This window comes from Exiguobacterium sp. s80 (assembly GCF_018618725.1).
Taxonomy (GTDB): domain Bacteria; phylum Bacillota; class Bacilli; order Exiguobacteriales; family Exiguobacteriaceae; genus Exiguobacterium_A; species Exiguobacterium_A oxidotolerans.
Window position 1 is genome coordinate 1,201,071 of record NZ_JACSMP010000001.1, and the last position, 43,345, is coordinate 1,244,415.

Sequence of the window (43,345 nt, forward strand, 5' to 3'; positions counted from 1 at the left end):
GATTAAGTCTGTGATTCCTTGAACCCCTTGACGAAGCACATTATCCGCTTCTTTGAATGCTTCGAGCATCGGCGTGTTACGATCAACGATTTCAAGTAATTTATCATTCGGAATGACGATTAACGTATCGACTTTTTCTTTAAAGTTTTGCACACCCGATACAGCGTGTTGCATCCGTTTGCGTCCTTCAAACATGAACGGTTTCGTTACGACACCGACAGTCAATGCGCCGATTTCTTTTGAAATTTCAGCGATGACTGGCGCAGCACCAGTTCCTGTCCCGCCACCCATACCTGCAGTAACGAAGACCATATCAGCACCTGACAAAATCTCTGTCAACTGTTCACGGCTTTCTTCTGCCGCTTTCTTACCGATTTCTGGATTCGCACCTGCACCTAAACCGCGTGTCAGCTTTGCACCGAGTTGGAGCTTCACATCTGCCTGCGACATGTTGAGTGCTTGTGCATCTGTATTGACGGCGATGAATTCTACGCCTTGTACACCATGTTCAATCATTCGGTTGACGGCGTTTGAACCACCGCCACCTACGCCGATGACCTTAATTTTAGCTACTTGGTCCATCATTTCATCAAAATGCAACATAAAAGGGGCCCCCTAATTTTTTATACTCATTGTATTTTAGTCATTAACCAAAAAACTTTTCAAAGAAACTACTGAATGATTTACGCTCTTTTGGAGGTTGTTCCTGTTGCGTTCGTTCTTCGCGTACTGGAGACGGTGTCGGGTTCGTAAGCAATTGTTCTTGTTCACGATTTTGCGCCACGACTTCCTTCTCGTCCGCACGATCAAATCCTGATTTCGAAACCGTACTTCTTGAGAGTACATAGCGTAACATGCCGGCTGCCACAGCGTACTTCGGATTACGAATGCCTAAGCTGGCCGGTTGGTAGACGTTGACGTTCTGGTTGAAAATCCGTTTCCCTAGCTGATCGATTCCAGGAAGCGAAGAACTTCCACCGCAGAGAATGATGCCACTATTCATTTGTGGATGGCCAGCCTGCGTCATCCGTTTTTGAATCATCTCGAAGATTTCTTCGAGGCGTGCCTCTAAAACGAAACCGATCTCAGGTTGCGGCTCAAAACGATGCTCCCCATTAATCGTTACGTAGGATACCTTTTCTTCAGGATCCCCTAACGATTCAAGCGCCACTCCGTATTCTTCCTTCGCAAGTTTTGCATCTTGGTACTTACAATTCATCTTATACGTTAAGTCACGTGTCAGATGATCGCCACCATAAGGTAACGTCGTCGAGTAAACGAGATCGTTTTTTTCATAAATCGACAATGTTGTCGTCTCATGTCCAATATCGATGATGCCGACGCCAAGCTCCAGTTCATCGATTGATGCCGCGATTCTTGAAACAGCTAAGCTTTCAAGTACGTATCCTGCAAGCTCTAGACCAGCCCGTTCGATTGAACGTTTAATGCTATGTAGGATCGTCTTCGCTCCAATGATCAACTTCCCTGTCACTTCTAGACGATAACCGATCATACCACGTGGATCCGTGATTTCTGTTTGTTGGTCGACCGTAAACGTTTTCGGTAGTACATCGACAACACTTAATTCGTTCGGAATGCGCATGACCATTGCGGAGTGTAAGACGTCTTTGACGTCGTCATCCGTAATTTCATTGTCTTCGCCTTTAATTGAAGTCATCCCTTGACAATCCTTGACTTGAATGTGTTCTCCAGAAATTGCTACATATACTTCACCAATCGGTTCACCGAGTGTCCGTTCCACTTCAGCGACCGCTTGTTTAATGGCATTGACTGTTTGGTCGATATCGACGATGACGCCACGTTTGACACCGGCAGATGGTGCAGAACCCTCCGCTAACACGTTCAGTGTCCCACCGAGTAGTTCACCGACGATGAGTTTCACTTCCGATGTTCCAATGTCTAGTGCGGCAATCGTACCTTTCGTTTCCATGGGAGTGACACCTCCACTTTCATAATACTCATACTGATTGTCCCTATATATATTCAGGAAACAAGATAAACTTCTTCTCGTTTAAGTCTACACTATATAAAACCCTACGAAAAGAAGTTATTGTCTAACTTACCCATCTAATAGATTACGATTTGATGACGATACGCCTACTTATTTACTAATGAAAACAAACGTTTGTCAATCTGCTGACTCATGACTAGGAATTTTCTATTTTTTTACTTTATATGGTTTGAAATAGATTCCCCCGTCAATCGTGATCGTCCCTGTTTTTCCTTTTGGTAAGGCTGAAATCACTTTGACATATTCATTCAACGAGTTAGAAAAAGCTGAAGTACTCAATAAGACGGTATTGCCATCCGTCATGAATAACTTCAATCCCCCTTTATCGGTTTTATCGTTTGCAACGATTTCCGAAATCCGACTCCGAACTTTTGGTTCGATTTTGACGAGTTCCTTCGTCAACCGTTCAAGGGACTGATCTGTAAAGCCTGTTAAAATCGGTGCATCGAACAATTCTTCCTTCGACTTTCCAGGGATGATTGTTCCATCTGCTAAGACGATTCGGTCTCCGGGTTGATCTTTCGCGTAAGCAATTTCTTTTTCCTCCACGACATTAACTTGATAGTTATGGAGAAAACTCTGTGTCATCGTTGCTTCCCGTATACCTGGTACATCTTCGATTCGCTCTAGCACAGCTTCTTCTGACACATTGAAAGCATGTGTCTCCTTCACCTTCATCCGTGACGCCTGAATGATGTCTTCTTCTTTGACATTGACGACACCGTCAATCTCAAGTGTCGCTACCCGCGAATAACTGGACTGAAGATAAAATACGACAGCAATCAATAGACCGATCAGGATGAGGACATAGATTAAACGTCGGTTTGCTTTCTTCCGGCGTTGTTCACGGATATAAGGAATCTTATCTTCTAGACTACTGACAGTGGCATCCGTATCTTTTACCGGTTGTCGCTCCTTCACGTTCATTCCTCCTCTACTTGATTAATTTCAGTTCCTTATCGGTCTATTCCTGCAACTGTTTAGTTTTTTTGTTGAATCAAGCGATTCAACTCGTCCACTAAATCACTCGATGCATTCGGCATCCCTAAAGCGAATGCGGCCTGCGACATCGCTTCTTGATTCGCAATCGCCGTTTTACAAGCATCGAATAACGTTTCTCCTGTCAGTTCAGCTTCTCGGACGAGCAAGCTTGCTCCTGTTTCGACGAGGGACGAGGCATTTACTTCTTGATGGTTTTCTGTGACGTATGGACTCGGAATGAGAATGCTCGGTAATCCGAGCGTCGTCAATTCCGCTAACGTGCTCGCACCCGAACGTGAAATGACGAGTTGACTCGCCTTTAAGATATTCGGTAAATCATAGACGAACGGACGTAACTGAATCCGCTCCGGGACCGTTCCGATTTGGCGAGTAATCTCTTCAAAATGAACTTGACCTGTCACGAACAACATCGACCAATCCATCTGAATGAACTTCGGCATCATCTCGATGATTGCTTGGTTGATTGCTGGCGCTCCACGACTTCCACCGTAAACGACGACTAACGGGCGCCCTTCTTCAAAACCATAACGTTGCCGTTCAATGACCGGGTCGACTTGCAAATCAGCTACTTCGGAAGCCCGGGGATTACCGATTAAAACGGTTTTCGCTTCGTTTTTACCGAAATGGTGACCTGATCCTTTAAACGATAACGCGACACGATCGACGTACCGAGCAAGGAACTTATTCGTAATACCAGGTAAACTGTTTTGCTCATGGACGAGTGTTTTATACCCCATCTTCGCTGCTGTATAAAGGACCGGTCCACAAACGAAACCACCTGTCCCGACCACGATGTCGGGGTTGAACTTTCGCAACATTTTCCGGACACGGGTCACGCTCTTTAAGAAACGGATTCCCGTCTTAACGTTTTCAAATGATAACGAACGGCGAATACCTGAAATCTCAATCGATTCAAAGGGAATTCCTGCGCGTCGGACGATATCTGCTTCTAGCCCATTTTCCGTTCCGATGTATAGCACTTCACACGGCATCCGTCGCTCGATTTCGCGGATCATCGCGAGCGCCGGATAAATATGCCCTCCGGTTCCACCACCTGATACGACGATTCTCATTTAGCATCTCCTCCAATCGATTCGACGGCGCGAACAAAATGTTCGCCACGTTCTTCATACGTCTTATATTGATCCCAGCTCGCTGACGCAGGCGATAATAAGATGATATCCCCGGCTTGTGAGACATCAAATGCTGCCTGTACTGCTTGCGCCATATCGCTGACGACCGTTGCATCAATCTTTTCTTGACGTGCCAGTTCCGCAAAACGTGGTCCCGTCTCGCCCAAACCGACGACATGCTTGACTTGTGTCATCGACTCTACGAGTGGTGTTAAATCAGCACCGCGTTCTAGTCCGCCACATAACCAAATGATTGGAGCTTTAAAACCGGATAGTGCTGCTTCCGTCGCCACGTTGTTCGTCGCTTTCGAATCATTGTAGACTTTACGTCCCTTGAATTCGCCAATGTACTCTGTACGATGCGCGACGCCACCGAATGTCCGTAAGACGTCCTGCACCGCTTGTAACGGAATATTGAATGGTTCTACTAACGTCAATGCTGCTAAGACGTTCTCTAGATTGTGTCCCCCACCTAAAGCCAGTTCAGCGGCCGGTAAGATCGGCGTTTCACCAACCATAATCATGTCCTGCTCGACACGAGCATAAGCTGGACTCTTACGTGAAAAACGCAACCGCTCTGCTTTTGCCTGATCACTTAAGCGCATGACGACATCATCGTCTGCATTGACGACAAGGCGGTCATTCGCATCCATGTTACGGAAAATTCGTGCTTTCGCTTCCGCGTAGGATTCAAGATCACCATGATAGTCAAGATGAGCCGCTGATAAGTTTAAGAAAGCCGCACTCATTGGTTTAAAGGCGTGCATTCCCATCAGTTGGAAACTCGAAAGTTCAATCACGATGATTGCATCATCTTCCGCTTCTTTCGCAATCTCAATCGCCGGGAAGCCGATGTTTCCCGCCAAGTGTACCGGACGCGTCTGCTGTTTCAATAATTCGTGGACAAGCGTCGTCGTCGTCGTCTTCCCGTTTGACCCTGTAATCGCTACCCATTGCGCATTCGTCGCATGATAGCCGAGCTCGACTTCCGTCCAGATTGGAATCTGTCGCACCAGTGCTTCTTGCAAGAGCGGAATCTGATACGGAATCCCTGGATTTTTGACGATGAGCTCTACTCCTTCAAGTAACGTGAGCGGATGCTCGCCGAAAGTCGTTTTGACACCGAGTTTCAGCAAAGTATCTTGATTTGTTCCCGAGGGTGTCCCACCGTCGTTCACCGTCACATCTGCCCCTGCTTCGACCAAATACTTAGCCGCTGCGATACCACTTTTAGCCGTTCCGAGCACTAAGACCTTTTTGTTGACCCAATCAGACTTCTTCATCTTAAAATCGCTCACTTTCTTCATCCGGAAATTTCAATTAAACAAGCAAGTAGGCAATGAACGCTACGATACAACTAATCGAAGCAAACGTACCGACAATCCGCCATTCACTCCAACCGACCATCTCGAAATGATGATGAATCGGGCTCATCTTAAAGATACGTTTTCCCGTCGTTTTAAATGAAATCACCTGTAAAATCACAGATAATGTCTCAACAACGAACACGATTCCAATTAAGACAAGTAGCAATTCAAGTTTTAAGAGGATGGATAACCCGGCGAGTGCTGCTCCGAGTGCGAGCGAACCTGTATCCCCCATGAAGATTTTCGCAGGGTGGGCATTGAACAATAAGAATCCAATCAATGCACCGACTGCTGACATCGCGAATAACGCGACCCCTACTTCATCTGCAACGAACCACGCATACAAACTAAAGAACAGGAATGTCGGGATTGCTGTAAAGGATACGAGACCATCTAATCCGTCCGTCAAATTGACGGCATTCGAGAATCCGACTAACCAGAACAACGCGACAAGTGGATAAAGCAAGCCGAAATCAAACGTCATTGACGTAAACGGGATCGCTAAGTAAGTCGCTTCGCTTGTAAACCCACCACTCAACCATACAAACAATAATCCAACAACGATTTGTCCAATTAATTTTTGTTTCGAGTTCAATCCAAGGTTACGTTTTTTGACGACTTTGATGTAATCATCGATGAATCCGATCGCACCATAAGCAAGCGTCAAGAACAAGAGTGACAAGTGATTCGCTTCTAAGTCTCCCGTAATCATCGCCGCAATCAAACTCCCGATCATTGCGAGTAAAATGACGATTCCACCCATCGTTGGCGTTCCGGACTTGACCTGGTGCCACTGCGGTCCTTCTTCTCGAATTTCTTGTCCAAATTTCAACTGGTGTAAAAAAGGAATCGCTCTTGGCATGACAAGAAGAACCACGAGTAAAGCGACAATTAAACTGATGAATAATGTAATCATTGCAAACACCTACTTTTAAGAATTAAATTTTGTTTAAATCCGTTAAAATCTGCTCAAGTGCTACTCCACGAGAAGCTTTAAGCAACACAATCGTTTGTTCACCCAACAACGGACGAAGCAACGTAGCCGCCTGATCGACCGTCTCTGCGAATTCGACCACTACCGACGGATCAGTAATGCCTTCCGCGATATACCGTCCCTTCTCTCCTACAAGAATAGCATGTGAGACTGGAAGTGTAATCCGCTTACCGACCGATGCGTGCAATTCACGCTCTTGGTCCCCAAGCTCGTACATGTCTCCTAAGACAACAACGCGGGTCGGATAACCGTCAAGCTCTGCAACCGTCTCGATTGCCGCATTCATCGATGTCGGGCTTGCATTATAAGCATCATTGATAATGGCTGTCTTGTGATAGACGAGACGTTCCATCCGCATCGGTGTCAATTTCACTTCATCCAGCCCTGCCTGAATCACCTCGTCCGCAACCCCGAGTGCACGTGCTGTCGCAATCGCATAAGCCGCGTTGCGCACTTGATGTTTTCCAAGAATCGGAATACGGAATGTTGCTCCGGCAAATTGAAACGTCGTTCCGAGGAAGGTCGCCTCTGCTTGCTCGATGACAAATGTGTTTGCGTGGTGGTAACCAATCCGCTCACCTGTAACACCAGCAAGTAACGCTTCGTCTCCGTCAAGGAATAGATGACCATCCGGCTTTAGACCTGCTGTGATTTCTAATTTGGCTTTTGCAATTCCTGCACGCCCCCCGACATGTTCCGCATGAGACTCACCGATATTCGTTACAAGTGCGATATCCGGTTCTGCTAATTGTGATAAGAACTCGATGTCACCGAAGCCGCTCATTCCCATCTCGAGCACCGCTACCTCCGTGTCACGAGGCATCATCAAAATCGTCAACGGCATGCCGATGTCTGAATTAAAATTACCTGATGTTTTATGCGTCCGATACGTCGTTTTCAATACACTTTCGACCATATCTTTTGTCGATGTCTTACCATTGGACCCCGTAATCGCCACTACCTTTGGTGAGACGAGTTTCAAGTAACGTGTTGCAATATGTTGCAACGCGGCTAACGGGTCTTCGACTTCGAGTACGACGATGTCTGCGTCCGGAAGCGGGATTCCTTTTTTCCATAACGTCGCGATGGCTCCTTGGTCGATTGCTCCATCGATGAACGAATGTCCGTCGACGCGCGCGCCTTGTATCGGAACGTACAATCCTTCTGTCAGTTCACTTCTCGAATCCGTCGCAAAGTGGCGAAGCGATCTTTTGTCTGTCACATCTAATCCGAGCCAACTTGCGATTTCTGTTATCGTCACCATTTCATTTCCTCCACTCATTTACAGAAAAAGAGGACGAATTCAAAAGTCAACGAATGACTCCTGTTCGTCCTCGTTCTCCTGCAGAAAATTAGGGACCGCTTTTACCTTAATCGTTTGGTTCAGCGAGTTCAACCGTCAACTTTCCATTTTCTTTCACTAGTGTACCAGTTCGGGCTGATTGTTTGGTTACAAAACCTTTACCAATCACATCTAACTTCAAATCATACAAACTGACGAGCTTTTTGACATCTCGTTGCGACCAGCCGGTCAAATCAGGCATCTTGAACGTATCATCCGTTTTAAGAAGGACACGTTCACCACTGACGAATTCCTGACCACGCGACGGGATTTGCGAGACGACTTGTGCCCCGTCACCTAAAATAATCGGAACGGCACCTTGTTCCTTCGCTAAAGCCTTCGCTTCGGCAGCGGTTTTTGTAATATAGCTCGGTGTTATTTTTGCTTTGACATCGACTGACTCTTTTTGTGTTTCGGGCTGGATGCTCCGATACTGGAGTGCTGTATTCATGACGCTTTTGAAAACTGGACTCATGATACTTGGACCCGAGACCGATGATTCATTTTTCGATGGACGATCGACTGCAATGTACATGATGAGTTCAGGATCATCCTTCGGGGCCATTCCGATGAAGGAATGGATGAACTTTCCTTGGATATACTTCCCGTTCTCTGAAATTTGCGCTGTCCCTGTTTTACCGATGACGCGGTAATCATCCAACTTATACATTTGTCCCGTTCCAAGCTTACTGTTGACGACGCCATCGAGTGCTTCCCGCGTCGCCTTCGCCGCTTCAGCCGAAATCGGTTTGCCGACCACTTCCGTTTTTGCTTTGTAAGGAGCCTGATCGACGTGATCTGCCTTTTGGATGATGTGTGGTTTGACCATTTCACCATTTCCAGCGATTGCCGTCGCTCCCTGCAACAATTGCATCGGGGTCACGGCGGTCGATTGTCCCCACGACGTGATGACCGTATTTAACGGTTTTGATAAATCGGACTGACTGTTTACTTCTCCCGAGATGTCTATACCCGTCTTTTGATCAAAATGAAACTTCTTAAAGTATTCTTTATACCGCTCGATGCCTAGCTTTTCAGCTGTCAAAATCGAGAACATGACATTCGACGAGTGATAGACTCCTTCAATCATTGGAATCGTCCCCCAACCAACATCATTGTAATCCTTGATGACTGTGCCTTTATAGTTGTAGTTACCTGACTTATACGGTTCATTCGGCCGAAAGACACCGGCATCAATCGCAGCCGCCAGCGTAAAGATCTTCATCGTCGAACCCGGTTCGAACCGTGAGGAAACGGCAAAGTTCGTGAAATCTGTCATATCCCGCAAGTTCGGATTGAATGATGGTCGATCCGTCATCGCGAGTATTTCACCCGTTTTTGCATCCATGACGACACCTGTCGCATTTTTAGGTTTGTATTCGTCATACATTTTCTGCATTTGTTTTTCGAGCGCTTGTTGAATTCGGTGATCAATCGTCAAGTATAAGTTCGAGCCATCTTTCGGGTCATTTGAAATACGCGATCCACCTTGAATCAATTCACCGCCACTTCGATCTTTTTCAAAGACACGGGACCCAATTGACTCCCGTAACGCATCATCATATTGTTTTTCGATCCCCATCTGTCCTTTTAAGACGACGCGTCCGTTATCCTCCGTCATCTTTTGAACGAATCCGAGCGTATCGGATAGAAAAACACCGTTTGGATAATATCGTTTTGGCTCTTCAATCAGTCGGATTCCGGGAAGGTCGAGCTTATCAATTTTTTCTTTTTGATCAAGCGTCAAATCACTCCCTTCTTTTCCGAACTCGATTTGCGAGCGGTCTTTATTTTCAATCAAATACGTCTCAAGCTCTTTGACCGTCATACCAAGAATCGGCGCGAGCCCTGTCGCCGTCTTCTTATAGTCAACGACTGTCGCATCCGGATCTTGAACGCCGCCTAACCGGTAGACTGCGACAAGGTGGTAAGAGGGTACATTGATTGCAATCGGTGAACCGAGACGGTCAAAAATTCCCCCTCTCTCTGCCGAGAGCGTCGACTCGGCTTCCCAGCGTTTCTTTTCCGCGTAGGCAATCATATCTTCTCCGTGAAACTTTTTAGTTGTCGACAAATAAAGAAACCGGCCAATAAACACAAAAAAGAGAGCAGCAAATATCATCATGATGATGGCTACTCTCACACGGGACTTTTTAAGTGGATTCATTTAGGAATCACCTTGATGTTCCCTTTTCGCATATCAAGACCTTGTTCTTTCGCAATCTTGTAGATCCGTTCTGGAGAGCTTAAATTCGTAACTTCAAGTTGAAGACGTTCATTTTCCTTCTTCATCTCTTGCGTCACTTGATTTTCCTTCGCAAGATCTCGACTGACGTTATAAGCATCATTGTGTGCCCCAATCGTCGCGCTACCGAATAAGACGAGACCACCAATCATTGCACTGTATAAGAATTTTTCAAAGGGATACAGGCGATACTTCGGACGGACGGCGACGCGACGATTAATGTCTTCCGTTTTCGTCGGTTCTTGAACTGGGCGCTGACGAACAGGTTCTAGCGATTGGACTGGTTTACGAAGTGGTTCTGCCATCTGAATGCTCCTCTCAACTTTCCTTCATTTTTTCAACAATCCGTAACTTAGCAGAACGTGAACGACGGTTATCATCAAGCTCATCATTTCCTGCTGTAATCGGCTTACGTGTGACGAGGCGAAGTTCTGGTTCAAACTCTTTTGGAATCATCGGCAATCCTTGTGGAAGCTCAGGTAACGATGATTTTTCTTTAAATGCTAGTTTACACATGCGGTCTTCAAGTGAATGGAACGTGATGACACAAAGACGACCCCCAACAGCCAGCAAATCAATCGCCTGATACACCGCTCGATCGAAGACATTCAATTCATCATTGACAGCAATCCGAATCGCTTGGAACGTCCGCTTTGCCGGATGCCCACCCTTTCGACGGGCAGGCGCTGGAATCGCGTCCTTGATGAGTTCGACCAGTTCGAACGTCGTCGTGATTGGACCTTCTTCACGTGCCTTTTCAATTTTCCGTGCAATCTGCTTCGAAAATTTTTCTTCTCCGTATGTAAAGAAAATCCGAACGAGATCATTATATGGCCAGTCGTTGACGACTTCATATGCCGATAACGATGACGTTTGATCCATTCGCATATCGAGACGCGCATCAAAGTTATAACTAAAACCACGTTCCCCTTCATCCAGCTGGGGCGAGGATACACCGAGATCAAACAAAATACCATCTACTTTAGTTACACCTAACTCATTTAGCTTTTCTTGCAAGTGAACGAAGTTACTCTTAATCAGCGTAAAGCGACCGGCATACGCTGCGAGACGTTCTTCCGCATGGGCAAGCGCGACGTCATCTTGATCAAATGCATAGAGATGACCTGTCGTCAATTGCTTCACGATTTCTTCACTGTGTCCTGCTCCACCTAATGTACAATCTACATATACTCCATCAGGTTTAATATCTAGCCCTTTAATGGACTCCCATTTTAATACCGTTTCATGTTCAAACATGCCCTGCCTCACCTTTCAGTGTCCAAGATGGACGTTACTCTTTTTCAATGTATCACATTCCTTATTTAAAACGTTACGAAAATGAGACAGTTTTCTTGATTTATTTCACTTTTAGGTATCTTTCGCTAAAAAAACAAAAAAACCTGCTCATTTCAGCAGGTTTAAAGCAAAATTTCCAATTGTTCAGCATCTGTCTGCTCATATTGTACACGCAGGTTTTGAATTAAATCTAAACCGTAGCGATTGAGCCATGGCAAGATGGAGTGCATGCGCTCTTGAGGCGCTCCATTCGGAAGAAGTTGATACTGGAGTGAGCGTTTTGTTCGCATGAGGCGATCGTAATTCCGCCGCTCTTGCGTAACGAGCGTATCGATTGCGAGTTGAATTTGTTTATTCAGCTTTTTCGTCGCTGATAAATTTTTAGAAGTTGCCCGCTCGACCTGTTCAATTTCTTGAATGAGTGCAGTACCTAAAATATGCGACGAATGCAGCTGACTATTTATCTTCGTCGCATCGAACGGTTCAATCGCTACACCATGCGATAATACTTGTTCTAGCGACAAGTCATACCGGCGAAGCAGCTTTTCGTCCCGCGCCCGTAACATGACGGCGCCCATTCGTGGAATGAGCAGCGGCATCGTCCAATCAAAGTGATGGAACAATGGTCGAAGACGTGTCCAGTAGGCAATCTCACCAGGTCCTCCGATATAGGCGAGGGTCGGGAACAGATAATCCTGCATCAACGGTCGTGTGACGACACTATTCGAAAAACGCTCAGGACTTGCATACAGCAACGCCAGTAACTCAAGTTCCGTGTAAGTCTTCCCCTGCTTCGTTACAAAGTCTTCTCCCGGGTACAATAAATCCCGTCCTCCGATGTCCTCGACGAACAGATGCGCTGCTTCTTCATTCAAGAAGGTATCCGGTAAGTCCGTCGTTTGCTGAATCCCGATCGACAACGCTTGACGAATTTCTTTGTTGTCTTGAATCAACTGCTCAAAGAATGGAATTTCGAGTTCGCGTACTGCTTTTGCATCGGCATCAAAAAAGATGACATCATGATTCACTAATTCTCCGAGTAGCGCTGAGAAAAAACCGCCATATGTCGTTTCTTGATCAATCAACCGCTCCACCAGCAAAACAAGTTCCTTTGTATTTTGTGTTTCTTGGTCGACGCTCAAGGCTTGGCGTAAGACTTGTTTGACCGCTTTTTGATCGAGCGTCATCCGACTAACGGAACGCTGAATCGTATCTTGCGGTGAAACCGTCAATTTTCGCGGTTGATATTCTGCCGTCGGTGCATAGATATGATTGATTTCATCAAAATCATGATCTTCGGTCGCGAGCCAAAAAATCGGAACAACCGGTAACCCCAATTGATTTTCCGCTTGCTTCGCGACCTTTAGACAGGTTAACAGTTTGTAAATTGCATATAAAGGCCCCCCGAAGATACCGGTTTGCTGCCCAGTAATGACGACTTGTGCCTCACCCGTCCGTAAACGTTCGAGACGCTGTCGAATCGTTCCAGTCATCTGCGGATTTTGACGAATCAACTCATCGACGAGTGGACTGAGATGAGGATACTGACGTTCTCGAAGATGTTGGCTCCGCTCGCGCATCCCATCTTCTCCGATGTGGTCTACATATTTAGAAAAGTCTTCACCCGTCGCTCTATGCATCAACGAGTTGTCTTCATATAAGGCGTGAAATGATTGTACCTTCAAACAAAATCCCTTCTTTCTAACTTGATCAACCAATCATTAGTTGACGAATTCCAATTCCAAACAGTATGAGATGTACAGGAAGGGCAATCAAGACGATGATTCGCCAACTATGTCGAATCATTTGGACATAATCGATGTCGACTTGTCGAATCCGTTGCCATAACGCATTTAATGCAAACACTGACAATACCGCAATCAACAACCAACCCACGTAGTTATGCCCCGTCAATGCGATTAACGAAACATGAATCGCATACAATACGATGAACGTCCCGAGATCAAGCGCGACCCGGACGGCCTTGGCATGCGTCCGAAACAACAACAGGAATAATAAGTAAAGGACAATTAAACTGAACAGTGGAAAGATGATAAAAACCGTCACAACGAATCCCCCTCTTGTTCTCGATGCTTAATTTCCTGAAAGTAATAAGCTAACAACGGTGTCGGTTGCGTCGCCTGCTTTAGCACATACCCAACGATTGGATCGATTTCCGTCATTCGTCCTTGCTCCACATCCCGTAACATCGACGAGCGATTGAGACGCGTACGCTTTAAAATCTGTTCGATTTCATCATACGTAATCGGGTGGTTCGGGAAGACACTACGCACTTCGGCAAAGACGGCACGTGCTTTCGATGCATACGGTTCATCGAGTAATCGCCCATTTTCAACCCCATAATAAGCTGTCAATGGATTGATGACAGCATTCATGAATAATTTCGTCACCATGACTGCTTCAATATTCGTTACGTGCTCAAACTGCAACGCATCTCGCTTCAGCATCGACAGGACATGATTCCCATATCGAATGCGCCCTTTTCCCGTATGACGGATTTCGTAAGGACCCGTCTTCATCGCGCCATGCTCAACGACCCCGAAAATTGCTTGCGGCAGAGCACGTGCTGCATCAAGATGTCCCATTCCGTTTTGTAAAAAAACGACTGGATTTTTCTCGTGTTCTAGATAAGGAATCACACTTTTTATATCATACGACTTTGTCGTAACGAACACCAAGTCTTGTGACTCGAAATGCGCAATCGGTCGAACCTTTACGGTCGGACTCCATTGATCGTCTCGCAGGATTCGCTTTGTCCCGTCATCTAACTGTCTCGTATATAACGTAATTTGATGGTGCTCTGCTAAGTAGGAAGCAAGTAATAACCCAACAGCACCGGCTCCGATGATTCCTATTCTGCTCATCGTCGAATCACTCCTTTATATATCAAAAAAAACGACCTGTAAAACCGATTTTCTCGATTTTACAGGTCGTCTTTATACCGATCATTCAGCTTACTTGCTGACGATTTCTTTACCTTTGTACGAGCCACATGCTTTACAAACACGGTGTGAAAGTTTCATTTCACCACAGTTTGGGCACTCGACCATACCTGGTACACGGAGTTTGAAATGAGTACGGCGAAGACGTTTGCGTGTTTTCGACGTTCTGCGGAATGGTACTGCCATCGTTGTCCACCTCCTTGAAAAAATACACTCGTCTTTATCAAAAAATTAGGAATCCTGATCTTTTTTAAAGAACTGAGCGAGACCCGCAAGTCGCGGATCAATTTTTGGTTCAGCTTCTTCTGGAGATTCTTCTGAAAGAACCGTCCAACCTTCCCCTTGAACCAACTGATTTTCTTCATCATCCCCATGCACTTGCACTGGCACATGAAGTAAAATCAATTCTTGCACGAGTGGTCGAAGATCGACCGTATTCCCGTTCGGTAAATTGATATCGTCCGAATCAACCGGAGCAGCATCAACTTCGAGCAGGAACGACTCGATGGATTCAATCTCGAACGGGTACGCGACGTCATTTAGCGTCCGGGCATCCGGAAGCGTCATTTCGCCAGTAATCCGGAGATTGAATATTAATTGATTCGATGTAAACGATGCATTTGCACGAATGTGCACAGGTTGCACCGCCCGGATATCCGGATGGAGGGCGATGAGCTCAGGAAGCTCGATCGTCTCGTTAACCTGAAGTTGACCCAGATTGCGCAATTTATTCAATTGCATCAGGGACCATTTCATCCGAATCACCTCAATTGCAACAATATGAATTATAGAGAGGACATCTTGTTTTGTCAATGTTTTTTCTTTACACTGAAATCGCTAGAGAACGAACACTTTCGGACGTCTTCATCCATATTACCGCACTTAATTCCGTTTGCAAAGGAGAAAGTTTCATGAAGATGACAGCAATTATTTCAGAGTACAATCCGTTTCATAACGGACACCTCTATCAAGCCAAAATCGCACGCGAGGAAACCGATGCCGATTTGATCGTCGCCATCATGAGCGGAACGTTCATGCAGCGCGGGGAACCTGCTTTTAGTGACAAGTGGACACGTGCACGAGCGGCCGTCGCAAGCGGCGAAATCGACCTTGTCTTAGAACTTCCGTTTTATTTTTCCGTCCAACGCGCCGACCGTTTTGCGCAAGGAGGCGTCACGATCGCCGAAATGATCGGCGCTACGTCTTTGTCATTCGGGAGTGAATGTGGAGACATCACCCCTTTCCTTTTAGCAGCATCTGAAAAAAATGAAGAGACTCCTGCGTACCAGCGACTCGTCAAAGAAGGCTTATCAAACGGATTATCTTCCGCGATGGCAGCGAGCCAGGCATTCCGCGCATTGACGACGACGCTCGACTTGACGACGCCGAATAACACACTCGGTTATTATTATGCCCGTGCTGCATCAAACATCTCCTTACATACGACAAAGCGTATCGGAAGTGGCTACCATGACCTGTCAGTCGGCGATATCATGAGCGCGACAGCAATCCGTGCCCACTACGATGAAACGCACCAATTGACAGGACTTCCAAAAGAAAGCGCTAGCGTACTCCAAGGGGCGACTTTTGCTTCGTTTGATCTCTACTATCCCTTTATCCGGAACCGGCTTCTATCGACGCCTCTAGGCGTTCTCATGCAATTTAACGGCATTGATACGTCACTGGCACCTCGTCTCGTCGAAGGCGCCCGCTACAGCTCTACTTTCGACGACTTCATGAATTTCATCAAAACACGCCGCTATACGCGGACAAGTTTACAGCGCACACTCATTTATTTACTGACCTCGACGATGACGGAAGAAATCGATTCGGTTGCATTTGACCAAATCGATTACGTGCGACCACTTGCCTTTAATGACAAAGGACGACAAGCGCTACGGCAAATCAAGCAACACATTCGAGTCATCAGCACATTCGAGGCGCACCCTTGGCTCATAAAAGAGAGCCAAGTTACGGCAGCGTATGCCGTTCCCTTGGCTCGGTATGACCAACTAGAGGAACATCGTCGGTTTGCTCATTTTTCTGGTAACTCTTCTAAATAATCGAGTGCATCCTCAACTGTTTTGATCGGGACGAGTTTCATTTTCGTCCCGAGTTTTTTGATGGATGGTTTTGCTTCTTCATAATTCGAACCGGCTGGGACGAACATGATTTCCGCTTCCGCTTCGTCTGCTGCGACGACTTTTTGCCAAGCTCCACCAATCGGTCCTACTTTTCCACCCTCTTCAATCGTTCCAGTACCAGCAATCGTATATCCCTTCGCTAAATCACCATCTGTCAATTGATCATAAATCTCAAGCGTGAACATCATCCCGGCCGATGGTCCACCAACATTTTCTAAGTTAAACTCGACTTTCGGATCCGTCTGCACGTCTGACATCGGAAGCGGTTCATAGATACCGAGCCCGACCTGCTCTGAGTTCTTCTCTAGTTTCCCGACCTTGATCGTCGTTGTTTTCGTTTTTTTGTCCCGTTCGAATGTCACTTTCACATCTGTCCCTGCTTTTTTCGAACTAATTGTCTGCATAAAGCTGCTCATTGATTTTAACGGTGCTCCATCAACGGCAACAATCTGGTCCCCGGCACGTAACTTCCCGTCAGCAGGACCGCCAGAAATAATGCCAGAGACATAAACGCCTTCAAAGTCGACCTCGACTTCTTTATCAGCCAGTTCATATCCTTCAATCATTGCATTATGTTGCGCTTCTTCCATGTAAAGTTGTTGTCTGTTCTCGTATTGTGCGTCAGATTCACCGTCATATAAATAGTCACTTACATCCGATGTTTCAGAAAAAGGTAAAAATAAACTCTCGACTAGAAAATACGGTGTCGCCCGCCGTTGCGCAACGGTCAACATCATTAGATCGCCCGGTTCTTTTTCCGCACCCGATACGTCAATGATTTGTTCTGTCGATGTTGCGTCTCCAGGATACGAGATGAAATAGGGCAATGGAACAAAGAAGACGATCATCGCCGCGACGATGGCAGCGAGCGCAGGTTTCCATGCTTTCATTTCAATTCTCCTTTCGCATACTTTTGACGTAACGCTTCTTCGACGGGCGGTGGTACAAGCCCGGCAACGGAAGCACCATACTTTGCAGCTTCTTTGACGATTGAGGAACTGAGGAACGAATATTGGTTACTCGTCATCATGAACAAGGTTTCAATCTGGTCATTCATCTTCTTATTGATTGAGGCCACCTGCATCTCATATTCAAAGTCGGATACAGCACGTAGCCCGCGTACGATTGCCGTCGCCCCTACTTCTGCTGCATAGTCGACAAGCAGACCGTTAAAAGAATCCACTTTGATATGCGGTAAGTGCTCCGTCACCTCAGAAATCAATTCCATACGTTCTTTAACCGAAAATAAAGGTTGCTTCGACGAGTTATTTAATACCGCGACGATGATTTCGTCGAAGATGGGTGCAGCACGCTCGATGATATCAAGATGACCGTTCGTGATCGGGTCAAAGCTCCCCGGACAGATGGCGATACGTTTCATACTTCTTCCTCCAGTTCGATAATTTCATATAATGTGATTGAGATGACCGTTGAGTACCGCATCCTTTTCACAACTTCAAGGCGACCAATCCGATCAGGTAATTCAATCTCTGACCCATGCTCACAGACGATGACGCCATTGTCCGTCAACATGTCGTGTTGCTCTATGTACGTGACGTGTTCGACGAGTCGTTCCTTGGCATAGGGTGGATCGAGAAAGATTAGTTTAAATGGCGTTTCTGATGCGAGTTCCGTCAAAGCAACGGAGACATCTTTTTTTAGGACACGACTTCTCTCAGCCAATCGAGTCGTCATCAAGTTTTCTTTAATTGTCTGAACCGCTTTAAAGTGCTGATCCACGAATACCGCTTCTTCACATCCACGTGACAATGCCTCGATTCCAAGGCCACCGCTCCCCGCGAAGAGATCAAGTGCACGTCCCCCGTTAAAATAAGGTCCGATGACATTAAATAATGATTCTTTGACCTTATCGGTCGTCGGTCGTGTATTATCCCCCGGCACCGCTTTAATTTTAGTACCTTTTCGTTCCCCAGAAATGACTCGCATGACTTTTCCTTCCCTTCAAAAAAGAGCGACGAGGATGTCCTCATCGCTCCAACGTTTATACTTCTTCTTGCAGTTTACCTTTTTTATTTGCATATGTTTCGGTAATGAATGGTCGCTCCGAACGAAGAACGGAATCGACGAAAGGCAATGCAGCAATCGTTTCGACCGAACGTTCATACTGTTCCAAATCAACATATAAAAAAACATATTTTTCTCGCTTCGATGTAAAATAGACGTTTCCAAATCGGCGCAATTGACGCGATGCTTTCATCGCGTTGACATAGACGATCAGTCCAATTCGATCCTTAATCACAACACCGTTCCTCCCTTGTTCGGCATTAGCCGCTACAGCTACAACTACCTCCGGTCGAACATCCACCTGCACATCCTTGATCGAAGAATGGATTACCCGTCGGAACCTTAATTTGAGGTGACACTTCCCCGGCAAGTTTCAGACTAATTTGTCCGAGTAACGTCTCTAATTGTTTTTCTGCTTTTTTAAACGTCGCGACCTCTTCTTGCAGATCGAGCGCCCGCTTTACTTCATGTACTTTTTTCGTGATCGTTTGGTAATCTGGATGATATCGACCAAAACGTTGAACAAGCTCGTATTCTTCCTTGATTCGATTAAAATCCCGAATGACGTCTTGTGCTTGTGCTGAATTTGCGCGTGCTTGTTTGGCACTTATATATGCTTGACCTGTTTCGCTATGCAAAAGAGCGGATGTCAGTTCTTCCGCAGCGTTGATGAGGTCTATCGTTTTATCAGAATAAATCACAACGAATCTCCTCCTTGACTTCACCATCATATCATAACATTTATCTCGCTCCTAGCACGCTGAATTGTGTATACTTTGTTCAGAAGGAAGGAATGAATTGTATGCAATTTTTATCATTTAATATGTTTCGGACGATCGGGATTAAAACCGATCACGCGAAGTCAGACTACCATTTTGATTCGCTCGATAAAATCGCCAAAGCGGACGTCGTCTTGTTCCCCGAATATTGGCAGATCCACTCCATCATCTACGGAATGAAAAAACCGATTTTCCCGTCCGCCGCGACATTCCATCTCGGGCACGATAAAATCGAGATGACGCGTATTTTTAAAACCGTGATTCCGGACAATATTCCTCGGACCGGTATTTACGGAAAAAATGAATTCACCGTGAAGCGTGTCTTAGATGAATTTTCGTTCCCATTCGTCGCGAAGACTGTCCGCAGCTCGATGGGCCAAGGGGTTCACCTGATTAAGGATGAAATCGACTGGAAGAAGTATACCGATCACCATGAGACGTTTTACGTCCAAGAATATATCCCGAACGAAAAAGACCTTCGTGTCGTCGTCATCGGTGATCAAGTTCTTGCTGCCTACTGGCGCGTCGGCGGTGCGCAATTTTTAAACAATGTCGCCCAGGGTGGGGTCCTTGATTTCGAGAACATCCCGCAGGAGGCACTGGATTTCGTACTCGCACTCGCCAAACGGCTCGATATCGATCATGCCGGTTTTGATTTGATTTTCCGCGACGGAAAAATCTATATACTCGAGTTCAACGTCTTCTTTGGTGGAGAAGGCCTGAACCATCTAGGAATTCATGCACCGGATACGATTTTAGAATATGTCGAACGAAAATATAAGAGTTCATGAATTCTTCAAATTGACTTCACAACTTTTACTTTATCGAATCATTCATTATGGTATGATAGTTTGGAAAGACTAGTATCTACTAGCAAACTGGGGTATAGGGGGATTCAAACATGAAGTTTGAGAAATACGGCATCGAAGGCAAAGAAATTAAGTTTGGTTTACTTGAGACAATCATGGACCATCACCGTTTCGTCCGTGAAGGACAATGGGATTACGAACGTGCGATGTATGACATGAAGTACGAAAAACAATCAACAGGAGAGGTCTTCTATCTCCGGATTCCAGTTTATGCAATTCAAGGTGAAATCGAAGATCGCCACGCGATTGTTCGCATGATGACACCACTTCTCGGAAAACACTACTATCCACATGGTGTTGAGTATGATGAAGAGTTCCCACCTGAGATCGTTAAAGATTGTGAGCGTCGCTTGACAGGGTTACTCGAAACACTCGAAAAATAAGTTCTATCCGACCGTTCCTGTTAAAAGGAGCGGTTTTTTTCATCTAAAAATATTCTTCAGGCGATTCTTTGCGCTGCCGAGTCCGTGTCTGATTGCTTTTTCAAGTCGACGTGTCACGAGAGACTTCAAGGCATTCTTCACGGAACAGTCGCTAAAAAGTCTGTTACCAAAAAAATCGTGTGTTGTGTGCTGGTCCCCCTACTCCTTGTCCAGGCCTAAAAGTAAAGGCCCCTTCCGTCAGACGCGGAAGGGGCCTTTATATGTCTCATTTTGTGACCAGTTGGAGGTAGTCGACTACCCCGTCTCCGAGTTGTAAGCGGACTTGTTCTCGCAAACCCATATAGAGGGCAGGTAACTGTTGCACCGTTGCGGTAACCTTCAAGCTAAACGAAATCCCTTCCGTCGGCAAACGTTTAATCCGTGTACAAACGACACCAAATTCGATGACGGCACACAACAATAACTCTTCAATTGCTTGTACTGATACCGTCACTTCACCTTTATTCTGATATTCTTCAACCAAAATGATCACTCCTTCGCAAGTTGTTTGACGGATGTCATGACTTCCTCGAGATCGACCGGCTCGTCAGGTGTCTTCGCCATTGAAGATATCGCACGCACCTTATTGTCGCGATCGAGAATGAACATTTGTGTCCCGTGTGTGACAAGACCACTTTCTGCTTTTGAATAATAGAAGTTCAACTGGCGTGTCAGACGATCAATGACGACCTCATCCCCCGTTAAAACTTTCCAGCCTTCAGGATTCGCCTCGAAATTAGACGCATACTTCTTCAAGACCTTCGGCGTATCAACTTTAGGGTCGACCGTCACGGCGACAAGTTCGACATCGGATCCATATAGATTTTCCGCCCGTAATTTTTTCTCGAGTTTCCGGTAGTCATTTAACGTCAAAGGACAAATGTCTGGACAATTCGAGTAGAAAAACGTCAATACTTTTACTTTACCATCTTCTGAATCAAATGTTTTCCCGTTGACGGCATTCGTTAATTCAAATGGTGTCGGTTCAGCAATCACAGGTAGCTTTTCTTTCATAAAGAAATAATAATACCCCCCTGCAGCGGCGACTAAAATCAAAACGACGGCGGCTACCGTCAAATAACTATTTTTTTTCAAAGCGAACCCCCCTTAATGATTCCAAATCGCACGAAATACATTTGTTGTTTCGCCCGGCTCATACACAACGTATAACAGGCAATAGACAAGGACTCCCGTGATTGCCGTCAAAAACCAAATGACCGATGCTTTTGGACCAATTTTACGGTGACGGGCAAAGTTTTGTTTATAAGCGTAGAACAAAGCGATTAAGCCTAAGATACCACCCGATGTGGCGAGTAAAATATGAAAGATTAAAAATCCTGTGTAGTACGGTTTAACCGCATCCGGTCCCCCGAAAGCAGTATTCCCGAGTAAGATCGTCCGAAGCGCGTACATGATGAAGAACAGTAACGCGAGCGCTGCCGCAATGTTCATCACGACTTTATGCGCCCCCATATTCCGGCGTGTCTGCGCGATCAAAAACCAACCGATTGCTACAAATATTGCACTGAGAACAATCAAAGAAACACAAATCAACGGCAAATAACTCATTTTCAGACTTCCTCCATTTACTTAATCCGCTTTTGGCGTGAAGGACATGCCTTCATCGACAGCAGTACTTTTTGATCGTCTCACCCACGTGAAGAAGGTCAAACCGAAGAAGATCCCGTAGACGAGTTCTTGTCCAAGTTTCATCAAGACGCCTCCGAACCGTTGATCTTCGAGTAAATCTTTCGTTGTCCCAAATAGGCGTTCCATGTTCAAGCCGCTCACATCATTATTCGGCAGACAGTAAGCCAAGACTTTCGCGAATGTCGCTGGGTCTTGATACGCATCGTATTGGAAGCTCTGACTGAAGATCATGAACGCACAAGCTGGTGTCAACAGCACGCCGTTCGCAACGATATAGACCATCTTTTTCAAATCGGATAGACTATCCTCCTCATTGACAGGTGCGATGATTGGATACCACATCGTCATGCTGAGGAAGATTAATGTCCCGTGGAACAAACGGTGGACCGTATAGTTCGTCAAGACATAATCAAAGATGAACGGCATATGGTAAAACGTAAACAAGGAATTGAACACGACGAGCGCAATCAATGGCAATGTGAAGAAGCGTAATGCCTTCCCTAAATACGGGACGCCGAACAATCGCTTAAATGCCCAACCCGGAATTGCTAGCATCAACAGTGGCGGCGCCACCATATAGACGAAAACCATCTGGAGCATGTGCGCAGAGAACGTAATATGCGCTAACACATCAAGCGGACTACCAAAGCCAATATAGTAGACGAATAAAGCCGCTAGCATCATGAACTTTTGAGCTAACGTCGTTTCTGCCTCGTCTGGTCGTCTGATTTTTTCAGTAATGAATGCATACAATACGTAAAGACCGATCAAGAGTAACGCGTAATACGGGCTCCACAAGACAGTCCAATCGAATTGCGATAAAGCACCCCTTAAATTGCCTAACATATTTCTCACCCCGTTCCTGTTTCCTACAAACTAAGATTACCGTTCCCCTATTTCATTGTAAAGGTTTCTCATAAAACGATTCCAAAATAAAAGACCATCCTGCTAAACGTTAGCAGAATGGTCACAATTTTTTACCAGATTAAAAGGCGAAGTGTCGCGACGATTGTTAAGGCAACGAAGATACCGAGTCCCATCATGACTTTAATCCATGTGTTCCCTTTGTTATTCATATGCATGAACATATATAACTGAAGGTAGACTTGGACGATTGCCATGATGACGAGGAATCCACCTGCAGCCCAGTGTGGCATAAGCTCTGCCATCACTGCGCCGAAAGCGATCAACGTCAAGAAAATCATCAGTCCAAAACTGATCAATTGTAGCTGCATTTCGCGGCTACGATCAGCTTTCATTTCTAATTCTAACTGGTTACGTGTAACTTGTGGTTCGTGTTTTTCCATCTTATTTCACCATCCCCATGAGGTAGACGACTGAGAAGATAAAGACCCAGACGACATCAATGAAGTGCCAGTAAAGACTTGAAACATAGTACTTCGGTGCATTGACGACTGTGATGCCGCGTTTCCAGTTACGGATGAGCAATGTCGAAATCCAGAGAAGACCGAACAAGACGTGCGCTCCATGGAACCCGACGAGTGTGTAGAACGCCGAACCGAATGCGCTTGACGTAAACGTATGACCGATGTGGTAATAGTGATTAAACTCATAAATCTCACCAGCGAGGAATGCTAGACCGAGAGCGAGCGTAATAATGAGCCACATCTTCATTTTCGCAACGTCATTCCGTTTCATCGCCATCATCCCAAGAACACTTGTCAATGAACTCGTCAGAAGAAGCATCGTCATGATGAAGACGAGTTCCATCTCAAAGATGTCGTAACTCCGTAATCCTTCTTTTGCGCCTGAGTTGTGCAATCCGATGTATGTTCCGAAGAGAGAGGCGAACAATGTCGTCTCTCCTCCAAGGAAGAACCAGAAAGCTACATATTTATTCTTACCCTCAAGTGTTGCTTTTTCAACATGATCTGGAATACCAGTCACTGGGTTATTTGGTACTGAATGATGACCCATCTTACTTCGCCTCCTTTTCAGCTTCAAGGCGTAGATCTTCTTCGATGACCGATTTCGGGATGTAGTATCCTTCATCGTCAATCCAAGAACGTAGGAACATCGCGAAGAGTGTCGTTGCAAGACCAATCAAGGCGATGACAAGACCGACAGTTCCGTAGTCAAGACGAAGAATGAATCCAAGACCTGCAAGGAACAAGCCGACTGACATGACGAATGGCAAAATCGTGTTATTCGGCATGTGGATATCGCCGACTTCTTCCGATACGGAAACTGTTTTATTTCCAGCCATTTTTTCGAGCCAGTACGTGTCGAGTCCTTTGACGAGTGGTGTTTGTGCAAAGTTGTACTCTGGAGTCGGAACAGGAAGCGTCCACTCAAGGGTACGACCGTCACCCCAAACATCGCGTTTCACATATTCTTTCGACATCAATGCCGCTGCAATTGAAACAACAAGAACGATTGTTGATACACCCATGAAGCCTGCACCAATCGATGATAGTAAGTTCATTGTTTCCCAGCCTTGGTTTGGTAAGTACGTGAAGACACGACGTGGCATACCTGTAAGACCAAGAATGTGTTGCGGGAAGAACGTCAAGTGGAAGCCGATGAAGAACAACCAGAATTGAATCTTGCCCCAGAATTCGTTGAGCTGTTTTCCGAACATCAATGGGAACCAATAGTAAAGACCCGCAAAGAGACCGAAGACGACCCCACCAACGATAACGTAGTGGAAGTGGGCAACAACGAAGTAGCTGTCGTGATACTGATAATCGGCAGGAGCAACTGAAAGCATGACCCCTGTCATACCACCCACAAGGAATGATGGGATGAATGCGACCGAATAAAGCATCGCAACCGGGAACGTCAATTTACCGCCCCAAAGTGTGAACAGCCAGTTGAAGATCTTCACACCGGTCGGTACAGCGATCGCCATCGTCGCAACAGCGAAGATTGCGTTTGCGACTGGTCCGAGACCCACTGTAAACATGTGGTGAACCCAAACCATGAATCCGAGGAAACCGATCAACATTGTCGCAAAGACCATCGTCGTGTAACCGAAGAGACGTTTACGTGCGAATGTAGGAATGATTTCAGAGAAAATACCGAATGCCGGTAAAATCAAGATATATACTTCCGGGTGCCCGAAGATCCAGAAGAGGTGTTCCCAAATGACGATGTTACCGCCGGCTGCCGGGTCGAAGAAGTGAGCTCCGAAAAGACGTTCAAACGTCAAGAGGAACAAACCGACCGTAAGCGGAGGGAATGCGAAGACGATCAAAGCTGATGCAACGAACGCCGTCCATGTGAACAAAGGCATCCGCATCAGTTTCATACCTGGTGCGCGCATGTTCAAGATCGTAACGAGGAAGTTAATCCCCCCCATAAGTGTACCGAAACCAGAAATCTGTAACCCAAGTGCATAAAAATCAACACCAAGTGATTCCGGGACTGTCGATAGTGGTGCGTAAGCTGTCCATCCTGCGTTCGGTGCTGCGCCGAAGAACCATGATAAGTTCAAGAGCACGCCACCGAAGAAGAACAACCAAAAACCAAGTGCGTTCAAAAACGGGAACGCAACGTCACGTGCTCCGATTTGAAGCGGCACAGCAGCGTTCATATAACCGATCAACATCGGCATCGCTGCCAGGAAGATCATCGTCGTACCGTGCATCGTGATCAACTGGTTAAATAACTCACCGCTGACGAAATCGTTCATCGGTTTAATCAATTGAAAACGAATCATTAAGGCTTCTACGCCACCGACCAGAAGGAAGAACAATCCGGACATGATGTAGAGAATCCCAATTTTTTTATGGTCGACTGTCGTTAGCCAGTCCATGATGCCGCTTTTTTTCTTCGGCATACCCATAGTATGTGTCCCCACTATGATTCCCCCTTAATTTTATTGGAGCTTTTTGTCCAATAGGTAGTCTGCAAGTTCACTCAATTCTTCATCGCTAATCTGATCTTCAGAGAAACCAGGCATTTTTGTCCCTTGTTTTTCTTTTTGCGGATCGCGAATCCAGTTCTCGAGGTTTTCTTTGTCGTGATCGAGGTATCCTGCGATACGTTGACGGTCACCAAAGTTCGTTAAGCTTGGCGCGACTTTCCCGCCACCGTGACAGCTGAGGCAGTTTTGAGCGTAAACTTGTTCGCCCGTCGTCCAATTTTTTTCATTTTTAGCATCGAGTTGTTTTGTTTCTGCTTCTTTTGCAGTTTTCATGTCTTTTAACCATGCATCATAATCATCTTGCTCGAGTGCGATGACTTTAAAGTCCATCAATGCGTGAGAAGGTCCGCAAAGCTCCGCACACTTACCGTAGTATGTGCCCGCTTCTTGTGCTTGTAACCACATCTCGTTATCGAGCCCTGGGTTTGTATCTGTTTTACCAGAAAGTGCCGGCACCCAGAATGAGTGAATGACGTCTTTAGAAGTCAAGTTGACAGCAACACGTTTTCCGACCGGGATGACAAGTTCTTGTCCTGTCGAAACACCTTTGTCTGGATATTCGAACTCCCACCAGTACAAGTTTGCCGTAACGTTGATTTGTTCGTTTTTCTTCGCTTCTTTTGCATCGGCTAATTCAACCGTCGTTTTGATTGTCGGTACAGCGAGAACAACCAAGAGAAGGATTGGAATAACTGTCCAAATGATTTCAAGCGTATGATTTCCTTCGACTTGTTTCGGAACTGTGTTATCTCCCGATTTACGACGGAATTTCATAAGTACGTAAACATAGATGACCGCTACAATCGCAAGGACGAACAACATCACCCATAAGCTGAGCTTGATGATCTCAAGTTGCATTTCTGCGCCTTCCCCGCGAGGCTGAAGCGCGGACAATTCCGGAATTCCACAACCTGATAACAATAATGCCATCAAACCGATCGGAAGAAGCCGGAAGAGCATTTTTCCTGATTTTTTCACAACCATCCCCACTTTCTTTTCCCCAATTTTTTTCTTGTAATGGTGTACGTGAATATGTCAAATCGTTTTAGAGAGAAACGAGTACGACCGTCACGATCCAAGCTGTGAAGTAAAAGAGCGAGAAGAAGAACATTTTCGATGCCCATTTAATTTCAGCTTGTTTTTCTTTGATTTTGAGACCTTTCAGTCCCATGTAAAGCCAGTAACCGCTTAACGCCGCCATGACAATCGTGTAGACGATACCATAGTGTGCCAAGAGTAGTGATGATGGGACTAAGACTGCAATCCACCACACAATTTGTCGTTTCGTGATGGCAAAACCATTAACGACCGGTAACATCGGAATACCTGCAGCACGGTATTCTTCCGTCCGTCTCATTGCGAGTGCAAGGAAGTGAGGCGGCTGCCAGACGAACATGATGAGGAATAAAATCCAGGCATCGATATGAAGTGCTGGAGTGACTGCCGCAAATCCAATGATCGGTGGCACTGCTCCTGAAATACCCCCTACGACCGTATTGATCGTATGCGTCCGTTTGAGCCACATCGTATAGATGACGACGTAGACGAATGATCCAATCAATCCGAACACTGCCGCGACATGGTTAACGATCAAGAGAAGCACCGTTCCCGTCGCAAGTATTCCAAGTCCTAATGCCAATATGCGCTGTCCATCCATCTTGCCGGTCACACTCGGTCTCCCCATCGTCCGTTCCATCTTGTAATCGATGTCTCGGTCAATGTAGTTGTTGAGGTAACAACTTCCGGCAATGACCAGGCCACTTCCAAGAAGTGTCCACAATAATGTCAACTTCGTCTGCCACAGGTATAACAAGACATCATCGGTTAAATACGATGCTGCCACGACATATCCTGCGAAGACGGTGATGAGATTCGCGCGAACGATTCCCATCTTTGCTAGGGTGACATAGTCCTTGAACGTCGGTTGATCCGTTTGCTCGATCATGATGTCAAGCGTCTCCCCATTTACTTTCGCCATGTTGTTTCCTCCTTCTAACCGCCTGTATCCTCTCTGCACGCATGAGACACGTATTTTCTTCACAGAAATAACACAGACACGCCACGAAACGTCCTTTTCTCTATAAAAGATACCACATATTCAGGGTCGTGACGCATGAAAATACTTTCGACATAATGAACAAAATGTGAAATCTATGTGATTAACCTCACAGTTCACCATATTTACCTAATATTAGAATAGCGTTCTTCTAAAAGATTGCAAGCGTTTCGATATTTTTTATGCGATACTATTGCTATGCGCATGACTGTATATTGTATATTTTAGAAAGGTGGTGTCCGTGTCTTGAATCGAAAGCTTTCGATTTTTTCGGCATTCGTCACATTCACGATGATGATCGTATTGTTGATGGGGGGCACAGTCACAAAGACTGATTCAGGGAACGGCTGTGGAACAGACTGGCCACTCTGTCACGGAGAGCTCATTCCGACTAACCCTAGTGTAGAAACGATGATTGAATACAGCCACCGCGCCGTAACCGGTGTCGTCGGACTATTAATCATCGCATTATGTTTATGGACACTCGTCGCTTTCAAAGAGCGTCTCGATACGAAGATTTTTGCCTTTCTTGCTTTTATCTTCATGTTGATTCAATCCATCGTTGGAGCAGGCGCTGTTGTTTGGCAACAGTCTGACCTCGTCATGGCGCTCCATTTCGGGATTTCGCTTATCTCCTTCGCTTCTTTGCTCATTTTGACGCTATTAATCATGGAACGTCCAGGACGAGAATTCAGGGAAACGGTCCCAGCATTCTTACGTAAACTCCTGTACGGCCTGCTGATTTACACGCTGATCGTCGTCTATACGGGCGCATATGTCCGTCACGTCGGCGCAACGTATGCCTGTGTCGGTTGGCCCGTCTGTTCGCAACCAACGATGACATACGAGTCATGGGTCCAAATGATTCATCGCATTATGGCTGGCTTATTATTCTTCTATACGTTATATGTGCACTTCGTCGCGATTCGCTTAAAGCATCGGACGACACAAAAAGGGATGGCGTTTGCTACGTTCTTCATCAGTTGCCAAGTTGCGACAGGTGCCTGGATCGTTTTAGGCGGACACGCGACTTACGTTCCACTTTTACACGCGTTCTTGATTACATGTTACTTTGGTGTACTGTCTTACATGACGTATCACGCGTTCCGGACAAGGCAAGATCGTTAAGCATATTAGACAAGTCAAAAAAAGATGGAGCATCATTTCACTGTGATGCTCCATCTTTTTTATGTCGGTACCGCGTTCGTAGTTTATTACTTTTTAAAGCGAGCAATCGCCCGTTTACGTGCCATATCATGCTCAACGATTGGTTTTGGGTAATCATAGTCTTCACGTTGCTGGTCTGTTGGTTCATGAATGAATTTATTCGGCAAGTCCTTAATCTCTGGTACATATCGACGAATGAAGTCACCAGACGCATCAAATTTTTTCGATTGGGTCGTCGGATTGAAGACACGGAAGTATGGTACGGCGTCCGTTCCGACAGATGCTGCCCACTGCCATCCCCCGATGTTTGAAGCCGCTTCATAGTCGACTAACTTCTTCTGAAAATATTGTTCACCCTTTTGCCAATCGACTAACAAATCTTTTGTTAAAAAGGAGGCTACAATCATCCGGAGCCGGTTATGCATCCAGCCCGTTGTGTTCAGCTGACGCATCGCCGCATCAACGATGGGATAACCTGTCTCACCTTTTTTCCACGCGTCAAACCCCGTCTCGTCGTCTTCCCATTGAATGTCATTATACTGCTCGTTTACCGGTAGACGTTTTGACTCTGGATGGTGCATCAAAATTGTATAGTAAAATTCACGCCAAATTAATTCCGTCAAATAGGTTTGTTTTCCTTTTGAAGCAGCTGCTTGCTCAACCTGCGTATAAATGGTCCGAATGCTGATTTCTCCCGTCCGCAGGTAACGTGACATCCGACTCGTTCCGTCGATTGACGGGATATCCCGATTTTCTTCGTACTGTTCGAGTCCGCTCGAGATGAACTGATGTAAACGGTCCTGCGCATTTTCTTCACCCACCTGAAAATCAACCTCGGATTGAGCCTGTTTAAAGTACTCCTCAATGAACGAGTTGTCATTTTGGTGTTTTTTATACTGGGCTTGCAGACGATCGAGATTCACTTGGACTGGTTCTGGAAGATCTTTTTTTAAGAACGCATTTTTATATGGTGTGAACACTTTATAATAGCCACCATCATTTTTCTTGACTGCATGCGGATGCAACAAATGACGATCAAGTACACGATCCGTCTGTTGACGCTGACGTTTTTTAATAATCGCATCATCGCGCGTTTTAAACGGTTCGACGTATTCGGCGTTAAAAATTAAATGGTCTGCCATAGCTGTTTCCTCTAAGAACTTCGCTTCGTCCCCTTCAATAAAACGAATCGGCAAGCCCTTTGTTTTACAGTTATCCGAAAAGTGCTCCAGCGCTTGAAAGAAATACTGTTGTCTCGCTTCGTAAGAACCGATATAGTCCGGGTTAAGCCAAAAAACAAATTCCACGGTCGCTTGATCGTCCTGCTCGAGGTATTCTACCGCTTTCGCCAACATTTGATTATCCTGAAGTCGAAAGTCACTTCTAATCCAACAGATGATATTCATTCCTAGCTCCTCCTCCGATAATACTGCTTAAAAAGAAAAACAGGCTAGCCGCCATGCGTCTGCCTGTTTTTCATCGATTCTATTTTAAAGTTATCGAATCACCACGCTACGAATCAGATGAATTCAATTAATAAATCTTGGCTTGCGATTGCTTCGCCTTCGTTGACATGGACGGCTTTAATTTCTCCGTCTTCCGGTGCTTGAATCGTCGTTTCCATTTTCATCGCCTCCGTGACGAGCAATTGCTCCCCTTTACGGACACGTGCTCCTGGTTCGACAAGAACTTTCAGGACACTTCCCGGCATCGATGCACCAATCTGTTTCGGGTTCGACCGGTCCGCCTTCGGACGACTGGACGAACTTTCCTTGACGCTAATGTCCTTGACTTCAACTTCACGCGGAACACCATTCATTTCGTAGTAAACGATTCGCACACCGTGATCATTCGGCTGTCCGACTTGAATCAACTTGAGGTACAACGTTTTACCACGTTCGATTTCGACTTCGATCGTTTCACCGAGTCGCATGCCGTGGAAGAATGTACTCGTATCAAGGACCGAGACGTCTCCATAACGTGCGACATATGAACTATAATCCATGAATACTTTCGGATAAAGCGCGTACGCAAGCGCATCAAATTCAGTAATCGGTCGTTCGAGCTTTTCAAACAATTCGTGTTTGATGGCATCAAAGTTAAGCGGCTCCATCATTTTCCCTGGACGTTCTGTTAATGGTGCGACACCTTTGAGGATCGCATCTTGCACTTGTTTCGGGAACCCATCCGGAGGTGTGCCAAGCTCACCTTTCATCAGTTCGACGACTGAATCCGGGAAATCGAGCCCACTCGCACGATGTAAGACGTCTTCTTCTGTCAAGTGATGTTGGACCATGAACAAGGCCATATCTCCTACTACTTTAGACGACGGTGTTACTTTGACGATGTCACCAAACAACATGTTGACGCGGGCGTACATACTCTTGACTTCCGACCAACGATCTCCGAGTCCTACTGCTTTTGCCTGTTGTTGAAGATTCGAATATTGACCGCCCGGCATTTCATGGTCGTAAACGGTTGGATTCGGTGCTAACATATCGAGTTCGAACGCTTTATACAAGTGACGAACATCTTGCCAATAATCTGAAATTTGTTCGAATTTCTGTGCTGAAACAAGTGGCTGACGCGGGTGTCCACTCAGCGCATGGATTAAACTTCCTCCTGCTGGTTGACTCGTTAAGCCGGCCATACTCGAAGCAGCGACATCGACGACGTCAACACCGGCATCGACTGCACGGGCATACGTGTAGATTCCGTTCCCACTCGCATCATGTGTATGGAGGTGGATCGGTAAATCGACTGCATCTTTTAAAGCAGAGACTAACGCATACGCTGCTTCCGGCTTTAACAGACCCGCCATATCTTTGATTGCGATGATGTGCGCGCCACTTGCTTCCAATTGTTTCGCTAACTTGACGTAATACGGTAAGTGATACTTCGGACGATTCGCATCGAACAGATCGCCTGTATAACAGACGGCTGCTTCTGCAATCTTCCCTGTCGGTAAGACCGCGTCAATTGCTAATTGGATTGATTCCGGATTGTTCAAGCTATCAAAGATTCGGAAGACATCAACGCCTGCTTGGGCCGCTTCCTTGACGAAAGCATGAATGACGTTGTCCGGATAGTTTTTATAACCGACTGCATTCGCACCACGTAATAGCATTTGAATCAAGACGTTTGGCATTTGTTCACGTAATTTCATTAAACGAGTCCAAGGATCTTCTGACAAGAAACGATATGCTACATCGAACGTCGCGCCACCCCACGCCTCGACCGAGAACAATTCCGGCAAGAGTTTTGCTTCTGCTTCTGCAATCGCTACTAAATCTTTCGTCCGCATCCGCGTCGCAAGTAACGACTGGTGTGCATCCCGGAACGTCGTGTCTGTCAACAAGACCTGTTCTTGTGCTTTCAACCAATTCGCAACACCAACCGGCCCTTCTGCATCAAGTAACGCTTTCGTGCCCGCTTGATACGTCGTTGGTAAATCTTTCGGAATCCGAACGTCACGTGCTAACGGTTTGTCGATTTTTCCGATACCAGGGAATCCATTGACAGAAACTTCGCCGATATACGTTAATAACTTTGTTCCACGGTCTTGCCGTTTCGGGAAGATGAATAATTCTTGCGTATCATCGATGAAGGACGTGTTGTAGTCACCACTGATGAATGCATGGTGTTTCAAGACGTTGCTTAGGAACGGAATGTTTGTTTTGATTCCACGGATCCGGAACTCACTTAAGTTTCGGCTCATCTTCGCGACAGCTTGATCGTACGTCAGGCCGTGCGTTGAGATTTTAACGAGCAGTGAATCATAGTATGGTGAGATTTCTGCACCGACGTAAGCATTCCCTCCGTCAAGACGGACTCCGAAACCGCCGGGTGAGCGGTAAGCTTTAATTTTTCCCGTATCGGGTAAAAAGCCGTTTTCTGGATCTTCCGATGTAATCCGGCTTTGAATCGCGAAACCAAGCATCTGAATCTCTTCTTGCACCGGAATTCCAACGAGCTCACTATGAAGCGACTCACCTTCTGCCACCCGGATTTGCGTTTGTACGATGTCGACGCCTGTAATCATCTCCGTGATTGTGTGCTCGACCTGGACACGCGGGTTAACTTCGATAAAGTAGAACGATTCATCTTGCGTCACTAGGAACTCGACTGTTCCTGCATTCTCGTACCCGACGTGTTTCATTAGCGTTACTGCCGCGTCACAAATTTTCTTCCGTCCTGCATCGGAAAGCGTGACACATGGTGCCACTTCGACAACCTTTTGATGTCGACGCTGAACAGAGCAATCACGTTCGAACAAGTGAATGATATTACCATGGGCATCGCCAATGATTTGGACTTCGATATGTTTCGGTCGTTCAATTAATTTCTCAATGTATATTTCGTCTGATCCGAAAGCCTTTAATGCTTCTGATTTCGCACGCTCAATCATTTCCGGCAGCTCTTCCTCTGTCCGGACAACGCGCATACCGCGTCCCCCTCCACCAAGAGAAGCTTTAACCATCAATGGATAACCTGTTTTTTCAGCAAAAGCATAGGCTTCTTCCATCGTTGAAATCGGACCGTCCGTTCCCGGAATGACTGGTAAGCCGGCTTCGATTGCTGTCGTACGCGCTCGTACCTTGTCACCGAATTTATAAAGATGTTCTTCTTGTGGACCGATGAAGATGATGCCTTCTTCACGGCAACGTTTTGCGAGTTCAATGTTTTCAGACAGAAAACCATACCCTGGGTGAATCGCGTCACACTCTGCTTTTTTAGCAGTTGCGATGATACCTTCAATGTCTAGGTACGCTTCGATTGGTTTCTTCCCCTCACCAATCCGATATGCTTCGTCTGCTTTATAACGGTGAAGCGATCCCATGTCTTCTCTCGAATAAATCGCAACTGTCCGAATGCCTAATTCGGTTGCTGCCCGAAATACTCGGATTGCGATTTCACCACGGTTTGCTACAAGAATCTTTTTAATTTTTGTCAACTGATGCTCCCCCTTTTGTTAATGAACTCGTTGCGCTCATCGTCCGTGCATCTTGCACTTCTTTATGATACGCTATTCGATGTTTATTTTGCATGGAAATATTCGCCAGCACACCGAGCATCGTACTCATGACGAGTAACGAAGACCCCCCGTAACTGATGAATGGTAACGTGACCCCGGTTCCCGGGAACAAGCCTGACATGGCACCGATATTGATCGTTGTCTGGATGAAGATGATGGAAGAAATACCAATCGCCATCATGCTTGAATACAGCGAAACACATTTTTGGGCGATTCTCGCACCTTGAAACATTAAGAAAAACAGTAATCCAAGGACGACAAGTACGCCGACAAATCCAAGTTCTTCCGAAATGATTGACATGATGTAATCGGTCTCTGGTTCAGGTAGATACCCATATTTCTGAAAACTGTTCCCTAACCCGACGCCGAACACGCCTCCATGGGCAATTGAAATGACCGAATTGATCAATTGATAGCCTTTTCCCTCCGCATCGAGGAACGGGTTGAAGATGACATGGATTCGTTTCAGCTGATTCTCTGAAAAATTATTATACGCATAGAAACCAACTAACGGTATTGCGATGAACCCTAATGTGATGTAACCACTCGGTAATCCGACAGCAAACCAAATCATTGCCGTAATCAACAACAAGATGAACAATCCCCCATCATCGGGTTGCATCCGGATGATGATTGCATAAGGTGCCAGCAAGACGAGCATCGGAATTAAAATCCAATCAGACAAACTAAGTAACATCCGCTTGCCCGCGGAAGAGGGAGAGATTTGACGGTGGATGAAGTGATGAACGATTCCGATTACGCCATTCAACGTCCCTTTTTGTTTTTGATCAAAGTAATTCGCTAACCCGACGACTAAGACGAATTTACAGAGCTCGATCGGTTGAATCAAAAAAACACCAAAGTTCAACCACGCTCGTGCCCCGTTCAACGGTTCAGAAAACAACGTCGCCATCAACATCACCCATGTGATGAGATACAAGACTAAACGAAAAATCGGACCTCGAAGCACTTCATGATTGAGATGCGCAACAAATAAAAATGCCACGATTGCCAAGCCGTCAAACATCAGTTGTTTCTCGAAAAACGAAGTGTTCGCATAATCGCCACCGTTCCAAACACTAGCGCTATAAACCATCACCGTACTGATTGCCATCAGAATCAACATCGTAAAGAACAAGCGAAAGTCAAAAAATGCTCGTCTTTCTTTAAACTTCGATTGCATATGTACACGTCCCTTTTCTAGTTCTAAAAAAAAATACCCAAACGCCGCATTTCACGTTTGAGTAGAAAATCAGCACGTCTCCGCATCATGTAAGTCAGATAGTTGCTGTTCAAGTGATTCGAGTAATTGTTTCCCTTCACTCGCATCAATCAGTTCAAGACGAACGGCAAAATCAATTTGGCGTGACAATCCGAACATTTGTGTATCCAATACTTCCTCATAAAGAGGACATTGTGGCATCGTTAAATTCGCAAGCTGGACCTCGATCAACCGGCGGATTTTATGGGCATCCGCTTCTAGTAGCTCAAGAGCGCGCTGGCGATGAACTGTCCCGATTTCAGTTGACAATCCAATCCCTCCTCATCAAATGACGCGTTCCTGTTATAGATAAACTTTACCTTACTTTCGCTAACAATTCAACGTTTCGGTATAATGGATTTGTAGCATTCACACATTTAGGGGGAATAGAGATGATTTTTCCAATCACAGGTAAGGTACGGTACACATTAACGATTGATCCAACCGTCTGGATCTTTGACGATCGTAAGATTGCGGTCGAACAAATCGGACAAGAGACAGAGCATAATGCCGCTGAAGCATACTATGCGAAAATGGGGGCTGCTTGGGACAAGGGGATTACGGAAGGGAGTCGGACCGATCACAATAAACCGATGACGCGCGAAGAAAAAGATGACGCACTCCGCGGGACGTTCGCGATGCCACTCCTTCCATTCATCACAAATGCCGAAGTACTAAACGATGCCTCACAATTACGTTTTGAAGGAATCGATACCGTCGAACTCCCACTCGAGGTACTGCCTCAACTCTACTTACAATTTTCAAAAGACGGGAAAGTCTTAACCGATGGTCCCGTTCATTTACTTTATCAAGATCAAGTCGTCCGTTCGGTCAATCGGATCACTGTCATCTAATAGCAAACTGCCCTCTTTTCCTTCTAACGTTAACGACTGAAGGAAAAGAGGGCAGTTTTATTTTTTAAAGCAAGTCGGCCGCAAGACGCGCGAGGTTCGACCGTTCCCCTTTGACGAGTTTGACGTGCCCTGTCATTTGTTCACCTTTTAACCGTTCAACTGCATAGGATAGACCATTTGAATATTCATCGAGATACGGATGGTCAATTTGTTGCGGATCCCCGACGAGAACAATTTTCGAGTTTTCCCCGACACGAGTCAAAATCGTTTTCACTTCATGTTTCGTTAAGTTTTGTGCTTCATCGATGATGATGAACTGTCCCGGCATACTCCGCCCGCGGATATAAGTTAATGCCTCAAGCTGAATCGATTTCATGCCCGCTAGGATATTTCCAAGTTCATCACCCGAACCCGTATTGAACAAATGCTCCAAATTATCATAAATCGGTTGCATCCATGGTCGAAGCTTCTCTTCCATCTCACCCGGTAAATAGCCGATGTCATTTCCCATCGGAACGACAGGACGCGCGACGACTAGTTTTTTATAACGATGTTCATCTTCGACTTGCAACAACCCGGCCGCAAGTGCGAGCAATGTTTTCCCCGTTCCTGCCTTGCCGACGAGTGTAACGAGCGGAACATCATCCCGAAGTAACAATTCGAACGCCATGCGCTGTTGAACGTTACGGGGGACGACACCCCATACTTGATTGATATCAAGCGAAAGTGCCCGGATGATAGGCAATTCCTGATCGACGACAGCGAAAGCTGAAGCTTTCGATACATTGCTTTTTAAAATGACGAATTGATTCGGATAAACTTTTTCATTCAAGATATCCACTGAGAGTCGTTTGTCTTCGTAAAAGGCATCGATGTATTCCTGGTCGACGACTGCTTCAATGAAACCCGTATATAACCCTGTCAAATCCGCAATATGATCCGTCAAGTAATCTTCTGCGACAAGTCCGTACGCATCTGCCTTTACACGAACGAGAATATCTTTTGAGACGAGAATGACGTCACGTCCACTCTGTAGTTCCTGCTGCTCTCGATGAATCGACCACGCCAACTCGAGAATCTTATTGTCATTCGATTCATGTGTGAACGGTGAGACGTCACTGATCGTGTCGCCGATGTCGACACGAAGGATGCCGCCATTTCCGAGCGGGACCCCTGCATGAAGATGCCCCGCTTCCCTTAATTGGTCCAAAATCCGCGCGGTCTCTCGAGCATTCCGCCCGACTTCATCCATATTTCGTTTTTTCCCGTCCAGCTCTTCTAAGACGATTGCCGGTATGACGACATCATGTTCTTGGAATTGAAATAAAGATAATGGATCGTGGAGCATGACATTAGTATCGAGCACGTATATTTTTTTCATTCCATCGTTCGCCCCTTTAGAGTCGAGTTTTGATGAATGTTACGCTTTTAGAATCGCATGCATTTGTTGATCTAGACGTAACGCTGCCGTTTCGTCATACGTTTTCTCGATACGAGGACGATTGGATACAGCGGCTCCGTAAAATAAAATATCGCGTACTTCTTCTACCATTCCTTCGTAAAATGCAAGCTTTAATGGCACTTCGGCTGCCGGATCCCAGCGCTTAACCTCCGTACACGTCAAGCTATAGGCAGATTGATCGGCAAAGAAAATTAATGTGAAAACAGGATGCTCTGCCAACGTCTTGACGATATGCGAATCGGCTTCAATCGCAAATCGGACCGTTTGTTCATCTTTTGCATAAACCCAACTGATTGCATGAGTGATGGGCCAACTTTTCGATTGATCGTGCGTGATTAAAAAAACGAGTGGTAAATCGGATAACGCTTCGAGTTGCTTTAGATTCAGACGATGTTCCATTTTATTTGCCATGGTGTCACCCCCCTATTTATCTTACTGACTTAGTTTCGAGTCATGTTGTTCAATTCCCTTTTTTACATCTGAATAATCTTTTAATATGGTATACTAGTAAAAAAAGAGGAGGACCTCGAAATGCGTGTAAAATGTACTATCTGCGATAAACGCGAAACGATCGACGACTGGTCCTTCGCAGCAAAACGCTTACGTAACAAACCGGTTCGCATCTATTTGTGCGATGAATGCAATGAGCGTATCGAGCAACGGACGATTGCGCGCGAAGCAACCGGGAACTTTAACTTATATCCGACGTGGGCGTCTGCTAAAAAAAGATGGTGACGGCTTACTTTCTATGCTGAAGTAACTTTGAGCTCCTCTGACATCCGGATGATGTCGAAGGAGCTTTTCATATCTTTACGGGTCGAAGCGGACAAAAACATCATCATTCTTCCCAGGATTTCCACGGCCGTCCGTATTGTTCGTAAGGAAATATAGTGCAGTTCCATCTGTCGTGACGTCACGAATGCGTCCACGATCCGTTACGACTTGTTCGACTTGCTTCGTGCTCTCTTCAATCGAGCGAAGGCTCTGCCCGACCAACGTACCGAAATACAACTTCCCATCAAGTTCCGTCACCCCGCTTGGTGCAACGGAGCGATTTCCCACTTCATACCACGGTGTGACTAATCCTTGTTGTTTTTCCGTCCCCTCAATCAACGGCCATCCATAATTTTTCTGTTCAATCTTATTGATTTCATCATGTCCGCTTTGACCATGTTCGGTCGCAAAAAGCTGATTTCCGACAAAAACAAGACCTTGTGGATTACGATGACCATAACTATAGACGTATCCCTCCAGATTCCCTTCAACCGGCTCTCCCGTTAAGTCCATCCGTAAAATTTTTCCGGCCAAAGAGGACAGCTTCTGCGCGTTCTCGGGAACTGCAGCATCTCCTGCTGTGACGTACAGGTAACCATCCGGCCCAATCTCGATTCGACCGCCATTATGAATCGAGGACCCAGGAATGCCATCCAGTAAAATGCTTTTCTCCGTCCAGTCCCCATCCTTCCGTTCGATTGAAATGACACGATTCCGTAGCTCACCTGCTTGTTCATACGTATGGTATACATAAGCGAGCTGATTCTCTTCAAAGTCGGGATCAAGGGCCATTCCAAGTAGTCCACCTTCCCCTTCCGCCACGACTTCTTCCGTCAGACGTGGGGCTGTTCGCGAATAATCCCCTTGCGTTCCTTCGACGATTTTTCCATCTCGTTCTGTAATATAAAATGTATCCCCTGACATCTCGACATTCCAAGGTGCCTGCAGGGACTCGAAAATGATGTCGGCTCCCTCTTCAGTCTCTTGTTTAGCATCTGTTTGACTCGACTCCTCCGTCTTTGAATCAGTCGCGCAACCGACTAATAACATCGTAAGACTCAGCGGGGCGAGCCAGCTCCATTTATTCATTTTCATCACTCCTTAAAGGTTTTTCCCCTGACTTTCTCGTTTCTATTCCTTTATTTACCGATTGAACGATAAAACAAAAAGTCCGCCTTCACAAGGAAGACGGACTTTTAAACGAATCAAATGAATTTAAGATGCAGTCTGTTCTCGATCGCGTTTGACACGCCACATCCGGAAACGATAAATCCCGAGGATGGCGACCATCGCAAGCAATACTTCAGGAATCGGCCACGTCCAAAAGACGAGTGTTAAAGCCGCTGAAAAGACAGCTAATAAAAGATAGACGATCAGCGATTTCCACCAAGCTAATTCCTTTGCAAAACCTAGCTTAAACACGACGAGCGTCAAAATGACGACCGTAATCATCAATGCATTGAAACCCGCACTTAAGTTATTCGGATCACTCCCGACGCCAAGAAACTTGGCGACGGCAGGAATATCGAATTTCGAGAAATCAGAAGCAACGGCAGGTTGTGCAGACATTGCCAGTCCCCCTTACATTGTTAAGAACTCAGTCTTTTCCAAGACGACGACGTTTGTCTTGTTTTTCACGTTCGTTCTTGTTCAACACTTGTTTACGAAGACGAACTGATTCCGGTGTAATTTCACAGTACTCATCTTCATTCAAGAATGTTAATGATTCTTCAAGTGAGAAGACACGTGGACGTTTAAGAACGTTTGTCGTATCTTTCGCAGATGCACGCATGTTCGTCAATTGTTTCGCTTTAACGACGTTAACAGCGAGATCGACGTCACGGTTACATTCCCCGATGATCATTCCTTCATATACTTCAAGGCCTGGCTCGATGAAGATCGTTCCACGGTCTTCAAGAGCAGAGATTGCGTAAGCAGTCGCTTTTCCTGTTTCAATCGAAACCATAACACCACTACGACGACCACCGATGTCTGCGTTGATGAACGGACGGTACTCTTCGAATGTGTGGTTCATGATTCCGTATCCGCGTGTTGCAGATAAGAATTCGTTACGGTAACCAATCAAACCGCGTGAAGGAACGATGAACTCCATTTTCGTTTGACCGTTATCCATTGTTTGCATGTTCGTCAATTCACCTTTACGGAGACCGATCGATTCCATGACTCCACCCGTGTACTCTTCAGGAGTATCGATGACGACGCGCTCAAACGGCTCGACTTTAACGCCATCTTCAACTTTGATGATTACCTGTGGTTTCGAAACTTGAATTTCGTAACCTTCACGACGCATGTTTTCGATCAAGATACCAAGGTGAAGCTCACCACGACCTGAAACGATCCAGCGGTCAGGAGAATCTGTGTTTTCGATACGAAGCGAAACATCTGTTTCAAGTTCTTTTTCAAGACGCTCTTCGATTTTACGTGAAGTAACGAGATCCCCTTCACGACCAGCGAATGGCGAGTTGTTGACGATGAACGTCATTTGAAGTGTTGGCTCATCAATCCGAAGCAATGGAAGTGGATCGACGTGTGACGTTGGACACACTGTTTCACCGACGTTGATATCTTCCATACCTGCGATTGCGATCAAGTCTCCAGCTTTCGCTGCTTCGATTTCAACGCGTTTAAGGCCGAAGTATCCGAATAATTTCGTTACACGGAAGTTTTTGATTGATCCATCAAGTTTAGAAAGCGAAACGCTATCGCCGACTTTAATTTCTCCACGGAAAACACGACCAACTCCGATACGACCAAGGTAGTTGTCATAATCAAGCATCGTAACTTGGAACTGAAGTGGATCCATGCTGTTATCGACAGGTGCTGGTGTGTGCTCAAGAATCAAATCAAGAACGTTCGTAATTGTATCTTCTTGTTTATCAAGTTCAGGTTCAAATGAACTTGAGCCGTTGACTGCCGATGCATAAACGACTGGGAATTCGAGTTGATCTTCGTCTGCGCCAAGATCGATTAAAAGATCGACGACTTCATCGACGACTTCGAGTGGACGAACCATCGGCTTGTCGATTTTGTTGACGACGACGATTGGTTGTAATCCTTGCTCGAGTGCTTTTTTCAATACGAAACGTGTTTGTGGCATACAGCCTTCACGTGCATCGACGACGAGGATAACGCCATCTACCATACGCATGATACGTTCAACTTCTCCACCGAAATCGGCGTGACCTGGTGTATCAACGATGTTGATGCGGGTATTTTTATAATCGATTGCTGTGTTTTTCGCGAGGATTGTGATTCCGCGTTCACGCTCGATATCATTTGAGTCCATTGCGCGTTCTTCAACTAGTTCATTCGCACGGAATGTCCCAGATTGTTTTAAAAGCTCATCGACGAGTGTCGTTTTACCATGGTCAACGTGGGCGATGATCGCGACGTTGCGTAAATCAGTTCTTACTAAAGTTGTCATAAGTGTGTACCTCTTTCTATTCATTTAAATAATCCAACATTACTTTCGGTCAACTTTAAGAGTATAGCACAGGTTGAGTGGCAGTTGGCAATGACTATGATTCAAGCTTATAGCGAAAGCCTTTTCATTGACCCCGTTTCACGCTAAACTAAATACGTACTCACGTAAAACGAGGGGGGAAATGATATGCGGTTCGTCTTTTTATTGTTGGCAGTATTAGCAGTAGGTTCGATGGCAGCGATCGGGATTTTCATCGCTGAACAAAACATGCTGATGGTCTTCATCTCGCTACTTCTAGTATTTGTTTCGATGGGCGTCGGTTTTGTTTTGAAAGCCCGCCTTCGGAGACAGTCTTAAACGTCCTTTATGGGCGTTTCAGCGTGTAGACAAACTTATGAAGCATGAGCATGCGATATCGAGAAGCAATCCGTTCGCGCTTCCCTGTCTCGTCTTCAAAGCGGCAATCTTCCGCGCCGCTACAGCAAAGCTGCAGGGTCACGACCGATTGCTTTTCGCTTTAAAAGCGATTCGAGACGGATTGCGCTCTAAACCGTCTGCAGGTCTGGATTTCCTTCACGGCATTACCTAAAAAAGCGTCGCGTTTGGTGACTCATACGGGAAAAAGTTCGTGTTTAACGCACTTTTAGAGGCAGTCAAGACCCTGTTCGTTGTCCGTGAAGATCAAGGAGTAACGGCTTGCGCCTCGTCCGAGGAAAGCAACGAAAAAAGACGCTGTATCTCCCGATAGCACTTTGTCTACAGTCTAAAACGTCCTTTATCAAAATCAGGCGAGAATATGCCCACTTCTAAACGATCAGGGTGAAGCCCTAGTGAAAGTGGGAGATGAATCGCCACCCTCTCTTTCAGGTATATCCGTTGTAAGGAGGTGAACATCATGCCGACACACAAGGCCTACACATTCAGAATACACCCGACAAAAGAGCAGGAAATCCTGATTGCGAAGACGATCGGTTGTTCGCGCTTCGTCTTCAACCACTTCTTAGCGAAGTGGGATGAGACGTATAAAGCGACAGGTAAAGGACTATCCTTCGGGTCTTGTTCGAAAGAACTCCCGTCGTTGAAGCAGGCGTTCGACTGGCTGAAGGAAGTCGATAGCACGTCTGTGCAGACGAGCGTCA

46 protein-coding genes (1 of these 46 running past the window's edge) are annotated in these 43,345 nt (G+C 45.9%); 8 read left to right on the forward strand and 38 right to left on the reverse strand.

What is annotated here, in order from left to right; translation table 11 throughout:
* The 15 genes from ftsZ to KNP94_RS06420 all read right to left on the reverse strand — a co-directional run.
* Window positions 1-603 carry the 5' portion of a cell division protein FtsZ gene (ftsZ, locus tag KNP94_RS06350; protein WP_029330907.1) on the reverse strand. 558 nt of this gene lie to the left of the window's left edge, so only the first 603 of its 1,161 coding nucleotides appear in the window; its start codon is at window positions 601-603; its stop codon lies beyond the left edge, outside the window.
* Window positions 604-646: 43 nt separating this feature from the next.
* Window positions 647-1,951: a cell division protein FtsA gene (ftsA, locus tag KNP94_RS06355; RefSeq protein ID WP_214765220.1), complete on the reverse strand. Its 1,305-nt coding sequence runs from the start codon at window positions 1,949-1,951 to the stop codon at window positions 647-649.
* A gap of 228 nt (window positions 1,952-2,179) precedes the next feature.
* Window positions 2,180-2,953 (reverse strand): cell division protein FtsQ/DivIB, encoded by a 774-nt coding sequence (locus tag KNP94_RS06360; protein ID WP_088837430.1) that lies wholly within the window; start codon window positions 2,951-2,953, stop codon window positions 2,180-2,182.
* 59 nt (window positions 2,954-3,012) lie between these two features.
* Entirely contained in the window at window positions 3,013-4,107 is a 1,095-nt protein-coding gene (gene murG, locus KNP94_RS06365) for an undecaprenyldiphospho-muramoylpentapeptide beta-N-acetylglucosaminyltransferase (protein WP_088837431.1), read from the reverse strand.
* Window positions 4,104-5,450 carry a UDP-N-acetylmuramoyl-L-alanine--D-glutamate ligase gene (murD, locus tag KNP94_RS06370; protein WP_215115439.1) on the reverse strand — a complete coding sequence of 449 codons (1,347 nt, stop codon included), beginning with the start codon at window positions 5,448-5,450 and terminating at the stop codon, window positions 4,104-4,106. Before murD ends, murG begins: the two co-directional genes overlap by 4 nt.
* Before the next feature lie 37 nt (window positions 5,451-5,487).
* Complete coding sequence (gene mraY / locus KNP94_RS06375; RefSeq protein WP_088837433.1) at window positions 5,488-6,450, reverse strand: phospho-N-acetylmuramoyl-pentapeptide-transferase; 963 nt, start codon at window positions 6,448-6,450, stop codon at window positions 5,488-5,490.
* Between the two features lie 22 nt (window positions 6,451-6,472).
* The gene (locus tag KNP94_RS06380) at window positions 6,473-7,792 is read right to left on the reverse strand and encodes a UDP-N-acetylmuramoyl-tripeptide--D-alanyl-D-alanine ligase (protein ID WP_214801897.1); all 1,320 of its coding nucleotides are present in this window, start codon (window positions 7,790-7,792) and stop codon (window positions 6,473-6,475) included.
* A gap of 106 nt (window positions 7,793-7,898) precedes the next feature.
* Window positions 7,899-10,037 (reverse strand): penicillin-binding transpeptidase domain-containing protein, encoded by a 2,139-nt coding sequence (locus KNP94_RS06385; protein ID WP_215115440.1) that lies wholly within the window; start codon window positions 10,035-10,037, stop codon window positions 7,899-7,901.
* A complete protein-coding gene (gene ftsL, locus KNP94_RS06390) occupies window positions 10,034-10,420 on the reverse strand; it encodes a cell division protein FtsL (RefSeq protein ID WP_088837436.1) in 387 nt (128 codons plus the stop codon). Before ftsL ends, KNP94_RS06385 begins: the two co-directional genes overlap by 4 nt.
* Window positions 10,421-10,433: 13 nt before the next feature.
* Window positions 10,434-11,372: a 16S rRNA (cytosine(1402)-N(4))-methyltransferase RsmH gene (rsmH, locus tag KNP94_RS06395; protein WP_029330916.1), complete on the reverse strand. Its 939-nt coding sequence runs from the start codon at window positions 11,370-11,372 to the stop codon at window positions 10,434-10,436.
* A 161-nt stretch (window positions 11,373-11,533) separates the two neighbouring features.
* Window positions 11,534-13,096, reverse strand: a complete 1,563-nt coding sequence (gene bshC / locus KNP94_RS06400; RefSeq protein ID WP_215115441.1) for a bacillithiol biosynthesis cysteine-adding enzyme BshC — start codon at window positions 13,094-13,096, stop codon at window positions 11,534-11,536.
* Between the two features lie 25 nt (window positions 13,097-13,121).
* Window positions 13,122-13,478 carry a DUF3397 family protein gene (locus tag KNP94_RS06405; RefSeq protein WP_088837438.1) on the reverse strand — a complete coding sequence of 119 codons (357 nt, stop codon included), beginning with the start codon at window positions 13,476-13,478 and terminating at the stop codon, window positions 13,122-13,124.
* The gene (locus KNP94_RS06410) at window positions 13,475-14,296 is read right to left on the reverse strand and encodes a ketopantoate reductase family protein (RefSeq protein ID WP_215115442.1); all 822 of its coding nucleotides are present in this window, start codon (window positions 14,294-14,296) and stop codon (window positions 13,475-13,477) included. The genes KNP94_RS06405 and KNP94_RS06410 overlap by 4 nt, the downstream gene beginning before the upstream one ends.
* Before the next feature lie 90 nt (window positions 14,297-14,386).
* A complete protein-coding gene (gene rpmF / locus KNP94_RS06415; RefSeq protein ID WP_012370841.1) occupies window positions 14,387-14,560 on the reverse strand; it encodes a 50S ribosomal protein L32 in 174 nt (57 codons plus the stop codon).
* 45 nt (window positions 14,561-14,605) lie between these two features.
* Entirely contained in the window at window positions 14,606-15,130 is a 525-nt protein-coding gene (locus KNP94_RS06420) for a YceD family protein (protein ID WP_088837440.1), read from the reverse strand.
* A gap of 155 nt (window positions 15,131-15,285) precedes the next feature.
* Here KNP94_RS06420 and KNP94_RS06425 point away from each other — a divergent pair, with 155 nt between their 5' ends.
* Window positions 15,286-16,437, forward strand: coding sequence for a tRNA(Met) cytidine acetate ligase (locus KNP94_RS06425; RefSeq protein WP_215115443.1), 1,152 nt, complete (start codon window positions 15,286-15,288; stop codon window positions 16,435-16,437).
* Here the strand turns inward: KNP94_RS06425 and KNP94_RS06430 are convergent.
* From KNP94_RS06430 to KNP94_RS06450, 5 genes are read right to left on the reverse strand one after another with little or no spacing between them, the layout of a single operon-like run.
* Entirely contained in the window at window positions 16,410-17,408 is a 999-nt protein-coding gene (locus tag KNP94_RS06430; protein ID WP_215115444.1) for a SepM family pheromone-processing serine protease, read from the reverse strand. The two genes, KNP94_RS06425 and KNP94_RS06430, sit on opposite strands and share 28 nt — an antisense overlap.
* Window positions 17,405-17,899: a pantetheine-phosphate adenylyltransferase gene (gene coaD, locus KNP94_RS06435; RefSeq protein ID WP_088837443.1), complete on the reverse strand. Its 495-nt coding sequence runs from the start codon at window positions 17,897-17,899 to the stop codon at window positions 17,405-17,407. The genes KNP94_RS06430 and coaD overlap by 4 nt, the downstream gene beginning before the upstream one ends.
* On the reverse strand, window positions 17,896-18,465 hold the full coding sequence (gene rsmD, locus KNP94_RS06440; RefSeq protein ID WP_088837444.1) for a 16S rRNA (guanine(966)-N(2))-methyltransferase RsmD: 570 nt from the start codon (window positions 18,463-18,465) through the stop codon (window positions 17,896-17,898). The genes coaD and rsmD overlap by 4 nt, the downstream gene beginning before the upstream one ends.
* 55 nt (window positions 18,466-18,520) lie before the next feature.
* Window positions 18,521-18,778 carry a YlbG family protein gene (locus KNP94_RS06445; RefSeq protein WP_088837445.1) on the reverse strand — a complete coding sequence of 86 codons (258 nt, stop codon included), beginning with the start codon at window positions 18,776-18,778 and terminating at the stop codon, window positions 18,521-18,523.
* 25 nt (window positions 18,779-18,803) lie between these two features.
* Window positions 18,804-19,244 (reverse strand): YlbF/YmcA family competence regulator, encoded by a 441-nt coding sequence (locus KNP94_RS06450; RefSeq protein WP_029330926.1) that lies wholly within the window; start codon window positions 19,242-19,244, stop codon window positions 18,804-18,806.
* 101 nt (window positions 19,245-19,345) lie between these two features.
* On the opposite strand from KNP94_RS06450, the gene KNP94_RS06455 reads away from it, so the two are divergent.
* Together KNP94_RS06455 and KNP94_RS06460 are read left to right on the forward strand one after the other, a co-directional pair.
* The gene (locus tag KNP94_RS06455; protein ID WP_251132575.1) at window positions 19,346-20,113 is read left to right on the forward strand and encodes an ATP-grasp domain-containing protein; all 768 of its coding nucleotides are present in this window, start codon (window positions 19,346-19,348) and stop codon (window positions 20,111-20,113) included.
* Window positions 20,114-20,223: 110 nt separating this feature from the next.
* Window positions 20,224-20,574, forward strand: coding sequence for a YugN family protein (locus tag KNP94_RS06460; protein WP_029330928.1), 351 nt, complete (start codon window positions 20,224-20,226; stop codon window positions 20,572-20,574).
* A 265-nt stretch (window positions 20,575-20,839) separates the two neighbouring features.
* Here KNP94_RS06460 and KNP94_RS06465 read toward each other — a convergent pair whose 3' ends face one another.
* The 9 genes from KNP94_RS06465 to cyoE form a co-directional block, all read right to left on the reverse strand.
* On the reverse strand, window positions 20,840-21,097 hold the full coding sequence (locus KNP94_RS06465; protein WP_088837447.1) for a hypothetical protein: 258 nt from the start codon (window positions 21,095-21,097) through the stop codon (window positions 20,840-20,842).
* Between the two features lie 5 nt (window positions 21,098-21,102).
* Window positions 21,103-21,708 carry an SCO family protein gene (locus KNP94_RS06470; RefSeq protein WP_088837448.1) on the reverse strand — a complete coding sequence of 202 codons (606 nt, stop codon included), beginning with the start codon at window positions 21,706-21,708 and terminating at the stop codon, window positions 21,103-21,105.
* A gap of 12 nt (window positions 21,709-21,720) precedes the next feature.
* Window positions 21,721-22,182, reverse strand: a complete 462-nt coding sequence (locus KNP94_RS06475; protein ID WP_214807285.1) for a DUF420 domain-containing protein — start codon at window positions 22,180-22,182, stop codon at window positions 21,721-21,723.
* 21 nt (window positions 22,183-22,203) lie between these two features.
* The gene (ctaG, locus tag KNP94_RS06480; protein WP_088837449.1) at window positions 22,204-23,109 is read right to left on the reverse strand and encodes a cytochrome c oxidase assembly factor CtaG; all 906 of its coding nucleotides are present in this window, start codon (window positions 23,107-23,109) and stop codon (window positions 22,204-22,206) included.
* Window positions 23,110-23,240: 131 nt separating this feature from the next.
* The gene (locus KNP94_RS06485; RefSeq protein ID WP_088837450.1) at window positions 23,241-23,570 is read right to left on the reverse strand and encodes a cytochrome C oxidase subunit IV family protein; all 330 of its coding nucleotides are present in this window, start codon (window positions 23,568-23,570) and stop codon (window positions 23,241-23,243) included.
* Window position 23,571: 1 nt separating this feature from the next.
* Window positions 23,572-24,201, reverse strand: coding sequence for a cytochrome (ubi)quinol oxidase subunit III (locus tag KNP94_RS06490; protein ID WP_088837451.1), 630 nt, complete (start codon window positions 24,199-24,201; stop codon window positions 23,572-23,574).
* 1 nt (window position 24,202) lies between these two features.
* Window positions 24,203-26,071: a cytochrome c oxidase subunit I gene (gene ctaD / locus KNP94_RS06495; protein ID WP_201302332.1), complete on the reverse strand. Its 1,869-nt coding sequence runs from the start codon at window positions 26,069-26,071 to the stop codon at window positions 24,203-24,205.
* Window positions 26,072-26,104: 33 nt separating this feature from the next.
* Window positions 26,105-27,136 (reverse strand): cytochrome c oxidase subunit II, encoded by a 1,032-nt coding sequence (coxB, locus tag KNP94_RS06500; RefSeq protein WP_088837453.1) that lies wholly within the window; start codon window positions 27,134-27,136, stop codon window positions 26,105-26,107.
* 61 nt (window positions 27,137-27,197) lie between these two features.
* Window positions 27,198-28,130: a heme o synthase gene (cyoE, locus tag KNP94_RS06505; RefSeq protein WP_088837454.1), complete on the reverse strand. Its 933-nt coding sequence runs from the start codon at window positions 28,128-28,130 to the stop codon at window positions 27,198-27,200.
* A gap of 324 nt (window positions 28,131-28,454) precedes the next feature.
* Here cyoE and KNP94_RS06510 point away from each other — a divergent pair, with 324 nt between their 5' ends.
* The gene (locus tag KNP94_RS06510; protein WP_029330938.1) at window positions 28,455-29,336 is read left to right on the forward strand and encodes a COX15/CtaA family protein; all 882 of its coding nucleotides are present in this window, start codon (window positions 28,455-28,457) and stop codon (window positions 29,334-29,336) included.
* 86 nt (window positions 29,337-29,422) lie between these two features.
* On the opposite strand, the gene KNP94_RS06515 is transcribed toward KNP94_RS06510, so the two are convergent.
* The 4 genes from KNP94_RS06515 to KNP94_RS06530 all read right to left on the reverse strand — a co-directional run bounded on the left by KNP94_RS06515 (window position 29,423) and on the right by KNP94_RS06530 (window position 35,941).
* On the reverse strand, window positions 29,423-30,781 hold the full coding sequence (locus KNP94_RS06515) for a cryptochrome/photolyase family protein (protein ID WP_088837455.1): 1,359 nt from the start codon (window positions 30,779-30,781) through the stop codon (window positions 29,423-29,425).
* Window positions 30,782-30,894: 113 nt separating this feature from the next.
* Window positions 30,895-34,329 (reverse strand): pyruvate carboxylase, encoded by a 3,435-nt coding sequence (locus tag KNP94_RS06520; RefSeq protein ID WP_214765242.1) that lies wholly within the window; start codon window positions 34,327-34,329, stop codon window positions 30,895-30,897.
* On the reverse strand, window positions 34,316-35,593 hold the full coding sequence (locus KNP94_RS06525; protein ID WP_088837457.1) for an FtsW/RodA/SpoVE family cell cycle protein: 1,278 nt from the start codon (window positions 35,591-35,593) through the stop codon (window positions 34,316-34,318). The genes KNP94_RS06520 and KNP94_RS06525 overlap by 14 nt, the downstream gene beginning before the upstream one ends.
* Window positions 35,594-35,662: 69 nt before the next feature.
* Complete coding sequence (locus tag KNP94_RS06530) at window positions 35,663-35,941, reverse strand: Fpa/YlaN family protein (protein ID WP_029330942.1); 279 nt, start codon at window positions 35,939-35,941, stop codon at window positions 35,663-35,665.
* A gap of 122 nt (window positions 35,942-36,063) precedes the next feature.
* On the opposite strand from KNP94_RS06530, the gene KNP94_RS06535 reads away from it, so the two are divergent.
* A complete protein-coding gene (locus tag KNP94_RS06535) occupies window positions 36,064-36,525 on the forward strand; it encodes a hypothetical protein (protein ID WP_214765245.1) in 462 nt (153 codons plus the stop codon).
* Between the two features lie 64 nt (window positions 36,526-36,589).
* Here the strand turns inward: KNP94_RS06535 and KNP94_RS06540 are convergent, their stop codons facing one another.
* Both KNP94_RS06540 and KNP94_RS06545 read right to left on the reverse strand, forming a co-directional pair.
* Window positions 36,590-37,906, reverse strand: a complete 1,317-nt coding sequence (locus KNP94_RS06540; RefSeq protein ID WP_088837459.1) for a PhoH family protein — start codon at window positions 37,904-37,906, stop codon at window positions 36,590-36,592.
* Window positions 37,907-37,945: 39 nt separating this feature from the next.
* A complete protein-coding gene (locus tag KNP94_RS06545) occupies window positions 37,946-38,398 on the reverse strand; it encodes a PNPOx family protein (RefSeq protein ID WP_088837460.1) in 453 nt (150 codons plus the stop codon).
* A 120-nt stretch (window positions 38,399-38,518) separates the two neighbouring features.
* Between KNP94_RS06545 and KNP94_RS06550 the strand changes: the two genes are divergently transcribed.
* Window positions 38,519-38,722, forward strand: a complete 204-nt coding sequence (locus KNP94_RS06550; protein ID WP_088837461.1) for a YlaI family protein — start codon at window positions 38,519-38,521, stop codon at window positions 38,720-38,722.
* 75 nt (window positions 38,723-38,797) lie between these two features.
* Here the strand turns inward: KNP94_RS06550 and KNP94_RS06555 are convergent, their stop codons facing one another.
* The 3 genes from KNP94_RS06555 to typA all read right to left on the reverse strand — a co-directional run bounded on the left by KNP94_RS06555 (window position 38,798) and on the right by typA (window position 42,206).
* Complete coding sequence (locus KNP94_RS06555) at window positions 38,798-39,850, reverse strand: PQQ-dependent sugar dehydrogenase (RefSeq protein WP_157898487.1); 1,053 nt, start codon at window positions 39,848-39,850, stop codon at window positions 38,798-38,800.
* Window positions 39,851-39,976: 126 nt separating this feature from the next.
* Complete coding sequence (locus tag KNP94_RS06560; protein WP_029330948.1) at window positions 39,977-40,330, reverse strand: YlaH-like family protein; 354 nt, start codon at window positions 40,328-40,330, stop codon at window positions 39,977-39,979.
* A 28-nt stretch (window positions 40,331-40,358) separates the two neighbouring features.
* The gene (typA, locus tag KNP94_RS06565) at window positions 40,359-42,206 is read right to left on the reverse strand and encodes a translational GTPase TypA (RefSeq protein WP_029330949.1); all 1,848 of its coding nucleotides are present in this window, start codon (window positions 42,204-42,206) and stop codon (window positions 40,359-40,361) included.
* A gap of 186 nt (window positions 42,207-42,392) precedes the next feature.
* Between typA and KNP94_RS06570 the strand changes: the two genes are divergently transcribed.
* Both KNP94_RS06570 and KNP94_RS06575 read left to right on the forward strand, forming a co-directional pair.
* Entirely contained in the window at window positions 42,393-42,563 is a 171-nt protein-coding gene (locus KNP94_RS06570; RefSeq protein WP_157898488.1) for a DUF5325 family protein, read from the forward strand.
* A 538-nt stretch (window positions 42,564-43,101) separates the two neighbouring features.
* A partial coding sequence (locus KNP94_RS06575) for a helix-turn-helix domain-containing protein (RefSeq protein ID WP_215115445.1) occupies window positions 43,102-43,345 on the forward strand: 244 nt, incomplete at its 3' end.

What these genes read in the sequence shown, in the direction of transcription:
- ftsA (WP_214765220.1), bottom strand. Translation starts at nt 1,951, where the DNA reads ATGGAAACGAAAGGTACGATTGCCGCACTAGACATTGGAACATCGGAA.
- murG (WP_088837431.1), bottom strand. Translation starts at nt 4,107, where the DNA reads ATGAGAATCGTCGTATCAGGTGGTGGAACCGGAGGGCATATTTATCCG.
- murD (WP_215115439.1), bottom strand. Translation starts at nt 5,450, where the DNA reads ATGAAGAAGTCTGATTGGGTCAACAAAAAGGTCTTAGTGCTCGGAACG.
- mraY (WP_088837433.1), bottom strand. Translation starts at nt 6,450, where the DNA reads ATGATTACATTATTCATCAGTTTAATTGTCGCTTTACTCGTGGTTCTT.
- KNP94_RS06380 (WP_214801897.1), bottom strand. Translation starts at nt 7,792, where the DNA reads ATGGTGACGATAACAGAAATCGCAAGTTGGCTCGGATTAGATGTGACA.
- KNP94_RS06385 (WP_215115440.1), bottom strand. Translation starts at nt 10,037, where the DNA reads ATGAATCCACTTAAAAAGTCCCGTGTGAGAGTAGCCATCATCATGATG.
- ftsL (WP_088837436.1), bottom strand. Translation starts at nt 10,420, where the DNA reads ATGGCAGAACCACTTCGTAAACCAGTCCAATCGCTAGAACCTGTTCGT.
- rsmH (WP_029330916.1), bottom strand. Translation starts at nt 11,372, where the DNA reads ATGTTTGAACATGAAACGGTATTAAAATGGGAGTCCATTAAAGGGCTA.
- KNP94_RS06410 (WP_215115442.1), bottom strand. Translation starts at nt 14,296, where the DNA reads ATGAGCAGAATAGGAATCATCGGAGCCGGTGCTGTTGGGTTATTACTT.
- rpmF (WP_012370841.1), bottom strand. Translation starts at nt 14,560, where the DNA reads ATGGCAGTACCATTCCGCAGAACGTCGAAAACACGCAAACGTCTTCGC.
- KNP94_RS06420 (WP_088837440.1), bottom strand. Translation starts at nt 15,130, where the DNA reads ATGAAATGGTCCCTGATGCAATTGAATAAATTGCGCAATCTGGGTCAA.
- KNP94_RS06425 (WP_215115443.1), top strand. Translation starts at nt 15,286, where the DNA reads ATGAAGATGACAGCAATTATTTCAGAGTACAATCCGTTTCATAACGGA.
- KNP94_RS06430 (WP_215115444.1), bottom strand. Translation starts at nt 17,408, where the DNA reads ATGAAAGCATGGAAACCTGCGCTCGCTGCCATCGTCGCGGCGATGATC.
- coaD (WP_088837443.1), bottom strand. Translation starts at nt 17,899, where the DNA reads ATGAAACGTATCGCCATCTGTCCGGGGAGCTTTGACCCGATCACGAAC.
- rsmD (WP_088837444.1), bottom strand. Translation starts at nt 18,465, where the DNA reads ATGCGAGTCATTTCTGGGGAACGAAAAGGTACTAAAATTAAAGCGGTG.
- KNP94_RS06455 (WP_251132575.1), top strand. Translation starts at nt 19,346, where the DNA reads ATGCAATTTTTATCATTTAATATGTTTCGGACGATCGGGATTAAAACC.
- KNP94_RS06460 (WP_029330928.1), top strand. Translation starts at nt 20,224, where the DNA reads ATGAAGTTTGAGAAATACGGCATCGAAGGCAAAGAAATTAAGTTTGGT.
- KNP94_RS06475 (WP_214807285.1), bottom strand. Translation starts at nt 22,182, where the DNA reads ATGAGTTATTTGCCGTTGATTTGTGTTTCTTTGATTGTTCTCAGTGCA.
- ctaG (WP_088837449.1), bottom strand. Translation starts at nt 23,109, where the DNA reads ATGTTAGGCAATTTAAGGGGTGCTTTATCGCAATTCGATTGGACTGTC.
- KNP94_RS06485 (WP_088837450.1), bottom strand. Translation starts at nt 23,570, where the DNA reads ATGGAAAAACACGAACCACAAGTTACACGTAACCAGTTAGAATTAGAA.
- KNP94_RS06490 (WP_088837451.1), bottom strand. Translation starts at nt 24,201, where the DNA reads ATGGGTCATCATTCAGTACCAAATAACCCAGTGACTGGTATTCCAGAT.
- ctaD (WP_201302332.1), bottom strand. Translation starts at nt 26,071, where the DNA reads ATGGGTATGCCGAAGAAAAAAAGCGGCATCATGGACTGGCTAACGACA.
- coxB (WP_088837453.1), bottom strand. Translation starts at nt 27,136, where the DNA reads ATGGTTGTGAAAAAATCAGGAAAAATGCTCTTCCGGCTTCTTCCGATC.
- cyoE (WP_088837454.1), bottom strand. Translation starts at nt 28,130, where the DNA reads ATGGCGAAAGTAAATGGGGAGACGCTTGACATCATGATCGAGCAAACG.
- KNP94_RS06515 (WP_088837455.1), bottom strand. Translation starts at nt 30,781, where the DNA reads ATGAATATCATCTGTTGGATTAGAAGTGACTTTCGACTTCAGGATAAT.
- KNP94_RS06525 (WP_088837457.1), bottom strand. Translation starts at nt 35,593, where the DNA reads ATGCAATCGAAGTTTAAAGAAAGACGAGCATTTTTTGACTTTCGCTTG.
- KNP94_RS06535 (WP_214765245.1), top strand. Translation starts at nt 36,064, where the DNA reads ATGATTTTTCCAATCACAGGTAAGGTACGGTACACATTAACGATTGAT.
- KNP94_RS06540 (WP_088837459.1), bottom strand. Translation starts at nt 37,906, where the DNA reads ATGAAAAAAATATACGTGCTCGATACTAATGTCATGCTCCACGATCCA.
- KNP94_RS06545 (WP_088837460.1), bottom strand. Translation starts at nt 38,398, where the DNA reads ATGGCAAATAAAATGGAACATCGTCTGAATCTAAAGCAACTCGAAGCG.
- KNP94_RS06550 (WP_088837461.1), top strand. Translation starts at nt 38,519, where the DNA reads ATGCGTGTAAAATGTACTATCTGCGATAAACGCGAAACGATCGACGAC.
- KNP94_RS06555 (WP_157898487.1), bottom strand. Translation starts at nt 39,850, where the DNA reads ATGAATAAATGGAGCTGGCTCGCCCCGCTGAGTCTTACGATGTTATTA.
- KNP94_RS06560 (WP_029330948.1), bottom strand. Translation starts at nt 40,330, where the DNA reads ATGTCTGCACAACCTGCCGTTGCTTCTGATTTCTCGAAATTCGATATT.
- typA (WP_029330949.1), bottom strand. Translation starts at nt 42,206, where the DNA reads ATGACAACTTTAGTAAGAACTGATTTACGCAACGTCGCGATCATCGCC.
- KNP94_RS06570 (WP_157898488.1), top strand. Translation starts at nt 42,393, where the DNA reads ATGCGGTTCGTCTTTTTATTGTTGGCAGTATTAGCAGTAGGTTCGATG.